The organism is Planococcus maritimus, assembly GCF_001687625.2.
In the GTDB taxonomy this organism is placed as follows: domain Bacteria; phylum Bacillota; class Bacilli; order Bacillales_A; family Planococcaceae; genus Planococcus; species Planococcus maritimus.
Genome location: NZ_CP016538.2, coordinates 841407 through 898299 on the forward strand (window position 1 = coordinate 841407; position 56893 = coordinate 898299).

A 56893-nucleotide genomic window follows, 5' to 3' on the forward strand; every position below is an offset into this window, starting at 1 on the left:
AGGAAAAATTTTGAAATATCAGTTGCGTGAACGGCATACTAGCGAATACACTTGGTTCCGTCATACATTCATTGAACGTTGAAAAATAGCGCCCTGATGGTTCGGGGCGCCATTTCTCTGTGGTATGATGGAACAGGATTTGAATCGAACACGGCAGGAGGATTTTTTTAGATGGACAATAACGATGTATTGATCCGGTTGCGCTATGCGCTGGACTTGAAAAATAGCGACGTAAAAGAAATTTTCGCACTCGGCGGGGAAAAAGTGGATGCGGTGGATGTCCCGTTGATCTTAACGAAAACGCCGGAACCAGAAGATGAAGGGGCAGAAGCCAATATTCCGTTGGCAAACGATCAGTTGGAGCGTTTTTTGAACGGCCTGATTACCTTTAACCGCGGCCCGAAACCTGGTGACGCCGGACCACCTGACGTAAGTGGCGAACACGTTAACAATTTGGTCTTGAAAAAGCTGCGCATTGCGTTGGAACTGACGAGCGAAGATTTACTTGACTTGTGGAAGCTGGCTGGGATCAATGTTTCTAAAGGCGAACTTGGCGCTTTTCTCCGGAAAGAAGGCCACAAGAACTACAAAGAGCTGGGCGATCAACTTATGCGGAATCTTCTTAAAGGCATCACGCTGAATTATCGTCCGTAATGAAAAAGCGCGGCATCCGAATTGGATGCCGCGCTTTTCTTATTCGCCGCCGCTCGTGTAGCGGTTGTCGCCCATGGTGTAATTTGAGCTGTCGCCAGGTTTTGCGTCCGGGTGGGTCGGCTTGTCGTAATAAGCAGACGTCTTGCGCCGGCGATCGACGATAAAGCCAAGGCCGAAGACGATAGCGATCGGAACCAGGAAATAGAACATGCAATCTCTCCTTTGTGCTGAATAGAGGTTGAAGAAGTTAGTGACATGGATTGTTCTTTGGTGAAGTCATCGCCAAATAGTCGCCTCCCGCTTTGGGCTGGCCTCTTGCCAGGAGCCAAGAAGAACACTTGGCTCCTGGCATCGGCTCGCCCGTGAGCGCGGTTCGGCTTATACATTTCATTGTAGTTTTTGAGCGATGAAGCATGTCGTTTTTTTTTTGATCGACCGCTTGTGGATGATGCTTGTTGAGGCTGGTGGGGTGACATGGATTGTTTGTTGGTGATGTCATCGCCAAATAGTCGCCTCCCGCTTTGGGCAGGCCTCCCGCCATGAGCCAAGAAGAACACTTGTCTCATGGCATCGGCTCGCCCTTGTGCGCGGTTCGGCTTATACATTTCATTGTAGTTTTTGAGCGATGAAGTATTTCTTTTTCACATTTTCATCCGCTGGTGGTGATGCTTATTTAGGCTTGATAGTGACATGGGTTGTTCGTTGATGATGTCATCGCGAAGCAGCCGCCTCCCGCTTGGGGCAGGCCTCCCGCCATGAGCTGAGAAGAACGCTCATCTCATGACTTCGGCTCGCCCTTGTGCGCGGTCCGGCTTATACATTTCATTGTAGTTTTTGAGTGATGAAGCATGTCATTTTTTTTTGGTCATCCGCTGGTGGATGATGCTTATTTAGGCTTGTGAGTGACATGGGTTGTTCTTTTATGATGTCATCAGGAAGCAGTCGCCTCCCGCTTGGGGCAGGCCTTTCGCCATGAGCCAAGAAGAACACTTGTCTCCTGGCATCGGCTCGCCCTTGTGCGCGGTTCGGCTTATACATTTCATTGTAGTTTTTGAGTGATGAAGTATTTCTTTTTCACATTTTCATCCGCTGGTGGTGATGCTTATTTAGGCTTGATAGTGACATGGGTTGTTTATTGGTGATGTCATCGCGAAGCAGTCGCCTCCCGCTTGGGCATGACTTTAGCTATATGACCAGGATTTGATTTTATTTATACATTCCAATCCATAAGAAAAAAAGCGCACCACAAAGGGAGCGCTTTTTTTATATCAGGTGATGGATGCTTCGTAGATTCCTTTAATCGACTGGTCGAGTGTCGCATTAAAGTCTTCATCCGCTTGGTCGGCGCTTAAGCCTTCGGACAAGGCGCGTGAGAAGCTGGCGATCAAGCCGTTGTTTTCAGCAAGCTTTTCGTTCGCTTCTTCTCGCGGATAGCCGCCGGACAACGCCACAACGCGCACGACGCGCGGGTGATCGATAAGTTCTTTGTAGAAATTCGCGAGTGTCGGAATCGTCAATTTCAGCATGACGTACTCGTCGTCGCTGAGTTTATCAAGATGGCTCAAGATTTCGTCGTTTAACATCGCCTCGATTTGTTCTTTGTTGGCGCTGTTGATGTCGACTTCCGGCTCAATGATCGGCACGAGTCCTGCGGCGATAACTTCTTTCGCCACTTCAAATTGCTGGTCGACTACTTGCTTGATGCCGTCTTCGTTTGGCTCTTTGATGACTGAGCGCATTTTCGTGCCGAAGACATTGCGTTCAACCGCACGCGTCAACAACTCGTTTAAATTCGGATTCGGCTTCATCAATTGCACGCCGTTTTGTTCATCAGCGAGTCCTTTATCGATCTTCAGGAATGGCACGACGCCTTTTGCTTCCCAGAGATAATCGCTCGTGTATTTGCCATAGACATCGCGGTCCATCGTTTGTTCGAACAGGATGGCCCCGAGTATGTGATCTGACGTAAAGCCGGGTGCTGTCATAACACGTGTTCTCATTTCGTGAATCAAGTCGTACATTTCGTCTTCATTGGAGTAAGCATCTTCGTTCACACCATACAGTTTTAACGCTTTTGGCGTACTGCCACCGCTTTGGTCGAGCGCTGCAATAAAGCCTTTGCCGTTCTTCATTACTTCAAATTGTTTTGTGTTCATCGTCTCAGCTCCTCAATTAAGAAATTTTGTCTGCATTACTGCTGTTCCCTGCTTAGTGTATCAATAATCGGATTTTTCATCAAAAATGAAAAAAGGTGTAGTGAATGTCAGTTTTCCGGTGATGAATGTTCACGCTCAGCCGATACAAAATCGAATGTGACACCCGTCAATTGCTCGGCGACGTCCCATAATTTTTGAGCGAGTGCTTCATCGACGGCTGTCGGATGGGGCGTATCGAGAGCCGGATAGCCTTTTCTGCGCCCTTTTCCTGCCGGGCCGATGTATTCGCCACCTTTGAGATCCGGTTCGGTGGCGGCATGGAGGGTGGCGAGCGCTCCCATATCGGGTGGCTGCAAAAAGCGGTTGGCGAAATCGCGCACTAGCACGGGTGCGTCGTATTTGCCGATCTTGAAAATATTGGTGGCTGAAACTCCGGGATGGCAAGCGACGCTGATGGTCTGTAGGTTGTGCTTTTTCAGCCTGCGGTCGAGTTCTATGGCAAATAGCATATTGGCGAGTTTGCTTTGATTGTAGAATTTTTTTGCCCTGTAGCCTTTTGATCCGTCGAGATTATCGAAGTCGATTGTGCCACGGTTATGCGCCAGACTGCCGAGTGTGATGACGCGCGAAGCTGGCGTTTTGGCGAGCAAGGGCAGAAGATGTGCAGTCAACGCGAAATGGCCAAGGTAGTTGCTGCCAAACTGCAGTTCAAAGCCGTCTTTCGTTTTGCCGTATGGCGGCATCATGATTCCTGCATTATTGACCAATAGATCGAGTGAATGAAAGTGTTTTTTGTAGCTGTCCGCAAAGTGGCGGACGCTTGAAAGGTCAGCCAAGTCGAGCTTTAATACCGCAACCGTCGCTTCCGGATGGAAATCGAGAATTTCCCGTTTGGCGTTTTCGCCTTTAACCAGGTCACGGACAGCCAGTAGAATCGAGAAGCCTCGTCCGGCAAGCATATTGGCAGCTTCCCATCCGATGCCGCTATTGCCGCCAGTGATGATGGCGATTTTGTGATGGACATCTTTCAAGACATCATCTCCTCTTTTTTTTGAGACATTGCACGAAGCCTCGTTTCTTCCTAGTTTACCTCATTTTAAATATGAAACCGCATACATTTACGAAAAAATGAAAATCTGATGAAAAGCTCACATAATTGTCTAAATTTTTACACAACAAAGAGCGCCGATGTGTTAGAGTAGTTCAATAATCAAAATGAAGAGGGTGAATCAGATGGCAAAAAACATCACAGAGCTGGAAAGGGAAGCTGTCGCGGACGAGGTGACCGTGGCCGATATTATGGTCGCTAATCAGGCGCTGAAGGATGTCATCATCCGAACGCCCTTACAGCGCAATGAGATTCTCTCGGCACGTTACGGCTGCAATGTCTTTTTAAAACGGGAAGACCAGCAAGTGGTCCGTTCCTTTAAACTGCGTGGCGCTTATAATTTCATTCGCAGTATGACCGAAGCTGAACGGGCAAAAGGCGTCGTTTGCGCAAGTGCCGGAAATCATGCGCAAGGCGTGGCTTATTCTTGCCAGGCACTTGGCATTGAAGGCAAGATTTTCATGCCGCTTACGACACCGAGTCAAAAAGTGTCACAAGTAAAGCGCTTTGGCGGTGCCTATGTAGAGGTCATCTTGATCGGCGACAGCTTTGATGATGCTTTCGCAGCAGCGATGGAAGTTTGTTCGGCAGAAGGCAAGACTTTCGTACACCCGTTCAATACCGAAGCGGTCATCGCAGGACAAGGAACGGTTGCGGTCGAAGTGCTCAATGATATGCAAGAACCAGTCGATTATATGTTTTGCGCAATCGGCGGAGGCGGATTGGCGTCTGGTGTCGGCACGTATTTAAAAGGCATCTCTCCATCAACGAAACTGATCGGTGTCGAACCACAAGGCGCAGCGAGCATGAAAGCTTCCCTCAAAGAAGGCCAAGTGACGCGACTTGAGACAATCGATACCTTTGTCGACGGAGCGGCAGTGAAGCAGGTAGGTGATTTGTCGATGGCGATCTGCCAAAAAGTACTGGATGATATCGTTCCGGTTCCAGAAGGCAAGGTATGCACGACAATTCTCGAGCTGTATAACGAAAATGCGATTGTCGCAGAACCGGCCGGCGCTTTGTCTGTGGCAGCACTCGATTTTTACCGAGAAGAAATTCGTGGTAAGAATGTCGTTTGCGTCGTCAGCGGCGGCAATAACGATATTGAGCGCATGCAGGAGATCAAGGAAAAGTCCTTGATTTACGAAGGCCTGAAACATTATTTCATCGTCACATTCCCGCAACGTGCGGGAGCTCTTCGGAAGTTTATGGGCGATGTGCTCGGTGAACAAGACGATATCACCCATTTTGAATACACCAAACGAAATAACCGGGAACAGGGACCTGTCCTTGTGGGGATTGAATTGAAAGACCCGGCGGATTATGGTCCACTCGTTGAACGCATGGCACAAAACGGCTTTCCGTATAAAGACATCAATAACGATTCGTTGCTGTTCAATTTATTGATTTGATTGAAGGACTGACTGTACTGTCTGCTGTGTTATTGAGTGGACAGTGCAGTTTTTTTATTTTCCGATAAACTCGAACTTTTTTGATCGGCCAATGCTAAAAAGGAGTATTTTTTATCAAATATAAACAATAAAATGATGATAAAATATTATTTTAAATATTCAGTAATTTAGGGTTTACAAGAAATGTGAAATATTGTAGTCTAATACTATCAAATCACCTTATACAAAAGAGTGGTTTTAGTTGGCAATTATGGATAACAGCTTCAAGTAAATTGAACGGCTGTTTCCGGATAGGGCAGAGAGCAGGCATTGCCGTTTCTGTTCAACGGCAAACTTTAAACTTTGGTTGAATGTGTCAGACAATAGTGCTGTACACAGCGCCGGAAATATTCTCCTCTCGATAGAGGAGTCTGTTCCGGTGCTTTTTTATTACGGAAAAGAGGAGAGCACGTGATGCAAGAAAGGAGAGAGTTTGTCCAATCGGTTGAAGGTATTTGGCGAGCACCAGTATCCACAGGGAAAAACAGCAGCGGAGCGACATGGGGAACCATTCGATTTTTAGGCTATGACAGTGGCGGCCGAGCAATCAATCAAGTGGATATATGGCTTAGGGAAGATGAACTGCCTGTGTTTGTTCGGGCGCTTGTCGCCTACCCATTACCCTTGCCGACGGATTACTTGCAGACAGCTGAACTTTGTGAAGACGGTTTTTCTGTGCGGATCCGTTCCCATGAGTCACCGAAGACATTTGTTTCAAGACTGAGTTCGGCGTTGGGATGCCTGGGACAGTCAGCATGAAGAGCCAAACTAAAGGAAGGCGGTAGTTTCAATGGATAATCGGAGTGACTTGATTAAATTAGGCGATGAAGATATCTATCTGATCTTATATTTGTGGAAAGTAAAAGGCTGGCAAACGAAAGAGTTGGCCCAGCATTTTCATATCAGCGCCGAGTCTTTAGAGGATTTGCTGTCTGGCCATGCGAGAAGGGATTGCTACAAAGGGTTCAACCAGATTGAAAAATACTTGGTGGAAACTTACTGAGAGCTAAACTTTTATTGGGGAGTGTTCACTACGGAAGGCCAAAGCGAGATAGAAAATGAGTGCTGCGTTTGCAGTTGGTTATAGACGGTTCATTAAAGGGTATTAGCCATTTAAAGACAATCGAAGCCGCCAGCGGCCTAATGGGGAGGTCAAACAAAATGACAACAGCACACGAATTGAATAGACTCAACGATGAAATGATTTATAGCATCCTGTACTTCTACCATATTGAAGAAATTTCTGCCGAACATCTGGGGATGAAATACGATGTCAGTAGTTTGACGATTGAAGGAATCGCCAAAGGTCACTATCGCCCGAAATGCCATGAAAACTTTATGATTGTTGAAGGCATTTTGGAACGCCGTTTAGTCAAGCGGGTGCAAAGCCAATAAGGTCGAAATCCAGCATTAAAAAGCCGGAATCCGCATCATACGGGTTCCGGCTTTTTGTAGTCAATTTACCTTGTCTGTTAAATTTCCATAACCTTGCGCTTCCATTTCTTCAAGCGGCACAAAACGTAAAGCTGCGCTGTTCATGCAATAGCGCAAACCGCCTGCATCTTCCGGACCGTCTTCGAACACGTGTCCCAAGTGACTATCGCCTGTTCGGCTTCTGATTTCCGTCCGTATGCCGAATAGGGACAAGTCATCGTGTTCAGTCACGACTGCCGGATCGATCGGTTTCGTGAAACTTGGCCAACCAGTTCCGGAATCGTATTTGTCTGTGGATGAAAAGAGCGGTTCACCAGTGACGATATCGACATAAATACCTGGCTCGTAAAAGCCGTCGTATTCATTATCGAACGCCGTTTCGGTGCCGTCATCTTGAGTGACGCGGTATTGTTCATCTGTCAGCATCGCCCGAATTTCTTCTTCATCTGGTTTTGGATAATCGGCTGGATCGATTAATTGCGGTACTTGTTGGTCTTCTAGGCTAGTGAAATCCACATGGCAATAGCCGTCAGGATTTTTTTCCAAATAATCTTGATGGTAGTTTTCCGCGAGGTAGTAATTCGTCAGCGGTTCGACTTCGGTGACGATTGGTTTATCGTATTTCTTTTGCTCTTCTGTGATCACCTCGTCAATTGTACTCACGGCAGACGGGTCATCATAAAAAATGGCGGTCCGGTATTGATTGCCGCGGTCATTGCCTTGCTGATCGACAAGCGTCGGATCGATGATCAGGAAATAGCGGTCGAGCAGTTCCTCGAGCGACACGCGTTCTGGGTCGTATCGTAAATGGACAGTTTCGGCATAGCCGGTATCGCCTGTCAGTACTTCTTCATAAGTCGGGTCTTCGATCGTTCCGCCTGCATAGCCAGAAGTCACATCGTAAACGCCGTAGATGCGTGCCATATAGGCTTCAACACCCCAGAAGCAGCCACCTGCAAACCAAATGTCTTCGAGGTTTTCCGTATCGAATTCGAGTTCTTCATTTGGATTGTCTGGGAAACGAGATTCTGATGCTGAAGATGAAACTGAAGTGGAGTCAGTAGCTGCTTCGCTTGAACAGCCTGCGAGCAGCAATAGCAGTAAGAGTATGGGCATGAAATATCGTGTCATTGGTGGTTCCGCCTTTCTAGCGAATCGAATTCATCAATTCGAGTATTTCGTCGTTGCTTATGTGGCCGGTGCGTTGCTTGGTGATTCTTCCAGCAGAACTGATCCAGGCAGAACTCGGATAGGCCTCCATTTCGAACTGTCCGAATACATCCCCTCCGTCATCCAGCAGGACAATAAAATCCCCGTGATGGTCAATGGCTGAGAACCAAGCATTGAATTCATTGGCATTTCGTTCAGCGTAGGTTCCGGGGGAAATGATGGTGAGGATCGTAAAGTCGTTTTCACTTTCGGCCAATTCTTCCAGCTCGTTCAATCCGGAAAGGCAAATCGAGCACCAGGATGCCCAAAAGAACAGATACACTTTTTCGCCTCGGTAGTCGGAGAGATGATGGACGGTGCCATTGAGATCAGGTAACGCAAAATCAGGTGCCTCGGGGCCGCGGTTTTCTGATAAGGCTTCCGAGCAGGAAGAGAGAGTGAGCAGAAGGGCAGCCAGTACAAGCAGCAGTTGTGGTAATTTCATGATGATCATCCTTCCAGGTGAGGGCAAGCAATTCGCTGAAAACTTGGCGTTTTCTTGCGCGAATTGCTATCTATTTGAGTTATTCCCCAAATAGAGTCCTTTGAACCACGAAACTGAAAGGATGCGGCATACTTATCGATAAAGTAGGGTAAACTGACGATAAGTAATAGTATGGGAGCGGTTGGATGGATAGAGAAACAAAATTATCAGGGTTTGCCTTTATCGTACTTCTTGTAGGACTAGGGCTGGCGACATTATTCATTGTATTATTTGCAGAATTGGCGGATGAAATGCTCGATCAGGAGTTGGCAGTATTTGACGCTGTCACTATACATTTGATAGAAGCGATTGGAAGCAATTGGATGGATACTATCATGTTCATCATCACAGAGCTGGGGTCCGTTTGGTTTCTCGTCATGCTGTCAATCGGCGTTTTGTGGATCCTAGGTGTCAAAATGCACGATAAATGGGGAGTTTTGTTTTACTTGGTAGCAGTCGGCGGCGGCTCGCTATTGACTGTTTTGTTGAAGCACTTCTTCAGTCGGGAACGGCCAAACATCGATGCAACAATCGATGCGGTCGGCTATAGTTTCCCGAGTGGCCATTCGATGGGCTCATTGATTTTCTACGGCTTCCTTATTTATTTGGTCATTCGGACGGGGCAGAAACCCTGGGTGCGATGGACCACAATTGTTGGGTTAAGTGTGTTGATCGTACTGATCGGCATTAGCCGCATTTATCTCGGCGCCCATTTTCCAAGTGACGTCATCGCAGGCTATATTGCCGGTACCATCTGGCTTGTGTTAAGTCTTGTGGCACTCGAATGGATTCAGTGGCAACAAAGAAGCCCAGTGCCGCCTGTAGCCGCTTTACGAAAAGTATTGGCGCCTGTTTACAGAGGCCTCATGGACAAATTATAAGGACAAAGCTGCCGGTGGTTCCGGCGGCTTTTTTCTAGCCTTTTGGCAAAGTGTAGCCGCATACATTTATCGGTTGGCGGTGTGCAAACGATCCTAAGAGGGCAAAGTGATTAAACTGAAAATGTACATTCGACTTTCAAGAAGCTTGAATGGCCGAGGGTGTTAATGCCTCTTAGGTTTATTATAATAGCAAAACAATAAAAAATGACTGAAAAATCGAACAATTTTGTGGCAATTTCTGCAATATCGGCGTATGATCGAAGAAAAGGAGGTGCCCTTGAGATGGCCGACATTGTTGGGCTGCTGCCCATGCTCATTTTTGGCGGAATAGCTGTAGTCATCATCGGGATGGTATTCTCATTTAAAAATTGGACACATTAATGGAAAATGTGGAGCGCTTTACAGAACATCCTGCACAGGGAAGACGGGTGCGGGATGTTTTCGTGTTTGAAAAGGATTTTTTGGAGCGTTTATGGAATGAACTAGCAAGGCGGTGATGGAATGGGAGAAATGAACTTAGCAGCAATGATCATTGGCGGGGTGGCGTTGCTGCTAGTGCTTTTGGGGCTTTATATGTTGCAGGGGAAGTGGATGTTTTTAATCGCTGGCTACAACACGATGCCGAGAGAAGAACAAAAAAAATACGACAGCCTAGCGATGGCCCGCTTTATTGGAAAGCTATTGTTGGCCTTGGCATTCTGTATGATATTGTGGATCGCTGGCATATGGAGCGGAGAAAGTTGGATGCTCTATATTGGCGTGGCTCTGTTTCTGGTGTGTATCGGAGCCGCTTTGATGTATATGAACACGGGCGGGCGTTTTCTGAAACAGCCGTCCATAAAAGAGCATAAAAAAAACAAGTAAAGACGAGGCTGCCTCGTCTTTATTTGTTTTTGGTGCTGATAGAACGGCCGCTGCGCCCAAGTGCGTAATAGATGCCGTGCTGCAAGCTTTGTAAGGTTTCGAATTTTGACAGGTCCTGCATCGTTCGCGTAATGATCATGGCGAGTTCTGGCGACACACCGACCAGAATGGTCTCTGTGCCAAGCAGTCGTGCTGCAGCTGCTAGTTTGTCGATTAGTTGGACAGTGTGTTCTGAAATGTTGCGGTTTAATCCTGTCAGGTCCAGCAATAGAAACTCGGCTTTATGCTTTGGCAATTCATTCAATGTGTTGTTGATCAGGTCTTCGGTACGATTTTCATCGTAGCTTCCAATCATCGGGACAACGATGATGCCTTCGAGCACAGGGATGACGGGAGAAGAAAGTTCACGCACCAATCTTTGAAGCATTTTGGTTTTTTCATCGACCATATTTTCGAGCTGCCGGATTTGTTGGTCTTCCTGGCGTCTTGCGAGTTCTCGGATGTTTTGCTGCACATTGACGTCTGAGGGATAATATTCAACAATGCTGTAGGGCTGATCAAGGTCTTGATAGCGCAGAGTTCGGTACCAGAAATTCTGGCCGAATAATCCCGTTAGGACCCCCGCGTAATGCGAAGGAACAAAAATGCCTTTTGTACCTTTGTGGTTTAATTGATTCATTTTGTATTCCCAGTCATCTTGGATGTGCATCGTAAACGTATAGTGTTCGGTGTCCATCTTGACAATTTCCACTTTTCCCCAGCCGGCCGGGGCATAAGTATTGGAAATCCATTCGACGACATTGCTGGCGTCGATTTTTTTCAGTTCCCGGAACCCTTCTCCCACAACGATCCCTTGTCTGAATCCTGTAGTTTCCAGTACCAGGTCGGTTGCTTCTGCGCCAGAGATTTCCCGGATGGTGTCGAAAAAGGTTTCCATGGCAGAAGTCCAGAAAAAGACGACATCGCCTCCGTCAAAAAGTACTTCCCCCGTTTCCAAATCCCATTTCAACTCGGCTGCGCCGACCGTAATTTCTTTTTTCATGACAGTATCCTCCGCTTCATTCTATCTCAGCCTTGCGTTTTGCTAGTAGTTGTTTCAGTATTCCCTGAGATTGTAAAAAATATGCATCGAACAGCAAGAGCTTTTGTTGAAAACTAAAAAAACCCAGAATTTTTAATTCCGGGCTTTCTTATCGTAAAAAGATAATGCAGAAATGCTATGGTCTTTCATCAAATAGCCGTGGCAATGCATCAGCCGTTCACCTAAGCTAGCCGAGACGCGGACCGCATCATATGCGCAAACGGAAATTACTTTGCGCTGTGGAACGGAGCGGTCGACTTCGATTTCGTACTCGATGATTTTTTGGTCAATATCTTCCTGGCTGCCCCATTCGATATGGCCCCACGTCCGGCACTCACGTCCATCTGCGGTAAAAGATCCCACTACGCTCTCGAAGTATTCCAAAATGGCTTCAGGATGAAAATTTCCTTTGCGCCAATAAAAATCGAAGTTATTGACGTAATGGACCAACTTCAACTCTTCTGATGTCAGCAAGTTTTGGAGTTTTTGGTGAATTTGAGGATAAAGTCTTTGGTTTTCGACGAATAAAACACGATCGCCGTTACGAACACCGTCGAGGATATAGGAGACAGCATTTTCTATATATACATCTGTTTGTTCAGTCAAGTATAGAATATGCGCATAATCGGTCTGACGCAAGGTCTCGGTGAAATCGCTCATTTTTTGGTTCATTTTTTCCCCTCCATATAACGCATGATCCAAATAGTGATGAAATTCACCTGCAGCCTTAGAAATAGCTGGAAGTAGAAAAAATGACAGCACTTGTGTACCTTCCCTCAGTATATACTATCTGATGTCATTGTGCTTCTTCTAACCGAACAGCCGTTTCACATGTTTACAGAGACTGCACTTAAGGGAATGACTGCACACAAAGGAGGCGTAAATTGATGGGTATTTTTGACAAACAAGCCTTAGCCAAAAAGCATGTATTGGTTACCGGTGCGACTGGCGGCATCGGGTGGGATACAGCGAAAACGATAGCGGAAATGGGCGCGAAATTAACGATCACAGGACGGGACTTAGAGAAGTTAAAAAAACTAGAAAGTGAATTGGTGACCTTGATGGATCCAGACTGGCTGTATCTCCATGTAGCAGATTTAACCAATGCTCAAGAGCGACAGCAGCTTGTCGAAAGCGCTGAAGCGCACTTCGGAGTGATTGACGGCTTGGTTAATTCCGCAGGAGCAGCTGGAGGTAAGCATATGGAAGAGCTGGATCAGGAATTATTGGAACGATTGATGAGTATCAATTACACTTCGACAGTCTTGCTGACGCAGTTGGTGTACCGGCGCATGATAGAGCTCGGCAGGGGCGATATCGTCAACCTGGCTTCGCTATCCGGCCTTCGCGGCACGGCCGGCAACACTGCTTATGCAGCGAGTAAATTTGCGGTAGTCGGCTGGACCCAGTCCATGGCATTGGAAGCAATCGAATACGGCGTTCGTGTCAATGCGGTATGCCCGGGCTATGTCGATACGGAAATGGCGAGAGGCAGCATCCGAAGGAAAGCGGAACGACAAGGAATCTCCATCGAGCAGGCGATGGACGAAGCGCAGTCGGGGATTCCATCGAACCGGCTATCGACTCCTCAAGAAGTCGCCCAGACGATTGCGTTTCTGCTAACCGATGCGGCTCCGAATATCGTCGGTGAATCGGTGAAAATCTCAGGCGGCAGCGTCATGAGATGAAAAAAGCGTTGAACTCTCTCAGAGAGTTCAACGCTTTTTCTTATTTGATATATTCCAGTGCATTGTCTTCAATCACAGTGTCAGATACACGCAATTGATCGAGCGCTTCGTCGATATATGGCTCACAAGCGGAACCATCAATTTGTTCGCCGCTTTCAATCGAGTAGCATTCACCGGTACCTGGGGTGGTCGTTAAATCAGGCTGGAAGTACACATCGCCTTTTCGGAAAGAGCCATCTCGGAAGACGACCATTCTTTCTGTGTCTGATAACAGCGAAGTGCCGAGCATGAAGCCTGGGTCGATGCCTGCAAGTTCAAAAATCGTCGGTGCCACGTCGATCTGTCCGCCGACCGTTTCGACCGTTTCACCTTGCGTGAGTTCAGGCGGCTTGATCCATAGCGGAACTTGGCGTGCCAATTCAAATTGCTCTGTCACTCCATTGGCATCGAGCTTATTCGCCATCTCACGGCCTGCCTCGGTCAAGCCGCTATCATGGTCTCCGTAGAAAATGACGATCGAATCGTCCCACATATCCCGTTGTTTTAGTTCCTCGACGAGTACTTCAACGGCGCCATCGACATAATGGACGGTGTGGTAATAGTTCCGGACCAATTCGTTTTCATAGCCAGGCAAAGCCAGTTGTTTTTTATCTTCGGGAATCTCAAATGGAATATGGCTGCTCAAAGCGACCATGAACGAAAAATACGGTTCTTTGAGTTTTTCCATATGCTCGATCGAGGTGGTGAAAAAATCTTCATCATTGATTGCCATGCCAATTTTTTCTGTATCAGGATAATCTTTTTTGCTGAAGAAATGAGAAAATCCAATATGTTCATAGACGGTATTGCGGTTCCAGAAGCTGGCTTCATATGCATGCATTGCAGCGGTATCATAACCGCCATTTTTTAGGGCTTCTGGCAGCGGGGCGAAGGTATTGTCAGGGAATCGGGTATAGACAGAACCTGTGCGCAGCGGGTGGAGTGAGGAGTTGATGACAAACTCAGCATCCGATGTACGCCCTTCATGGGTCTGGTGATGGAAAGAAGGGAAGTAAAGCATTTCTTCTTTCAAGGTGTTTAAGTAGGGCGTGACCTCCTCGCCGCCGATTTTTTGCCCGATGACAGAAGTTTGCAGCGATTCCAATTGCACGAGGATAATGTTTGGCTGCTCGCCTTTATTGACCGTGCTGATGTCGGCCGCAGCTTTCTGGAGCAGGACTTTATCTTGTTCAGAAGGTATGGGATCACGGAATATCGAAACGACGCCTTTGCCAAAATCATATCCGTGGTAGCCCCAAAAGCCGAGCTCATAGTATTCACGCATATTGCTGGTCGCATCTCCAGTGAGCCAGCGTTCGCCTTTTGCAATGCTCATAAAAAGCGGTGCTGAAAATAACAATAATCCAACTGTGGCAATAACGGCGGCAAGCTTGCCGTTCGTTTTCTGTGCCGGTGTCCGGCTCTTTTTCAGTGCAAAAATGAATAGCAGGAATAATAGGAAATCAGCGAAGAACAGAAAGTCCGTCCAGCGGATCAAACTCAAAAAGCCGCCCCCCACATCATTCATTTGCGTCATTGAAGGAATCAATTGCACCGACAGCAGGTCGCCGAAATAACGGTAATACCAAACGTCAGAGATCAATAAGGTGCTATGCAGCGCCAACAGCGACAATAAAATCCATCGCCGCTTGCGGGCACGGATGAGCAAGGTCCAGCTTGATAGAAGCAGCGCGCTGGATAAGCTGATCAGGAAAAAGCCGAAGCTGAACGGTGTATCGGTGTATAAGCTAAAAAGAAATAGTTTAATTGCGGAAAAGGCCAAATAGACCCAGTAATCGATTGTTTTCATGCTTGTTCTCCTTTTCTGGCGGTAAGGGCCTGTCCTATTCACTACCTGTAAAAAGCCGTTCGGAAACATCTGCAGGCAAAAAAGAAAAAAAGCTATCCTGAATGCCCTGCTTGAGAGCTTTCAGGATAGCTTATGTTGTTAAATCCAGCCGCGCGCTTCCATCGCTTGTGCAATCCGTTCGACTGCGACCAAATACGCCGCTTCGCGCATCGTGCTGCCTTTTTGTTCTTTCATTTCATAGACATCATCGAAAGCTTCCGTCATTTCGGTGTGGAGCCGTTCATTCACTTCCTGTTCAGTCCAGCGCAAGTGAGTAGTGTTTTGCACCCATTCAAAATAGGACACCGTGACGCCGCCGGCATTACATAAAATATCCGGGATGACTGTGACACCGTTCTTTTCCATCGCAGCGTTGCCGTCTGGTGTCGTCGGCCCATTCGCTGCTTCTGCTACAATCTTGGCGCGAATAGTAGGGCCAGTAACTGAAGTGATTTGGTTCTCAAGCGCAGCAGGGACCACGATATCCACATCAGCTGCAAACAATTCTTCGTTGCTGAGAGACTCATAGCCATTGAATCCGGAAACTGTTCCGGTCTTTTGGGCATAGTCGATCAATTCATCAATTGGCAAGCCGTCTTGATGGTAAATACCGCCTCCTGCATCCACGATTCCGAGCACTTTTACGCCTCGTTTGTGCAATAGTTTAGCGGTGATAGACCCGACATTGCCAAAACCTTGCACGACAGCGGTCATGCCATTCAGCTCGAGTCCCAACTTTTGGGCGGCATCTTCAATGGTGAAAACAACGCCACGGCCTGTCGCTTCGATTCGGCCTTCTGAGCCTCCAAGGATTAACGGCTTACCGGTGATCGTACCGGGAACGTTTTTCCCTTTCAAGCGGGAGAATTCATCGATCATCCATCCCATGATTTGCGGCGTCGTGTTAACGTCTGGAGCTGGGATATCTTTTTCGGGCCCCATGATTGGTTCCAGTTCCCGGATAAAGCCACGGGATAATTCTTCGAGTTCCCGTTCGGACAATTCTTTCGGATTGACGACAATGCCACCTTTACCGCCACCATATGGAATTCCGAGAATGGCTGCTTTCATCGACATCCAAATCGACAATGCCGCGACCTCATCTTCGGTTACGCCTGGGTGAAAGCGGACGCCGCCTTTTGTCGGTCCGAGCACGTCTAGATGCTGGGAGCGATAACCTTCGAATTCACGGTACGTGCCGTCGTCCATACGCACCGGAATCGAGACTTCTAAAATGCGCTTCGGCTTTTTGAGGATCTCGTATACTCCTTGCGGCAGTTCAAGATCTTGTGTCGCTACTTCAAGCATGCGCTGGACGATTTCAAGCGGATTTGACAGCTCGACGCCGTTTTTTACTTCTTTAACCGGCATTTCCTGCTTCAAGTCTTCCGTTACTTCTTCTTGGCGATTTTTTTGCTGTGTCATGCAATTCTCCTCCTTGGCTGATTTCCTTCTATACTCTATGTCTTCCTATTAACTGGGATCATTAAACATCAGCAGAGGAGGAGAAGGGGGGAATTAAATATCCGTGCCGTATAAAAACCAAGGCGATGGCAAGTCGAATGGATGTCCTTCTGGCAATAGATCTACTTGTGTGCGAGTCAAGTCCATCCAGACAAACGCACCTTCCTCGGAATGTAGACGGATGTTCTCAAGTGGAGTGCGGAGAGTTTCCCACAAACCTGGCTGGTCGAAAAAATCTTCATAAGGGTAGAGGGTATGAAGGTAATCGTATTTTTTCACATCGTGCTTGGTAATGACGACCCGGTCGCGTGAGGGGTTTTCATAGAATTCCCACTCTGTTAAAGGCTGTCCGGAAAATAGTTCTGGCCTTGCGGGAAATGGATAATAACATTCGAAAGGAAAGACTCTTTCAGAATGGATGTACACCGATTCGAGCCAACGCATTTTCTCATCGTCGTTGTCAATTTTTCGCCAAGGCGCTGCGCCGCTTTCAAGCATTTCGACATTCGGAGCAATGGCGGAAAACAGTTCAGCTTGACGGGACAGGCCAATTTTTTCCAGGACACGTTGAGCAGGGAGGTTAGATTCTTGTGTATTCGCACCGACAAATCGGATGCCCGGGTGCGTAAGAGCTGCGTCGCGAACATGAGCCATCAATCGGGAAGATAAATTGAGGCCTCGAAAGCGCATATCGCTTCGCATCCGCCCGAGCATGGCGTAGCTACCGGCAAAAACAGTATAACCGCCGATACTCGCAAGCTGGCCGTCGTAGAACAAGCCAAACAAGCGGTTGGCCCCTGTGGAAATCCGGTCGAATACCCGAATCACGTAATCATCGTCGATGCCGGTGTCCATATCCTGTAAAGCTTGCAGGTCATCGCTTGTCAATTGACGAATCGTTTCGTTCATATATTGTCACTCCTTAAAGATCGTAGTCGCACCCTAATTTTAGTGTATTCGGCGCGTGTCTACAAAGTGGGAACTATCGTGGAACGATATATTTTAACGACGGCAGTCGATTGTAGAACCCGCCGAGGGATTTAAAAGGGCTGGCAGGGGAAAAGCGGTAGCGCGGCGAACTAATCGAAATAGTGAATGTTTTCTTATAGGCGAAATAGCCGATAGGATTTTTAGCATGTTGAGGAGGGAAGACGTTGGAAAATTGGAAAGCGGTGGAGCTAGTCAAAGATATGTTGTTCGGATTGGGTCTTTATGCATTGATCACGATCGTCGGACTGTTGGTGACAATGGCGATTTCCGCTGGGTCGGATACATTATTGCTCAATGATGAAGTAAGGGGCAACATGGCAACAAACACCTTGCTGTGGATGATTGTTCCGGCCTTTTTGCTATCGCTGGGCTTAGCGGCGTTGAGGCGGATTCGCATGAAAAATGCAGCACTGCGCGTGAGCATCGTATGGGCGACGCTTTTACTGTTCTTGTACATGGTGGCAGGGTTGTGGAGCGGTATTTTCACGGTACTCGTTGCTTCTGTTTCATTTTATCTATTCCTAGCAGCGGTTTTCCTTGGGCCCATTGTGTATGCCTTCTTGAAGAAGTTACCCACTTGGAAATAGGACAGGGAGTTTAGTGCCAAAAGCGGCAGGGAAAAGGGGAGGATATAGAAAGTTCAAGGAGGCGACGACGTGGCGATTCATCCACAGATTATTTTTAACGGAAACTGTAAACAAGTGCTGTCTTATTACGAAGGCGTGTTTGGCGTTTCCGATGTTTCCGTTATTCATTACGGCGACAACCCGGGGTCGAAACTAGACGAAGACCTGAAGGAATTGATTTTAGAAGCAGCGATTCCGCTCTATGGAAACTATTTGCTGCTATCGGATGCCATGCCTGGAAAGCCAGCGACATTCGGCAGCAATTTTCATGTATCGATCCAGTCGGAAGATCTCGGGGAAATGAAGGCCGATTTCAATAAGTTAGCGGAAAGCGGCAAAGTGATTTTTGAGTTTGAAGAAAGCTATTGGAGCGAAGCTTATGGTGTGGTTCAAGATAAGTTTGGCGTGCAATGGCAATTCGATTATCGAAAATGAGAAACCTGGCCAGTCAAAGGTCGCAATCGAGAATAACAACCCCCATCGCTAAGGCGATGGGGGTTGTTAGCGTGTTGAAGAAGCCCATTATCCACTATTAATGAAAGGAGTGGGAGACTATTCCACAATGAAAAATCAATGAACTCTCTAAGTATTTGGAGAAGCGTGCGCTCGTAAACCCTTCTGCTCAATAATGCTGCGCATTACTTTCGCAAAGATAGTGTCTCCCGTAGGTCGACCTTATCTTTCCTGTGGATCAGCGAGACGACCGAGCCCCCGCAAGGCGCATAGCGACTGAGGAGGCTTGGGCGCGAGCCCACGGAGTCGTGCGATAAGCTTCGGAAAATACGACTTTTCACCTTTCTCGACAACCTGACAACCCCCATCGCTAAGGCGGTGGGGGTTGTTAGCTTACTGAAACTTGAAAGCAAGCTGGTCATATAAAGCGAACGTTGTAGAAAAAGCCGGTTCCATTAACATAAAGCCTCCGACAAAACGGTTGTACAAGGTAATGGCAACATAGAATCCGATGAATAGCAGCGCCGATACGATCAGTAAAATGACAAATGTTCTCGTCATCGGGCATTCCTCCATTTCTTCAAGTACAAAGCGTTCGCAATGATCAACAAACCGGGAAGAGAGCAACTAGAAAAATAGTAGGTTTAGCAAGATGGTTAATACGATTGACAAGATGATGGAAATCAATAAACTTCCCATACAGGAAATGCGCATGAATTGCCCGCCTTTCTTTCCTTTCAGGATGACTGTAAAAGGGCCACGAGGTAGATTCAATTTATCAGGTTTTCCAATTGTTTACCCGAAAAAAAGAACGAATACTCTTTTCGAGTCAAGACAATTCGGTCATTCTGCGTAAATCCTCCCTTTTGAAAACGCAGTAGTTTTGTCGAATTTTGTCTTAATTTCTTGGGTTTTATAAAAAAACGGATGCTATTTTTCGTGTTATTTGTTACAATCATGTTACGAATAGATGTCCGGAGGGTAACATGGCTAATTACAATCAGTTTTCAGACGGTAATCCGCATAATGAATCCAATCGAATCGCAGCGGAAAAAGGTACCGAAACCGGTGCTGAACCGCCAAATTTTCGATCTAATAATAAAAATTCGCAACGCCGCAAATTTTGGCTAAAAGCCGGTGGCGGTATTTTGCTGTTGTTTGTGCTATGCAATGTGTATGCTTTCGCAAGCTATGTGGCTCCGTGGAGTGATGAGCGTTCAACAGGCGATGCTGAACAGGATGAAATCGAGCAATACATTCACCGAAGCGAAAAAAGTGAGGAAACGCTCAAAGAAGTCAGCAATTCGCTCATTCGCTTGTATGATCACAATTCGCTGACAGACCTCCACATCAATGAGATGGAAGAGAAATTGAAGCAACTTGCCAAAGAACTCGACACGGATGATCCGCGACTTGCGCGATTGGAATCTTACCATTTTGCTCAAATTGAGTTGACGCGCGAAATGACAAAGACTTTGCAAGAAAACCAGGCAGAGGAAGTTCATGAACAATTGGATGACATACTGGATCGCCAAAAAGTGCAAGCGGACGATAAAGCCGAAATCTTGATTTCTTTAATGGAACAGGAAAACATTCGATATGAACAACAGGCAGACGGAACGATTGCCTACGAATAACGACTTGAAGCTCTTTTGTAATCCATACCGGGTTGCGAAGGAGCTTTTTAATGTTTTAAAATTGCTAACAGCAGCTCACGATATGACAATATGTATAAAGTGTTTGAGGAAAAAGCCCTGTCATTGCAACTTGAGAAAACGGGTATGGAGAAAGAGGCAATTAGATTTCAAGGAGGAATTTCATGGATACACGGCGCTATAAAGTGGAGCTGGGAAAGAAAGTGGATTTGGCTGACTGGCCAACGCATGAAAAGAGCGGGGTGGAACTCGGTCAAGTCAACGAACAATTGAAAGAAACAATCGAAGAACTGAAAAAATGGCACACACGGCTTCATGCTGAAGAAGAAAAAGGCATCGTGGTGGTTCTTCAGGCAATGGACGCGGCTGGAAAAGACGAAGCCATCACATATTTGTTCTCACACTTGACGGCCCAGGGCTTGAGAGTGACGACACTCGGAAAACCGACGGAAGAAGAATTGAAGCATGATTATTTGTGGCGCTTGAACAAAGCTTTGCCGGAGCGGGGACAAATCGGCATTTTGAATCGTTCTCATTACGAGGAAGTGATTGCGGCGCGCGTTCATAACCTGCTTGAAGAAGAGCCGCTGCCAGACCAGTTGATAGACGGAGAAGTATGGAATCGGCGCTACAGACAGATCAACGATTTTGAACGTTATATGTGCGAAAATGGTTTCCCGTTCGTGAAATTTTTCTTTAATATATCGAAAGAAGAACAAACGACGCGTCTGCTTGAACGCATGAAAAATCCCGAAATGAACTGGGAGTTTTCTTTCAGCGATGTAGAAGAGCGAGAGCATTGGGAGGAATACCAGGATATTTTTGGGGACATGCTGACGCATACATCGACAGACCACGCCCCGTGGTACATATTGCCGGCGGATGACGAAATGTATTCCCGTTTGATCATTGCCCGTGTGATGGTGGAAATGCTGAAAGACATTAACCCGGAGTTGCCTGAGATCAGCGGCGGGCAAAAAGAAAAGCTTCAGTATTATATCGATAAATTGGAACAGGAAGCAAAATAACAAAACCCGAGTCAGCAAACGCTGATTCGGGTTTTGTCTGGATGGTTATTGAAACAGTAAATAGTCGTTTTCGGAGAGGAAGTCGTAACTTAGATCAATAAATAGGAAGCATTCGTCCGATAGCGGATAGCTGAAGGTGCGAATCATCTCCCCAGTCTCGATATCGGCGTAGATGTCCGATAATCGGCCCTTGTGACTCGCTTTCATAAGCATCATGTTTTCTAAAAAATACGGGCGGAAAGCCCAATGTGAACCGCTGTGTTGAGGTTCGCCATGCCAAAAGCCAGCGGTCTTCCGAAAGTTGGAAGAGATTTGTTCTCCGTTGCTGTTGCAGATATAGATGCGGAAACTTTCCGCTTCAAAAAAGGGTTGCACTTCCTGAATGAACTGGTCGGCCAAATCAGGGGTTTGCCATTTGCCCATCAAGCGTTTGAGTTTTTCTTCGGAACGAGCGGTATAGGCCAATCGTTCGCTGACCATCGTTTTTTCGCGGTGGACAAATTCTTTTACTTTTTCGCCTACGTGGATGGATAAAGAATCCGTCGTCAGCAAGGCAGGGTTTGGATGCGCCAAATAATAACCTTGGTAATAATGGCCGCCGTGTTTCCAGGCAAAATACAATTGATGGTTGTCTTCTATGTATTCGTACAGCAAACGTGCACCAATGCGGTGGGCAAGCATCGATAATGAATGGATGATGTCCTGAAAAGCGTCAGGTTGATGGTGGCGGCTAATGCTCATATCGATCTTCAGGATATGCGGCCGCAACTGGCGGATGCGGTCGATGTTCGAACTTTTTGCTCCGACGTGATCGACAGCTATTTGGATGCCGTATGTCTTGAAATACAATAGCAGATGATTGAGTGTATCGAAATCGTCATTGAAATCGTGTTCGGTAATTTCAAGGACAATGCGTTGGAGCGGGAATCCGCGTTTCTGGTACTTGAGCAAGGTCTTGAGGAAATCTTCGCCATCGCCTGCCATCAGCTGGCGGGCGTTGCGGTTGATAAACAATAAGCAGTCGTTGTTTTCCAACAGCATTTGATCCAGCGCCATTTCCAGCAGCTTTTGGTCAACGTCTGTTTTGAACTCGTCCGGAACATCCGGGTCGTTGAAGAAATTGCCGAGTGACTTGGTTCCGTTCTGTTCTACGAAGCGGCCGAGCAGTTCATAACCGATGACGTCATGCTTGACGGCGCTGACGATCGGCTGAAACACTGGCATGATGTTGTCCATATTGTCGATGATGTCTAACGGATCCATAATATCTCTCCTTGCCGTCCACAGTCTTCTTCTATTTTAATCTTAATTATCCCAGCATTCAATTGAAGCTTTCGAAACACCGCTTAAATGAGGAATATTGCGTGAATAATAAGAAAGTGAAAATCCAACCAGAAGTGCTTGCTTTTCTATAAGCCCACCCCCTATAATGTGAATCGCTGCCTTGCCTCATCGCCTTCAACGGAATGTGGGCATCGCTTCATTATGTATAGACGAACGGAGAATAAAAAATGGACAAATTCTTACGCCTCGGGGCAATTTTCATTGCCTCCATTGTTATGGCGATCGCTTTTAATATGTTTCTCTTGCCACATGAAATTCTATCAGGGGCGTTACTGGGGTCGCCATGATCTTCGGTTTGATGACGCCAATCAACTCGGGGATTTGGTTGATTTTGCTGAACTTGCCGATTCTCGTTGTCGGTTGGATGAAGCTTGGGAAAACCTTCATCGCCAACAGCATCTTCTCGGTAGCTGTTACATCGATCGCCATGCTGTACATCCCGATTGTTCAAGTAACGGAAGATGCTTTATTATCATCCGTATTTGGCGGCGTCATTTCAGGCGCAGCGGTCGGGATCATCATCCGCTTTTACGGTTCGACGGGCGGCTTTGATGTGGTCGGTCTATTATTGACGATGAAACGCGATATTCCGCTCGGCTTCATGGTGTTTACCTTGAACAGCGGCGTGGTCTTCATTTCAGGCTTTATTTTCAATTGGGAGCTCGCGATGTATACAATGGCTTCCATCTACATTACCGGAATCGTCGTTGACCGCATCCATACGCGCCATATCAAGCTTAGCTTGATGGTCGTAACGGCCAAAGGCGATGAAGTGAAGAAGAAACTTCTGACGAACCTGTACCGTGGCATCACAGTGACGGACGGGGAAGGCGCATATACGGGTGCCAAAGTCAAAGTGCTGCATAGCGTCATCACGCGGTACGAGCTGGCATTTGTTCGACCGCTGATCCGGGAAATTGATCCGAATGCCTTTGTCAGCATCACAGAGACGATGGAAGTCGTCGGGAACTTCCGGCGAGATGAAAACTATAAGAAACATCAAATGTAATGAAATAAGCCGCCCCATAAAAGTGTGGAACCACTTTTATGGGGCGGCTTTTCCTATGGCTGGGGCTTGTCTTTAAACAGACGGAAACTATTCCGCTTCTTCTACAAAGACACGATACACCACTTCTTCGAACATTGCATTGTCCGCATGAGGATAGAGTTCACGATACTGGAGACTGCGGCGTTTCAGGGCATTCGTCAAAAGAAAATGATCGATCTTGCCAAAAGCTTCCCCGATCGTTTCGCGTGTCGTGGAACTGCGCAATTGAACCGATAAGCCATCGGTGAACTCCTCGAATGCCACTTCTGGAAGCAAGGGGAACTGCCGCTCTTGGTGAATCTGTCTAAAGGCGCGATTGATCGTCTCGTTATCAATAAATTCGGGTTGCCTGATCATCAGTGAGAAAGTTGAGGACGGTCCTTCGAAGTGATGCAAGGCTTCCACTGGATATAGAGCGTATTCGGCAAATCCCGGCGGGCGATAACCCGTATCTGGACTGTTTCTCACGGCTTCTGATAAAGCCTTCAACAAACGAAGGCGTTCGTGGAAATCATCGGACCCAATGCTGCCACGCCCGTCGATGACAAAATAGAATTGTTTGGGAATGTGGACGGTGTGGGCTTTAGTGGCGGGAAGGTATAATTTTTGTTCGTCCGTTTTCCAGTCCTGCATCATCGATTCTCTCCTTTACTCGCGGAATTCGAGTTCTGGTATCCAAGTGGCCAGATGAGCTTTTGTATTGTCATTCCATTCACCGCTGATGTCTTTCAATAATAAAACTTCATAGTCTTCATAACCTTGATGCTGTACGAAGGTTGGGGTGAAGGCTGGGTTTGTAAGGGAGATGCTTGAGCCATCCACCGATACACGTTTCTCGATTTCCAGGTGAGCGATGCCGCCAATCCGCCGTTCGACGCCTTTTTGTCCAGACAGAAAATTGCCGAGTGAGTAAAAGACAAAACTGCGTCGCCCATCGGCAGTATCAATCCAAGCTGGGGGCTGCAAGACATGTGGATGATGCCCTAAAATAATGTCTGCGCCATTGTCAGCTGCAAAGCGGGCAAGATCCAGCTGTTCTTGCGTAGGCATCGGTTCATATTCATTTCCAAAATGGAGGCTCAGCACCGTGACGTCGGATTTCTTCCGGGCAGCTGCCAAATCTTCTCGGATCAACTCTCTGTCGATGCGATTGACCAAATAAGGCTGGCTGGCGGGCGTCGGGATGCCGTTTGTTCCATACGTATAAGACAAGAAAGATAAGGTAATGCCGTTGCGTTCGAGCACTGGAATGTCCGCACGTTGTTGTGCAGACAGATAAGCGCCGGAAGATACCACCCCAATGTTCCCCCAATAAGTAACGGCGTTTTCGATGGCCTTCACGCCGCGGTCCAAAGTATGGTTATTTGCCATGGAGACAGCGTCGATTCCAGTCGCTTTCATGGCATCGCCGAGCTCGAATGGGCTATTAAACGACGGATAAGTCGAAACCCCGATGTCACTGCCGCCAACGATGCTTTCGGAATTGGCGATGGTAACATCCGCCGTTTCAAGAAAGGGTTGGATGGGTTCGAACATCGAGTCAAAATTGTATGCAGCACCGGTTTTGGCGTCTTCATAAACAAGCTCGTGAATGAGTACATCGCCAATGGCGGATAAACTCACACGGTTCTTTCTCGCCAATCGCTCCGGCGTTACGGCAAGCGGTATAGAGCGTTCTGTAAATTCAGTGGGGGCCGGTTCAGCTGCAACGGGCAATTCGCTAGTGGATAAGATCCCAATTGCTGCCAAGCATGTCATGCACCATTTTTTAGAAATCGCCATTCGTGTATTCCTTTCGGCTGCTTAGTCAGAATCATGGCCAAGACAGCTTGTATTCATTCGCATTGTTGACTTCAGAATACTATAACAATGAGGAAATCACTAGGCTTTTTCGTGTTATGGTGTGAGCAATAGCCTACTTTAACGAGAGTTAAGCAAGTTACCGCCGCAAATGAATTACATAATAATAAAGAAATAGATGATAACCATAATGATCATAATAGACAGCATCGTGGAAATCATGCTGATACGCAAGTTTGAGGAGTAAAATGTCTCCTGAATGATCTGTTGGCGCTTTTCGCGATAGGTTCGGGTAGCTGTGAAAATGATGACCAGGCCAAACACACAAGCAAAAATACCCAGGATAATCGTAAACAAATCGACGAACGGATTGCGGACGACGCCCATTGTAAAATGCAGGCTGGTGGCGAGAAACCCGACGCCGACGATAGAAATCGCGGTACGGATCCAGGCTAGATAAGTTCGTTCATTGGCGAGGTGCTGCTGGGTATAAGTCAGTTGGTTTTTTTCTTTTTTATAAGATTGCCTTGACAAGTAATAGACCCCCTTCGGCCGGATGGCATCTGCTTTCTCATAGTTTACCCGAAAAGTGTGTGCTTTAATTAGAAAGTCGCCACGAAATGGATAACTAAAATCACAATCGGGGTATACATATATCATCACAAGTAAATGGGGAATAACGATGGAATTATTGCTGACTATATTGATCCTGTTGATCGCGCTTCTCGTTTCCAATGTAGTGAGCCACTATGTGCCACAAGTGCCGACAGCGCTTATCCAAGTAGCGCTCGGAACGATCATCGTGCTGGTCTTCGAGGATTTCACCTTTGAATTGGAAGCCGAATGGTTTCTACTATTGTTTATCGCACCGCTCCTCTTTAACGATGGGCGGCATTTTCCGCGTGAGGAATTATGGCGGATGCGCGGGCCGATCTTCGGCAATGCAGTTATCCTGGTGCTGCTGACGACAATGATCGGTGGGTATTTTATCCACTGGCTCATTGAAGACATTCCACTGGCCGCTGCCTTCGCGCTTGCTGCCATCCTGTCGCCGACAGACCCGGTCGCAGTAAACGGCATCTCACAGCGCGTCCGTATTCCAAGCAACGTATTAAGTTTGGTGCGGGGAGAATCACTGATCAATGATGCTTCGGGGCTCGTCGCATTTAATTATGCGGTCGCCGCAGTCGTAACGGGTACCTTTTCGCTGTACTCCGCGATTTTTAATTTTTCCTATAAATTTCTTGCGGGCGCGCTGCTCGGGGCCTTATTGGCTTTATTATTTGTTGGAATTCGCTTGTTATTCCGCAAGCAAGGCATCAATGACGTGACCTTCCATTCGCTTTTGCAAATCATGACGCCGTTCATCATCTTTGTCATCGCAGATGAACTATTGGGTGCGTCTGGCGTTATCGCAGTAGTCGTCGGTGGCATTGTCCATTCGCTCGTGCAAGAAGACACGGAAGCTCTAGTCGCAGAAGAGCAAATGCTGACGGAAAATATTTGGACGATCATCACGTTTGTCTTGAACGGCATCATCTTCCTCTTGCTCGGGCTCAATATTCCAGGCGCGATGAGCGGCGCATTGGAAAACCCGAGCGTGGATGAAAGTGTCTTGCTGTCTTATGTGCTGGCGATCACGGCCATGTTGCTTGGCATTCGCTTTATTTGGGCGTATTTGTTTTCCCATTACGAATACCGCTTTGGCAAGATGGAAGATGCCGCTAAGCCAACTCTCAAATTGACTTTATTCGTCAGCTTGACGGGTGTACGCGGAACCGTGACTATGGTCGGTATTTTGTCTTTGCCAATGATCATAGAAGGCGGCTATATCTTTCCAGAACGTTCCTTGTTGCTGTTTTTGGCAGTCGGGACGATCCTTTCGACCTTGCTGTTGGCGACCGTATGTTTGCCGCTGCTCAGTAAAGGCAAACTGGCGGGAAGCGAGGACGGCGAAACCATCGATTTAGAAGAAGCGCGGCGCCGGCTATTGCTGGCATCGATCGCCCGCATCAAATCGGAATTGACCGAGGCGAATGAAACCGCGGCGTACGAATTGATGGATGAATACCGCTTGCGTTTCCAGCAAGTGCAGCCGGAAGGCGAGGAAGCGAAAGAAGCCAATAAAAAATACCAACGCCGTATGAAAGAAGTTCGGCTGAAGGCGTTAAAAGCAGAGCGCCGCTATATCGAAAAAGTAAAGAAGACAGATGGCATGGAGCGCGAGGTCTACGAAGCATTCGAACATTCCTTAAATCGCCGCGAGGAAGCGATTGCCCACAACGCCCGCTCGACGCTTTTGTATCTGCAAGGCAAACTGATCCGGGCGTGGCGGAGATTCCGCGGGGAAAACTGGCAGGACGAGGAAATCCGGCTGGTCGAATATCAAGTCGGCCGTGAAGTGCAATTGAAGGCACTCGAAGCCGCCCTTGAAAACTTGGAAGCCCATCACGAAAAAGCTAGCCGCAAAGACATCGTTGAGTCAGTTCTAACCGAATACCGAAAAATGATCAGTCGTTTGAGAAAGCCGGAAACCTTGTATGACGAACGTTATGAGATGCAAAAAGAAGAGCTGCGCATCAATGTTATGGACATGGGCCGCGCCAAAATTTATGATATGTACGATGCCGCCGAAATCACCAGGCAGCAAGCGAAGGAACTAAGAAAATACATCAATTATATTGAAAGCGTCACTTTATACGATCCGACGGAATGAAACAGCACAAGCCTCCGCTTGTGCTGTTTTCAGGCTGTCGAGAAAGTGATAAAGTCGTATTTTCCGAAGCTTATCGCTCGCTTTCCGTGGGGCGGGAATCGAGCCTCCTCGTTCGCTTCGCTCGCTGCGGGGTCTCTCAAACCCGCTAGTCCCACTGGAGTCGAGCGAACACTTCTCCAAATACTTGGAGAGATCATTGAATGTTAGATATAGAAAAAGGTTCTCTCTTTCATAGTTGAGAGCGAAATGTAGACTTCTTCAACACTCTGGAAACAGCACAAGCCTCCGCTTGTGCTGTTTTTCTTTTAAATGAAAAATCTGTCACTTCTGTAAATGACATGCTTTCACTTAGATAAAAAGCGAACGAATTTCAAATAATGTATTGAATCGTACGTTAAATAGCGTAGACTGGGTTTATGGAATGCGATTTATTTTCATAATTGCTGTTATTTACGAAGAAAGCGGGGAGAAGAGATGGAGAAAGTAGAATTGAAAACGGTCATCAAGGATTGGCGTTTGCATGCCATTGCCTTCATTTTAGTCGCCATTACCGAAGCAATCGGCCTGTTCAGCATTTCTGTAGGGCCAGGAGTTATTCTATTATTACCGATGCTGTACGCATTTTTTCTAGGACTCGGTTTGTATTTCACGCCGCTCATTTCTGAGAAAAACGCAAAAAATGCAGAACCGCTCATTATTTTAGGGGTGACGCTGCTGATTGCCAAAATCGGGGTTACGATCGGGCCGCAGATTGAAGCGATTATCGCAGCAGGACCGGCCTTGCTCTTGCAGGAACTCGGCAACTTAGGGACAATTTTCCTGGCGCTGCCGCTTGCAGTGCTGCTTGGATTCCGCCGTGAAAGCATCGGCATGACCCACTCGATTGCGCGTGAGCCGAATGTTGGGCTGATCGTCAATAAGTTCGGATTTTCATCACCGGAAGGCCGCGGCGTTATGGCGGTTTATATTTTTGGGACGGTGTTCGGTGCTGTTTTCCTGGGCTTGATCTCTGGTTTGCTTGCGACGGCGACACCGCTGCACCCGCTATCGTTCGCTATGGCATCTGGTGTTGGGAGCGGATCGATGATGGCGGCGGCGAGCGGTTCACTAATTGGAGCGTATCCGGAGCTTGAAGAACAGATTGTCGCATTTGCAGGAGCGAGTAATTTGTTATCACTTTCGACCGGTTTATATTTCAGTATTTTTATCGGTTTGCCGCTGACGGAGAAATTATACAGCATCATGATGAGAAGGTCTGAACGCAAAATAGCTAAAGGAGGCGGGCCAAATGCTTAAGAGCGTAATTGAATGGACGTGGGTGTTGGCCATTTTTGGCATCGCCGCCTTGATTGGCAATTGGTTTGGGATGGATGTGTTGCCGTGGCAGGCGATTCCGGGAATGCTGGTCTTGATGGCAGTCAGTCTCGTTGGCTTGATGTTGGAGAAGGCTTTGCCCTTTAGCATGCCAGCTGTCGGTTATATCGGGATACTCGCTATCCTTATTTCCTTGCCCGGGGTCCCAGGTTCTGAATATGTGGTCGCGTGGACGAGCCAAATCGGCATTTTGTCGCTTGCTACACCTATTCTTGCCTATGCCGGCATCTCAGTCGGTTCAAACTGGGCAGATTTCCGCCAGTTAGGCTTCCGAAGCTTCTTGGTGGCGATATTGGTCTTTCTTGGGACTTTTCTCGGATCGGCTCTTATCGCTGAGGTGATCTTGCGTTGGCAAGGCATTATATAAACAGTAGAATCCCCGCAGCGAAAAAGCTGCGGGGATTTGTTTTGCAATGAGCAAAAGAAATGGCCCGGTGCAGTCGCCTGCATCGGGCCTTCAAAAAATTTTTGGGGGGTGAAGGGGAAGCTCACTATACGCTTCTGTTAAGTAGTTACCACATGTGGCGGCTCCTTAAACATCTTACCCAAATTTTTTAGTTCCCGGCCTTTGTACAGAGAGAACAGGATGCAAGCGTCATCCTGCAAGGAAAAACCGCCCCCATCTATTTTGCCTACAGCAGCACTCCAGACTTCTAGCTGAAACTCCATCCTCCCAAGCGAGCGGAAACACGTTATAATGAAACCGTTGTTTTACTTTCGAATGGGGGCCAGAGGATGGCTGATGAAAATGTGAAGACAGGCAGTCGTTCGCTTGAACATTATAGCGACTCGCCAGAAAAATTACAGGGCTTGTACAAACGCACTTTATGGATCGTCATGCTGTCGCAAATCTTTGGGGGAGCAGGTTTAGCGGCTGGCATCACGGTCGGGGCGTTGCTTGCGCGCGATATGCTTGGCACTGAAAGTTATGCAGGATTGCCGGTCTTTCTCTTTACACTCGGATCGGCAGGGGCCGCGCTCGTTGTTGGGCGCTTGTCGCAGCGTTTCGGCCGCAGGACAGGGCTGGCCGCCGGCTTTTTAGCAGGTGGTGCCGGTTCGATTGGCGTGGTATTCGCCGCGATATGGGGCAATGTTTTCTTATTGTTCGCAGCCCTTCTAGTTTACGGCGCAGGCTCGGCGACGAACCTTCAAGCACGTTATGCCGGAACCGACTTGGCAAGCGCGAAGCAGCGCGGCACGGCTATCAGTGTGGCAATGGTGGCGACCACGTTCGGCGCATTTGCCGGTCCGAACCTGGTTGGTGTCATGGGAAGTTTTGCCGAATCAATCGGAGTGCCCGCGCTTGCTGGACCGTTTATTTTAGCTGGTGCTGCCTATTTACTGGCGGGCATTGTGTTGTTCGCGCTATTGCGTCCGGACCCGCTAGTAGTATCGCGTGTCATCAGCGATCAAAAAAAACGGGACCAGGCGGCATCTGGTGAAGCAGAAGCGACAGGACCTGCAATCAATAGCCGGGGCGTCTTCCTCGGGGCAACTGTGATGGTCATCACGCAAATCGTCATGGTCGCCATTATGACGATGACACCGGTGCATATGGGCCATCACGGCCATTCACTCAGTGCGATCGGTATGGTCATTGGCATTCACGTCGCCGCGATGTATTTGCCTTCGCTCGTGACAGGTGTGCTAGTCGATAAAGTGGGCCGTGTCGCAATGGTCGTCGCGGCCGGCGTGACGCTGCTGGCAGCAGGGCTGGTCGCTGCATTCGCTCCAGGAGATTCGTTGTTTGTGTTGATTCTCGCACTCGCGTTGCTTGGTCTCGGCTGGAATTTCGGTTTGATCAGTGGGACAGCGCTAATTGTCGATTCGACGAAGCCGGCAGCACGCGCCAAAACGCAAGGCACGGTCGATGTTTTGATCGCACTCGCCGGCGCGACAGGCGGTGGCATGTCCGGCCTTGTTGTAGCGGGCACCAGTTTTGCGGTGTTGTCTCTTTCGGGCGGCATCCTATCGTTATTACTCGTACCTGTCGTCATTTGGTTTTGGCGCAACGAAGAAACCGTTCTTTCATAAAAAAGTGGAGGCATTCAAGCCTCCGCTTTTTTTATCGAGAAGCATTGTTTCGATAAAAATTAGCCACAAGCTAAAAGACCTTAAAAAGCGCTGTGCCCTCAACTTAAGTGCGCCAGGCCAGTGTGTTGAGAACCACCATATGCTCGAGGTGAGGGCGGACGAAAAAATACTTGAAACAGTCAAAACCCCCATCCGGTTAAAGATGGGGGTTAGAAATTATTTTAGTTTTTTCAACTCGGCCAATACTTCGGACGGTTCTACACGATCTTTATAATCTGCTTTTGTGTATTCGTAAGCGATTGTGCCATCGCTTGAAATGATATACGTAGCGGATACCGGCAAAGTCCATTCGGCATCGCCGTTGTACTGGTCGACATCCAATTTATTGCCTTTGTAAATATCGATCAGGTAATCCGGCAAGCGATAGACCAAATTGAATTCGTCTGCTACTTTGTTGCCGACATCGCTCAATACTTTGTATTCCAAGTCATGTTTTTCCTGGGCCGACATGGAATGATCTGGAGTCTGCGGGCTGATAGCCAATAGTTCAGCTCCGGCGCCGTGGATGTCTCCGATAATCTCTTGGTAAGCCCGTAGTTCCATATTGCAGTAAGGACACCAATTGCCGCGGTAGAAAGTCAGGATGACTGGGCCTTGCTTTAATTGCTCATCAAGTGATATCGAGTTTCCAGCAGCGTCCGGCAACGTGAAGTTCGGGGCTTTGTCGCCTTTTTTCAAGCCTTTGCCTTCATCGGAAGCTTCGAGTTCAGTGATGGCATCCTCCATTTGCTGCTGGATTTCTTCTGGTTTGGAAGCTTTAAAATTTTTGATGTATTCATCGAATTCTTGTCTCATTTGCGTTGTCATTCACATCATCTCCCTTTCGGTAATTGAGTTGCTTATCGAATACTAGTTTTCAATTACACGAGTTTTTCAGCGATAGAAAGGATTTCTTCTTTCGGTTTGAAACCTACAGTCGTTTCTTGCAATTCGCCGTCTTTAAAGAACAGGAGTGTCGGGATGCTCATAACGCCGAAGTGTTGGGCCGTTTTTGGGTTTTCGTCGACATCCAATTGGACGACGCTGATTTTATTTTCGGAATCCTGGTCAATTTCTTCGAGTGCAGGAGCGATCATTTTACAAGGGCCGCACCAAGCTGCTCCTAGTTCTGCAATGACAGTTCCTTGGCCAGTCAATTCAGTGAATGTGGCATCTGTTACTTCTTTGATAGACATGTAATCTCTCCTCATCTGTTTTTCTAACCATTCATGATTATTCATGCGGTTAGAAAATAACTTTAAAGTATGTTATGATATACGTCAACGATTAAGTTTCGAGGAAGTGTATAAAATGGATGGAAAGTTTGAAACACAATATCCTTACCTAAGCGATTATTTATTTTTGAACCTGCTAAATACGACCAAACGCCAACGAAGCAAGAGAATGGATTTTCTGGTGGATGGCGGTGGAGTCGAGGAATGGCTGAAACTTATGCAGCAATTGAACCTGCTTGATTCACAGCAACTCAGTAAATTAATGGAGCAGCCGATCGATGCGAGTCAATTGCAGGCGTTTCGCATTCAATGGAGAGAGCATTTGTCGCAATTAGAAATTCCGGAGTACCCGCTAGACTCGCTGGCGCAGTATATCAAGCAAGCACCGCTTTATTTCGATTCGGAGTTAACGCCGATTCCAAGCAAAGGCGGGACTGCTGGCCTTCTATCGCTTGTGTCTTTTGAGATGTTGCGGGGAATCAAAGAAGGGCTGTTTGAAAAAGTGAAGAAATGCGACAGCGCGCCTTGCTATAGTTTTTTTGTGGACGTTAGCGGCAAACGGAAATGGTGTTCCATGGAAGTGTGCGGCAACCGGGAAAAAGCGAAAAAGCAATATCTTAAGACAAAAGACAGCCAGGCGCAGCAACAACAGTAATAGGTAAACAAAAAAGCTCCTGCTAGAGAAGCAGGAGCTTTTTTCAGGTTGTCGAGAAAGTGATAAAGTCGTATTTTCCGAAGCTTATCGCTCGCTTTCCGTGGGCTCGCGCCCAAGCCTCCTCAGTCGCTACGCGCCTTGCGGGGTCTCGGTCGTCTCGCTGATCCACAGGAGTCGAGCGAACACTTCTCCAAATACTTAGAGAGGTCATTGACTGTTGAAGAAAGCAAAAGACGCTATTTTTTCATAGTTGAGAGCAAACCATAGACTTCTTCAACACTCTGGAAAAAGCTCCCGCTATAGAAGCAGGAGCTTTTTTTCGTGTGGCATTTATTCAAATAAGTTCATGCTCAAATAGCGTTCTCCGGTATCTGGCGCAATGCACAAAACTTTTTTACCGGATCCAAGCCGTTTGGCGATTTCGATGGCGGCATAGATGGTCGCGCCGGCAGAAGGGCCGACAAAGACGCCTTCTTCTCGGGCAGCGCGGCGAAACATATCGATAGCATTTTCGTCTTCGATCGCCATGATTTCATCGTAGATAGCAGTATTCAAAGTATCCGGCACAAATCCAGGGCTGGTGCCGACTAGTTTGTGTTTTCCTGGCTTGCCGCCAGACAAAACAGGAGAGCCTTTTGGTTCGACGACGGTAATGTGAAGGTTTGGCAAATGTGCTTTTAAGGTTTCACCGGTTCCGGTAATCGTGCCGCCTGTTCCGGCAGAAGCGACGAATGCATCAAGTTCTCCATCCATTTGCTCGAGAATCTCGACGGCTGTCGTGCCGCGGTGAGCATCAGGATTCGATGGATTCTCGAACTGTTGCGGGATGTAGCTGCCAGGGATCGTTTCACGCAACTCCAAGGCTTTTTGGATCGCACCCGGCATTTTATCATCGCTCGCTGTTAGAACAACTTCCGAACCAAACGCCTTAAGTAAATTAATGCGTTCTTGAGTGGCGTTGTCCGGTAGTACCAGAATGGATCGGTAGCCTTTCGCTGCAGCGACCATCGCCAGGCCGATGCCAGTATTGCCGCTAGTCGGTTCGATGATTGTCGACCCGGGCTGCAAGGCTCCAGATTTTTCGGCTTGCTCGATCATGTTGTAAGCCGCCCGGTCTTTAACACTTTTTGTAGGATTGAACATTTCCAGTTTTACGTAAACGTCCGCTGCGCCTTCAGGAACAATGCGGTTTAATTTAACAACAGGCGTATCGCCAATTAAGTCAGTAATGGAGTCATATGGTTTCATCGGGTAAACAACCTTTCTTTATCGGATATTGAGGATATTATCCATTGTAGTATAAAGAGGAGGGCTGTGCCATTTGCTTGTTTGGCGAGCAGCAGTATGTCTTTATGCATTATAGAAGAAAGCTTGTCGACGCTTTCTGTTAGATGGGGTAAAATCTTCGACAAAACGCTCATGAGTAGCGTACTATTTTGGTAACGGGGAATCGTTCGAATTATGCAATGGAAAGTAGGGACAGGCATGAAAAAACAAATAGTGGTAATCGGGCTCGGTCGCTTTGGAAGCAGTGTCTGCAAAGAACTTTACGGGATGGGACACGATATTATGGCGATTGATTCGAATCCGGAAACGGTCAGCTCGATGTCCGATTATGCGAGTCATACGGCAACAGCCGATGCCACAGACGAAGGCAGCTTAAAATCACTTGGCGTTCGTAACTTCGAGTATGCCATCGTCGCAATCGGCGATGATTTGCAAGCAAGCGTTTTGTGTACGCTCATGCTGAAAGAACTCGGCGTCCCGAAAGTTTGGGTCAAAGCACGTGATCAGCAGCATCAAAAGATTTTAGAACGCATCGGGGCAGACCGCGTTATCCAGCCGGAATACGAGATGGGTGTTCGGACAGCGCATCACATCGATTCTGAAAAAGTGGTCGATTATATCAATCTGTCCGATAACTACAGCATCATCGAACTGGCTGCATCTAAAAAAGTGATTGGCAAAACCTTGGGCGAATTGAATATCCGCAAAGATTATGGCTGCATGATTTTGGCGATCAAACACGGCGAGGATGTCAATATCGCTCCTTTACTTGAAGACCAAGTGGCTGCAGGTGACATTTTAATTGCGATGGGACATAAAGACGATCTCAAACGCTTTGAAGACAAAGGGCTATAAGTTTAGCTTTACTGAAGGATAAAGGCGGTGACTGAATGAAAGTACGGATTGATTGGACGTATAAATCACCGAAGAACAAAGTGGTTGAATTTCTTTCTGAAGAGCTTGAAGCAAACGAAGCATTGGTGGTGGCGCAAGATCTCGAGCGCACAGGCCGCACGAAGCGCCTTCAGTTTGCAGACCGTCACAACAGCAATTGGAGTTTGAAAGAGCTGAAGAACTACGTCAAAGAAGTGGAAACAGAACCGCATGACATTGTCGCGTATTTCGATGGCGGCTTTGATCTTCAGTCGAAACGGGCGGGTCTTGGCTGCGCTATTTACTTTAAGCAAAATGGCAAGGAGTATCGCTTGAGGAAAAATGCCATTATCGACGAGATCGAGTCGAATAACGAAGCGGAATATGCGGCGCTGTCGATGGCGGCCCAGGAGATTGAATTGCTGGGCGCCCATCATCTGCCTGTCCGTTTTATTGGGGATTCGAGAACGCTGGTCAACCAGATGAGCGGCGAATGGGCAGTGCCGGAACAGAGCTTGGCAAGATGGGCTGACCGCATCGACCAGCGATTGGAGAAAACCGGCATTCGTCCTGAATATGAATTCGTTCCGAGAAAAGAAAACTCAGAGGCTGATCGCTTAGCGACACAAGCGCTCAATGGGACGCCAGTAAAAAGTTTAATCGATTTAAATGCAGGCAATTGAACTAATGTACAGAAGTTGTCAGGAAGAAGCATTCCTGGCAACTTTTTCTATTCCATGTAAGTTTGCATCGTTTCTTATGCCTAATTGCTTAAATTTATCAGAATAATTCAAAAATTATTGATTTTCTTTCGGATATGTTGTATAACTGAGGTGTACAAAAGTTATACAAATACTATATGGAAAGAGGTTGGACAAATGAAGAAAATTTCTGTCTCTCTTGTCGCGATGCTCGTATTGCTCTCGCTTTTCGGTTCATTAGTTATGGCTGACAACCATGGCGATATGGCAAAAGTGCGGGTCCTGCATGCTTCGCCTGATGCTCCTGCAGTGGATGTATACGTCAACGGTGATTTAACGCTCGAAGAAGTACCATTCAAAACCGACTCTGGATACTTAGAAGTCCCGGCTGGAACACATGATGTAGAAGTATTTGCTGCCGGCACTGAATACGCAGCAGGAGAAGGCGTCTTGCAGGCTGACTTGGAAGTGGAAGCTGGAAAAGCTTATACAGTAGCTGCCGCTAACCTCCTGGAGTCTATCGAATTTGTCGTAGCTGAAGATTCCATGGAAGTAACAGAAGGCCAAGCGAAGATCCGCGTCGGCCATTTGTCCCCAGATGCCCCAGCAGTTGATGTTGGCATCATCGGAGGCGATGCGTTGTTCAGTGGAGCTGAGTTCCCGGGAATCACAGATTACGCTGAAGTAGCCCCAGACACGTATGACTTGGAAATCCGCTTGCCGGATGGCACACAAGTCTTGCCGCTAGAAGGCACGGAACTGGCTGCAGATACAGTCTACTCGGTCTTTGCGGTCAATACAGTCGATTCGCTTGAAGTGATTGCGCTTGTCGATTACGAAGCTGCTGCAACACCGGATGAAATGCCGACAACCGGACTTGGTACACCGCAACAGTCCCAGTCTATGTGGTTGTTGATTGGTGGCGCACTGGTCTTGATCGCAGCTAGCGGGTTTGTGTGGAGAAAACGATTTCAATAAACTTGCTTTGCTCCTTGCAGCACTATTTCTTGCAGGTTGTACGTCACCGCAAGATGAAGTGAGCATCCGCAGTGCGGAAGTTGGCTTTGCCGTCAAAGCAGAGCCAGCTTGGACCGAGCAAACGATAGCTCAAGAGAAAGTCAAAGAGATCAAGCAACCTGAAGCGCCGTCAAAGCAAACGGCCAATCCAATCAATGAACTGAATCAGCCAGGCATCTCACCCGAAACTTTGGCGATTCCATCTATTGGATTGGAAGCCGATGTCACGCATCTCGGCGTAACGGATACGGGGGAAATGGCAGTGCCGGATAATGGCGATGAACTGAGCTGGTTCTCGCCTGGCTATCGTCCTGGCCAAAGAGGGCGAGCCGTCATTGCAGGTCATGTTGATGATTTGGATGGCCCGGCTGTCTTTTGGGACTTGACGGAGCTTGAGCCGGGAGATGAAATTGTCGTTTCCGGTGAAGAGCGCGAGCTGCGCTTTAAGGTCCATAAAATGGAATCGGTGCCACTCGATTTGGCAGATGTCGATTCGCTCTTCGGTTATCATTCATCTCCGGAACTGGTATTAATCACGTGTTCTGGAACTTATGATTATGACCGGGGGACACGAGAAGAACGCTTGATCGTTTATGCTTCGCTATCGGAAGAATAGAAAAAACGTCTCCTTGGAGGCGTTTTTTTTATGTCTTTATTTTAGCTATCGTCTGGGGACTTTGGCGAATGTGGGCGTCACATTTTGGCAACAAACCTTATTAGGCGGCGGGATTGAATCGTCACTTCCGGATACGCACATGATATAATTGGGCGGAACTGTTTGGCGCAATGTGCGCCGGTTACATCAGATGTTATAAGGAGTCGTCTATCGCCCTATGAAAGAGTCATTGAAGCGAATCGTGGAAAGTGCGCGGTTCAATACGTTTATTACTATTTTAATCTTAATCAATGCGTTGCTGGTCGGCTTGGAGACTTATCCTGCTATTGCGGACAATTACGGTTCCTGGCTATTGGTGCTGGACATCATCATCCTGGCTTTTTTCACCTTGGAAATACTCGCCAAATTATTTGTGTACCGGACAAAATTCTTTGGCAATGCCTGGAACAATTTCGATTTCCTCATTGTGGTTGGAAGCCTGATCCTGTACAACTCCTCGTTTATCAGCGTATTGCGGATTTTCCGTGTGCTGCGCGTGTTGCGGACCGTGTCGACGATTCCTTCGCTGCGCCGTGTCGTGACCGCTTTGTTTATGGCAATACCGACAATTACGAGTGTCATTTTATTGATGTCGATCATTTTTTATGTCTATGCCGTGATTGGGACATTCTTTTATGCAGACATCGAACCAGAGTATTTCGGTGACCTCGGGCTGTCGCTCATTTCCTTATTCCAGATTTTCACTTTGGAGTCTTGGGCTAGTGGGATTTTCCGTCCGGTCTTTGCGGCAGAACCGTGGTCCTGGCTGTATTTCATTTCCTTTATCATCGTCTCGACGTTCCTGATGATCAACTTGATCGTCGGGGAAATCGTCAACAATGCCCAAAAGATTTCGGATGAAATTGATAAGGAGACAGCCGAACTTGAAGGCATCAAAGAGGACACATCGGAAATTGAAGGTTTGAGAAAAGAAGTCAGCGAACTGAAAAGCATGATCCAAACACTCGTCGACCGAAAATAAGTGAAATCAAAAAGAAGCTGCCTTTTCAGGCGGCTTCTTTTTTGAGTGACTTAAACTTTTGGGAGCTGGTTGACGAGTGTGATGAACTCGCGGGAAACGTAGGGCACATAGCGGTTTTTGGCCATGATGATGCCAAGCCGCCATGGGAAGGTCTGGGTGAGGGAAATGGTCTTGAACGGCCCGTGCTGGACACGGTCGCAAATCAATTTTGGCATCAAAGTGACTCCTAGGTTTTTTTCCACCATGCCGACAATAAAGTCCCATTGAGAGCTTTCATAGGCAACTTTTGGTTCGAATCCTTCCCCGCGGCAAAATTCGACGGTCCGTCCATTGAGTGTAAATTCCTTGCTGAGCAGGAGAAATGGATCGTCTTTAAAATCGATTAAATCACGCGTTTCCCGATCAGCAAGCGGATGGTCTTCGTGAACGAGCAGCTTGATTTCTTGGGAAACAAAAGGAATGATGTCAAAGCGTTCGGCATCGACTGGCAACATAACAAACCCGAGGTCCACTTCACCATCGGCCACTTTTTCTTCCACTTTCTTGGCGCCGTCTTCTACGAGAATGACGGTTACATCGGGATAGCAGGATTGGAACTCGGCAATGATAGTTGGGAAAAACAAGGTGCTGATGACAGGGGGCAAGCCAATGGTGATTTTGCCTTTGTTCAAGTTCATGATGTCATAAAGCGAAGAGGACAAATCATCGAGACTGTTGACGATTTTTTGCGCTTGGACGAAAACTACTTCTCCGGCATCGGTCAACCGCACTTTGCGTGAAGAGCGGTCAAATAGCGATACATCCATTTCTTGTTCCAAATTTTTGACCATTTTGCTGAGTGTTGGCTGTGTTACATGAAGAGAATGAGCTGCTTTGGTAAAGCTTTGGTGCTTGGCGACTTCGATAAAATAACTTAGCTGGCGTATGTCCATATGAGAACTCCTTATCTATAACTAATATCTATGAAAGCTATTATAATTATTCATTTTACCTATCCTGCTCCCCGTTGTATAGTGATTAAAGGTTTCAGGACTAAATATTTAGACAATTTATCCATCGTCTATTCGAACAAAAGAAAGCGTTTTCAAAATGTTCGAAAAAACGAAATGTATTTTAAGGGGGATTTATCATGTTAAGTATGATTGGAATGATCGGAGGACTTATTCTCCTGATTGTGTTGACGATGAGAGGTGTCAACTTGTTAATTGCCGGACCATTGTCGGCATTGTTTGTCGCGGTACTCAGCGGCTTGCCGCTATTTCCGCAATTAGTGGAAGAAGGGGAAGTCAATTTACTCTCAAATTATATGGGTGGTTTCTCCGGATTCATCACGTCGTGGTTCCCGATGTTCTTACTCGGAGCCATTTTCGGTAAAGTTATGGAAGATACAGGGGCAGCAGATAGCGTCTCTAAATGGCTAGTCGGCAAGTTCGGGTTGTCAAAAGCAGTCCTCGCGATTGTTATTGCTTGTGCGGTTCTTACATATGGCGGCGTGAGCTTGTTCGTCGTTGCATTTTCGGTTTATCCGATGGCGCTCAGCTTATTCAAACAAGCCGATTTGCCACGCCGCTTCATCCCGGCCGCTTTGGCACTTGGGTCTGTCACATTCACGATGACTTCTGCAGGGTCGCCAGAGATCCAAAACTGGATCCCGATTGACTATTTGAACACTAGCCCGTATGCCGGCTGGGAAGTCAGCATCATTGTCGCCATCTTCATGGCATTCTTCGGCTACTGGTGGCTGAAACGCATGATCAATAAAGCGGTGAAAAAAGGCGAGCGTTTCGAAGCGCGTGAATCCGATCCGCAAATGGCCGATCGTGCATTGCCACATCCTGTGACGGGTTTGATTCCCTTGCTTGTGGTGCTAGCGGTATCATTCATTTTCCATGATTCGCTAGGTACTTCTGCCTTGATTTTGGCCTTACTTGGCGGTGTTCTTACGACTTATCTATTGAACATGAAATATTTCACGAATCTTGGCAAAGCATTAACTGATGGAACGATTGGCGCATTGATCGCCATCGGCAACACTGCAGCGGTCGTCGGATTCGGCGGCGTGGCAAAAGCCGTGCCAGCATTTCAAGTGGCAGTCGATGCCATGACGAGTATTCCGGGAAGCCCGCTGATCGGCGGCGCAGTAGCTGTCAGTGTCATCGCAGGACTAACGGGATCTGCTTCTGGTGGACAAGTCATTGCACTTCCGCTCATTGCGCCTCATTACATCGATATGGGTGTGAACACAGAAGCGCTTCACCGGACCATCGCGATTTCTTCCGGCGCGCTTGATTCATTGCCGCATAATGGTTATGTCGTGACGACAATTCAAGGGATTTGCGGCGAGACCCACAAGGCAGCTTACGGGGCGATGGGCGCTGTAACCGTCATCGTGCCGCTGATTGGCTTAACAATTGCGATTATCTTGTTCAGCCTAGGATTGGGTATTTAATCTTTCATTCGGAGGGATTCTATTATGGTAGAGGGTAAAGTGGTATTGATCACTGGTGCCGCAAGTGGCATCGGTTATGAAATTAGCAAGGACTTCGCTGAAGAAGGCGCCAAAATCGTGTTGACCGATATCAATGAAGACGCAGTGAAACAAGCTGCAGACGAGTTGAAGGGGCAAGGTTTTGAATGTATCGGCATCAAATGCGATGTCACCAGTGAAGATGAAATTAAAGCAGCCATCGATCAAACAGTGGAAACGTTCGGTTCTTTGGACATCTTGATCAATAATGCGGGGATGCAGCACGTCTCGCCGATTGAAGAATTTCCGACCGAGAAATACGAATTGCTGGTCAAAATTATGCTGGTCGCGCCGTTTATCGCTACCAAGCATGCCTTCCCGATCATGAAACAACAAGGTTTTGGGCGTATCATTAATATGGCTTCAATCAACGGACTGGTCGGGTTTGCCGGGAAAGCAGCGTATAACAGCGCCAAGCATGGCGTCATCGGTTTGACGAAAGTTGCGGCTTTAGAAGGCGCAGAACATGGCATCACGGTCAATGCGATGTGCCCTGGATACGTTGACACACCGCTTGTGCGCAATCAACTGGGCGATTTGGCGAAGACGCGCAATGTGTCGCTGGAAAAAGTTCTAGAAGAAGTCATTTATCCATTGGTTCCGCAAAAACGCTTGTTGTCGGTGCAGGAAATTTCCGATTACACGATGTTTCTCGCGAGCGATAAAGCGCGCGGCATCACCGGCCAGGCAGTGGTCCTGGACGGCGGCTATACAGCACAATAAAAGCACGGCGCATTTTTGCGCCGTGCTTTTTTATGGTTATAGCATTCATTAACAGTAACTCAATCGTCGAGAAAGTTTTCGGCGATGCCGAGAAATAGCCGCGGCTGTTCCACGTTCGGGGCATGGCCGGAACGCTTGAACTCCATAAAACTTGCATGCTGGATGAGCTTAGCGGTCTCATGTCCTTTCTCAGGCGGGTTCAACTCGTCGTAGCGTCCGCTGATAACCAAGGTTTCTGCTGAGATTGCTGGAAGTTCTGGGCGCAAATCAAAACGCTCTAGGGCATTAGACGCGATGCCTTGTTGCTCTAAGCTCAATTGAGGGCTGTTTTCAGCGGTCTTTGCCTGCCATTTCTGGACAGCCGTCAAACGATGGTACATATAAGTTTGTGCTTTTTCCAATTTGTCATGGATGGACAAGCCATCAAATTCTTCTGGGTGGCGCTCGAATAATTCGGCCATGGAAGATTTTTCGCCGAAGGACTTAGTGGCAACTAATAATAATTTGCGTACGCGTTCAGGTCGTCTTGCGGCTAGCCCTTGGGCAATATAACTTCCCATGGATACACCGAGAACATCAACTGATTCGAGCTGGAGGTGATCCAATAAGGCAACAGCGTCTTCGATATGGTCGTCGAGTGTATAGTCGCTAAGTTTTGCCGAATGACCATGGCCTCTGGAATCCAACGCAATGATGCGGTGCTTGTTGCGGAAAAAATTCATTTCGCGGTAGAACATGGCAGAGCTGCTAGTCAAACCGTGAAACAAGAGAAGCGGCTGCCCGCTCCCGATATCTTCGTAATATAAACTGATGTTGTTCTTGGTGAATATAGGCATTGTTTTCTTCCTCTCATCTCAATCTACTGTTACTATACCTCAATGACGCAAGCGCAAACGGCATCCCGTCTGCGCTTGTCAGAGTTTGTCTACTTTATGCTTACGGCTTTGCCATTTGTCGATAAAACTGAAAACCGCAGCGAGCAGCAGGAACATGCTCACTGTCGTATACCATGGAAACTGCGAAATGGCCCTGCCAAATGCTGTATACAAGAGGGCTGGCGCAATCAAGCCGAGCGCAGAGTAATACATGTATTCCCGACGCGTATTAGTCATTTCCATCAAATAAAAAGACAATAGATGAAAATGAACAAAGGGCATGACACGCAAAATCATCACTTGGGAAACCGTCAGATTGCGGTCAGGAAATAATTTGTCTTTCAAGGCGGCGAGTTTAGCGCGAAAACGCGGAAATTTATTGATCAGCACATAGGAGACAAAGCTCATCAGCGTTAATCCAATGAAAGACAGCAAAGCTCCTTGGAAAAAGCCGAAAAGAAATCCGCCGGCAATGCATACGGCAATGACCGGCAAAAATAGCAGCGGACGGATCAAATGCAGCAATATGAATAGCAGCGGAGCCCAAAGCCCTGCCTGCCCGATAAAGTTTTCAATCGCTTGCTCAAAATCCGCCAAATCCACTGGTTTTCCCGCCTTTCAGCTTGCGTTACTAATAAGGAAGAATAAGCGAAAAACAATCGAAAAGCAAGGATTGTTTGCCCGCTCTAGATGAAGGGTATGAAAAATTATCTACATAAAAATCATTTTGATGAACATCCAGTTCAACTATCATCCAGAATAAGGAGAGGGTTTTATGAGAAAAAGCTTGAAGATAGCCAGCGCCTTTATCGGCATTGTTGTCGGCGCTGGCTTCGCCTCAGGTCAAGAGATTTTGCAATATTTTACCAGTTTTGGTTATTGGGGTATCGCTGGCGTTTTGGTCGCTACTGCGTTATTCGGTTACATCGGAATGATTTTGACACGTCTCGGAAGCCGTATGCAAACGACTTCGCATGAAGATGTTGTCTATCGCATAAGCGGGAAATGGCTTGGGAAAGTCATCGATTATACTTTGATTTTGACCTTATTTGGTGTTTTAGTCGTAATGATTGCTGGGGCTGGGTCAATATTTTCACAACAATTCGATTTGGCACCGGCATTCGGACGCAGCATTATGATTATTTTAGTGATTGTCACCATCATGATGAACGTCAAGAAAGTCATTGCCGTCATTTCCAGCATCACACCATTTTTGATTTTGATGGTAGTGGGCATCGCTATCTACAGCGTAGTTACGATGGACAGCAGCTTTAGCGCACTCGATCCAGTGGCTAAGGAGCAGCTGTCCGCGACACCGAACTGGCTATTATCAGCAGTCAATTATGTATCACTCGCCATTGCGCTCGGGGCTTCTATGTCGCTCGTTATGGGCGGCGCTGAAAAAGATGAGAAAGTGGCAGCGCGCGGCGGATTAATCGGTGGGCTAGGCTTCGGCTTTTTGATCCTGCTTAGCTATGTAGCGATATTCGCGAAAGTGGATGTTGTCGGGGGAGCGGATTTGCCGATGCTTGCTATCGGGGATGACATCTCGCCAATCCTCGGTATCATCATGGCGGTCGTCATTTTTGCCATGATTTACAATACTGCTGTCAGCATGTTGTTGTCATTCTCAGCACGTTTTGCAGAAATTGGCACAAAGAAATTCCGGATTTTCGTCATTATTGCCGGATTGGTCGCTTTTGCACTAAGTTTCGTCGGCTTTACGTCCTTGGTCAATTACTTGTACCCGGCAGTCGGCTATCTTGGTTTGCTATTGATCGGTGCGTTGATCTTGTCGGATATCCGCAAGATTGGTAAAAACGACAAAGCTAACCGCAACAAGAAAGCAACAAACTAAAAAAAGGCCTCCTGCATATCAGGAGGCCTTTTCTTAGTGTTGAAGAAGTCTATGGTTCGCTCTCAACTATGGAAAAGAGCGTGTTTTGCTATTTTTAACTGTCAATGACCTCTCTAGGTATTTGGAGAAGCGTTCGCTCGACTGACCGAGACCCCGCAAGGCGCAAAGCGACTGAGGAGGCTTGGGCGCGAGCCCACGAAGTCGTGCGATAAGCTTCGGAAAATACGGATTACCTAAGTTTCTCGACAACCTGAAAAGGCTTCCTGCATATCAGGAGGCCTTTTTGGTATAGTGAAATGAGAAAGCAGTGGATTCCAAAGGAGGAATAGGATGAAGATTTTAATTGCTGGGGCAGGGGCGATGGCGTGTCTTGTGGGAGGTAAACTAAAAGCAATCGGTGAAGAGGTACGCTTATACAACCGCATGAATAGCCACGTGGAAGCGATCCATCAGCAAGGCTTGCGCATCGTCGAAAAAGATAATTCGACGACACATATCGAGCTGGAAATCGTCCAGGAATTACAAGCTGGCGAGCAAGTGGACGTTTTGCTTGTCTTGTTGAAAGCGCAGGCCAATGAATCGGTGCTCGGAAAATTACGCGGCAAGCTGGCTAAAGAAACGCTGATCGTCACGATGCAAAACGGCATCGGCAATGCTGAAACCATCCAGCAATTGTTCCCGGAAAACACGGTAGTGTCGGGCACACTCGGCCACGGCGCAAGCGTTGAACATGACGGCACGATTTTGCATAGGGGATGGGGCAAGAATTATCTTGGCGATGTCGAAGCTAGTGCTGATAGCAAGACGCTCGACCATTTTGCTGGAAAACTCAGCGAGGCAGGCTTGGAAACAGCCGTCTCGCCAAATGTTAAGGCGGTTATTTGGAACAAATTATTCGTCAATGCTGCGTTCAATTCCGTTACTGCTTTGACGCGCCTGAAAAACGGAGACATCCTCAATACACCAGAAGGAGAAAGCCTATTACGTGCTGTGATAGAAGAAGCGGTGCTTGTTGCCCAGGCGGAAGGGGTCGAGGCGGACGCGCAAGCAGTCACGGAAGAATGCTTGAGGATGGGACATCAGGACATTGGCGCCAATAAATCATCGATGCTCATGGACGTGTTAAAAAAACGCCAGACCGAGATCGAAGTCATCAATGGTGGCATTGTCACCTTAGGGAAAAAGCATGGAATCGCAACGCCAGTCAACGAGAGCCTCACCGGCTTGGTGCGCATCATCGAACAGAATTACAAGCTGCGCGTGGATGAATCGAGTGTACAAAAATAAGCCATTGGCCGGAGTTCCGGCCAATGGCTTATTCGCTTAAGGTAAGTATTTTTTGATGATTGGCTGCATTCGGAAACCGAACAAACCGGCAAAGACAGCGAGCAGCACGTCTTTTGGAAGAGGCACTGCCATCCAGGCCCAAGCCATGCCGTAAGAAAAGCCTTCTGGTGCGGCAAACCATAATTTATAAGCGGCATACATCCAGTTGGTGCCAAACACATAATTAATCGCAGTGGCTGCAAGGGCTGCTAAAATGAATCCTTTTTTGGAAGGTATTTTTTCAGCAATCCAGCCGGCTGCAAAAGCGGTGAAGATATAGGATAGGATAAAGCCGAATGTCGGCGAGATCAAGGTATCCATGCCGCCTGAAAACTTAGCGAAAACCGGTACGCCGGCAAGACCGATTGCGGCATAGACGATCATTGAAGCAGCGCCAAGACGTTTGCCGAGCAGGATGCCGGCGAGTATCGCGAAGAAAGTCTGCAAGGTGATCGGCACGCCGCCGACGATCAGGAATGAGGAAATATTCGCCCCGATCGCCATCAATGCGGCAAACATGGAGACGTGGACAAGCGTTAAAGTGCGTGAATGATTGCTGGATCTGGTTACTGAAGTTGTCATGAAAAACCCTCCACTTACTATGTACTAAAACTGAGTATAGAGACTGGTTTGTTTTAAGTCAACTTATTTTCATAAAAGGTTTACTTAAAAAGAGCTGTGTTTCTTTTTCAATTTTCCGTATGATGATAAGAAATGAATACATCTTCAGGGAAGTGGGCGAAGAAATGACGGAATGGTGGAAAAAATCAACAGTGTATCAGATTTACCCGAGAAGTTTCATGGATTCAGACGGTGATGGAATTGGGGATATCCAAGGCATCATCAGCAAACTGGATTATTTGGCGGAACTTGGCGTTGACGTATTGTGGCTATCGCCTGTCTATGATTCGCCGAATGATGACAATGGCTATGATATCCGCGATTACCAAAAAATTATGAGTGAGTTTGGAACGATGGACGATTTTGACCAAATGCTCCAAGGCATTCACGCGCGCGGAATGCGGCTGGTCATGGATTTAGTTGTCAATCACACTTCCGACGAACACGTATGGTTTACAGAACGACCTGATTACTACATATGGAAAAACGAGCCGAACAATTGGCGTTCGTTTTTCAGCGGTTCTACTTGGCAATTTGACGAAGCGAGACAGCAATATTATTTGCATTTGTTTTCCAAAAAGCAACCAGACTTAAACTGGGAAAATGAAGAACTGCGGGATGAAGTATATCAAATGATGCGCTGGTGGCTGGATAAAGGGGTCGATGGCTTCCGCATGGACGTCATCAATATGATTTCCAAAGACCAGGATTTCCCGGACGGCATCGAAGGCGATGGCACGCCACATTTTTTCAATGGGCCTCGCGTCCACGAATTTTTGCAGGAGATGAACACAAAAGCGCTCGCTGATTACGATATCGTCACTGTCGGGGAAATGCCAGGCGCGACGACAGAAGACGCGAAATTGTACACAGGTCCCGGGCGCAAGGAGCTCAATATGATTTTCACCTTTGAGCATATGAACTTAGATGAGGGACCGAGCGGCAAATGGGAGCTTCAGCCGCTTCATTTGCCGGATTTAAAGGAAAACCTGGAGAAATGGCAAGTGGAGCTTTTCGGAAAAGGCTGGAATAGCTTGTATTGGAACAATCACGATCAGCCGCGCATCGTCTCGCGCTTTGGAAACGATGGGCCATACAGAAAAGAGTCGGCGAAAATGCTCGCCACTTGTCTTCATTTCCTGCAAGGGACGCCGTATATTTATCAAGGGGAAGAACTTGGCATGACCAATGTGGCGTTTTCAGCTATTGACGAGTACCGGGACATCGAAACTCTGAATATGTATCAGGAAAAGCGGGCTCAAGGTATTCCACATGAAGAGCTGCTGGAATCGATTCACGCAAAAGGCCGAGATAATGCGAGAACGCCGATGCAATGGGATGCTTCTGAAAATGCCGGGTTCACAAAAGGCGAGCCGTGGATTTCCGTTAACCCGAATTATCCGGACATCAATGCTGCCGATCGCGAGGAAGAAGATTCAGTTTTCAACTATTACCGGAAATTGATCGCGCTTCGCAAAGATTTGGACGTGATTGCAGAAGGCGAGTTCAATTTATTGCATCGGGATGATGAAGAAATTTTTGCTTATACACGGAAAACGGCAGATGAGCAATTGACGGTGTACTGCAACTTCTCCGAAACGTCGCGTGAATTGCCCTTGCCTAAGGGCCGTCTGTTGATTGGCAATTATCCGGATTCAGCACTGCAGGAACCGATAGAGCTTAGACCGTATGAAGCACTATGCTTTTATGATAAGGACAGGAAAGTAAAAGAATGAACGGAAGGAAGGATGGAGAAAATGAATAACGTCATCGGGGTAGATATCGGCGGAACGAAAATCCGCATGGGGGTCATTGATGCAGAAGGGCGGATACTCGCAGAGCGTCAAGTGAAAACGCAGTTTCCGTTGTATCCATATTTAGAGCGCCAAGTCTTGCAGTTTTTAGAAGAACATCCCACTGTGTCTGCAATTGGCATCGGCACGCACGGGTTTGTCGATCCGAAAGCAGGAAGTATTGTATTCGCGGGCGATATGCTGCCTGGCTGGACAGGGACAGAAGTCAAATCGCCCTTGGAAAAAGCAACTGGACGGCCCGTAGAAGTAGAGAACGATGCCAATTGCGCGGCGCTTGCTGAAGCGAAATTCGGTGCTGCACGGGGATTGGGGCGTGTTGTCTGTATCACGCTCGGCACGGGGCTCGGGGGCGGTATCATTTGGGACGGCAAACTGTTGAGCGGTGGGACGCATGGCGGGGCTGCAGAACTGGGGCATATGACTTTATATCCGAACGGCTCACGCTGCGCTTGCGGTCGCCTTGGCTGTGCGGAGCAGTATCTATCTGGCACCGCACTGGTGCGACGCATTCGGGAAGCGGGATTGTCAGTCACGCCGCCCGAATTGTTTGAAATGGCAAGAAGCGATTCCCAAGCACAAAAGCTGGTCGCCGAATTTACCGAAGACTTGGCTATTTATATCAGTAGCTTACAGGCTATATTCGATATGGATATGCTCATCATTGGCGGAGGGGTATCGGAATCAGCCTCAGCTTGGATCGATGCGTTGAACAGTCGTTTGGCAACCATGCTGCTAAATCCGCTGCCTGTCGAAATAGCGCGATTCGAGAACGACGCTGGCATGCTCGGGGCAGCGCTGCTCGTGCTGGATCGATAAATATCTTGAACAGTCTATGCTGCCCTGTCCGCTGTCTTTAAGTCTCACAGCTTAGCAGGGGCAATAGATCGAACCCTCACGTACTGATAAATATTTTTTGAAAAAACAATTGAAAAATTTAAAAAATAGATTGTGCAAACGTTTTCATTGTGATAATCTGTATTTAATTAATTATTGGAAACGCTTACCGAAAGAGTTTCCAATTTTTTTCGCTATATTGTGCAATCGTTTGCACAACAACTCAAAGGGGGAGTTCAAGTGAAGGATTTAAAGTTCAGCAAAGGGTTAATGGCATCTGTTTTATTGTCAGCGGGGGCACTTGCAGCGTGTAGTTCAGGGGATGACGGATCAACGGCAGAAGGCGGCGGTGAGCAAGTAACAGTCGATATCTTCCAATTTAAAGTGGAGTTTAAAGATCAGTTCGAAGATGTCGTCGCTCAATACGAGGAAGAAAATCCTGATGTTAATATCGAGATCACGACAGTCGGCGGCGGCGAAGATTACGGCGCTGCGCTTCGTTCCCGTTTTGCTTCAGGCAATGAACCAGCCATCTTCAACATTGGCGGTCCTCAAGATGTAGCAGATTGGAAAGACAATTTGACAGACCTGTCTGATACAGGAGCAGCAGATGCAGCTCTCGAAGGAACGCTTGATGGGGTAACAGTTGAGTCGGAAGTGCTCGGATTGCCATATAACCAGGAGGGCTACGGATTCATCTATAACACCCGCCTGTTCGAGGAAGCGGGAATCGATGCCGCTTCCATCACAGATTACGCAAGTTTAGAAGAAGCGGTGAAAACGCTCGATTCGAAAAAAGACGAACTCGGGCTTGAATCGGTCTTCGCATTGCCAGGTAAAGAAACGTGGGTCACAGGGCTTCACTTGTCAAACACCTTCATTGCGCCTGAATTTGATAGCAATGTATTGACGGCTTATGATGCGGAAGCAATCGATTTTGAATATGGCGAAGGGTTCAAGAAAATCCTTGATCTGCAAAATGAGTATTCCAAACAGCCAACAGTCAGCCTCGACTATTCACAACAAGTGGAAGAGTTGTTCTCACTTGAGCGCGTGGCGATCATCCAGCAAGGAAACTGGGCTTATGGCTCGATTGCCGGCATCGATCAGGAATTGGCAGACTCCGGCGTTGGCATGATGCCGATTCCAGTAGAAGGTTTGGAAGAAAGCGGATTGCCAGTCGGCGTACCGATGTATTGGGGCGTCAACTCGAACCAAGATGAAGAAGTGGTGACAGCATCAAAAGATTTCCTTGATTGGCTCTATACTTCCGATGCTGGGAAAACAGCCGTTTTGGAAGATTTCAAATTCATTCCTGCATACGAAGGATATGACACATCTAAAATTACCGATCCGATGTCCAAAACAATTTACGATGCTTCAGAAGCAGGCGACACAATCGGTTGGGTCTTCATGGGCTATCCGACTGGATGGGGCCAAGATGAACTGGGTGCCAACATCCAGAAATACTTGAGCGATGAAGCGAGCTGGGACGAAGTGGTCGATTCAGCAAAAGCCGCATGGGAAGCAGACCGCGGCGAGTAACTTGTCTATCAAACCAGAGCAGCCAATGTGCTGCTTTGTTTTGTTTCAAGGCTAAAATAGAAAGAGAGGCGAAAATATGCGTACACGGGATCTTTCCTATTGGTTGTTTTTAGCGCCGGTGCTGTTGGCACTTGGCTTGGTCGTAGTGGTGCCCATGGTGCTTGGGCTTTTCTATTCATTCACGGCATGGAATGGCATTCAAACCGGCGAATTTGTCGGATTTCAGAACTACATAAACTTGTTTACAGATGAGCGTTTCCTTGATTCGCTTTGGTTCACGACGAAATTTTCGGTCGTCTCCGTGATTTTGATCAACTTCATCGGGCTGTCGCTCGCGTTGATCGTCACGTCCAAGATCAAGACCAGCAGTTTGCTGCGGACGACGTTCTTCATGCCGAACTTGATCGGCGGCTTGATCCTCGGTTTTATCTGGCAGTTCATTTTCCTAAAAGTGTTTGCGAGCGTCGGCGAAGCAGTCGGCATGGAAAGCTTGCAGGCGTGGCTGTCAACGACGGAAACCGGGTTTTGGGGCTTGGTCATTTTGATGAGCTGGCAAATGGCCGGATACATTATGGTTATCTACATTGCTTATTTGGAAGGCTTGCCGAATGAATTGATCGAAGCGGCGGAAATTGACGGCGCCTCGACGATCCAGCGCTTCCGCTACATCATCTTCCCACTCGTCGCACCGGCTTTTACCGTCAGCATGTTCCTGACCTTGTCGAATACTTTTAAACTATACGACCAGAACTTGTCACTGACAGCAGGTGGGCCATACAACTCGACGGAAATGGTCGCAATGGAAATTTTCAAGACTGCGTTCGTGCAAAATGCCTTCGCCTATGCGCAGGCAAAAGCGATCATTTTCTTCTTGATCGTTGCGGTCATCGCACTTGTTCAAGTGTATATCAATAAACGCCGGGAGGTCGAAATGTAATGCGCAACCGCTGGAATATAAAAGTCGAAGTGCTTGGCATTTTGCTGGCGATCCTTTGGTTATTGCCGTTTTACTTAATGTTCGTCAATTCCTTTAAATCGAAAAAAGAAATCTTTCTCGATACGACGAGCCCTCCAGAAGCTTGGAGTTTCGATAATTACATCACGGCCTTCCAGGAGCTCGATTTTCTTAGAACTTTGTTCAATTCTTTATTGATCACCGTCATTAGTGTCGTGTTGATCGTCTTGTTCTCGGCGATGGCTGCTTACGCGTTATCACGGGCCAAAAGCAAGATGTCCACTTTCTTGTTCTTCCTGTTCGTCTCAGCAATGCTCATCCCGTTTCAATCGGTCATGATTCCACTTGTCACGGTGTTCGGCCAATTCGACATGCTGAACCGTGGCGGGCTCATTTTCATGTACATTGGCTTTGGTGCGAGCTTGTCGATTTTCCTGTATCATGGGGCTTTAAACAATGTTCCAAAGTCGCTCGATGAGGCGGCAAAAATAGACGGGGCGAACCGTTGGCAAGTGTTTTGGCATATCATTTTCCCGGTTCTCAAGCCGATCACGGTCACGGTCGCGATACTCAATATCATCTGGATTTGGAATGATTACCTGTTGCCATCGCTAGTTATCAATACGACGGGCAGCGAAACAATTCCGTTGAAAATGTTCTTTTTCTTCGGCGAATACACGAAGCAATGGCATTTGGCGCTGGCCGGCCTGACGCTTGCCATCATTCCAGTTATTGTTTTTTATTTCTTTGCACAACGCTCGATCATCAAAGGTGTTTCGGACGGCGCTGTAAAATAAGGGGGCACACGCTATGGCGATCACAATTAAAGATGTTGCGAAACTAGCGGAAGTTTCGCCGGCGACGGTTTCCCGGGTTATTGCGGATCATCCGAAGATCACTCCGAAAACAAAACGCAAAGTAAGGCTGGCGATGGACGAGCTCGGCTATTATCCAAACTTCCAGGCACGCAATTTGGTGGCGCAAAAAAGCAAGGCGATTGGCGTCGTCATGGAGAATTCCACAACGCTCGCTTTTCAAAATCCATTTTTCCCGGAAGTCTTGCGCGGTATTTCGGTCAGTGCCCATCAGAGCCAGTACGGTTTGTATTTATCAACCAGCGCGACAGAACAGGAAATCTACGAAGAAGTCGTGGCGATGACACAAGGCAAGCGCGTCGATGGCGTTATCTTGCTGTATTCTAAAATTGATGATAAAATCTTGGACTACCTACTAGCGAATGGCGTGCCGTTTTCCGTCGTTGGACGGCCTTATACACGTCCGGATGCCATTTCTTATGTAGATAATGACAATGTCGCCATTGCGAAGGAAGTGGTAGATCATTTGATATCACTGGGCCACCGGGATATTTCGTTCGTCGGGGGGGCTTCTGATTTCATCGTGTCTTCGGACCGCTTGTGTGGTTATCGGCAAGCCTTGGCTGAAGCCGAAATTCCGTTCACACCGGAATATGTGGTCACGCAAGAAGCGATGGAAGGCCAAGAACAACAAGCCATCTGCAAGCTGATGAAACAGAAAAAGCCGCCGACTGCTATCGTCACACATGACGATTTGGTCGCCTATGAAGTGATTAGTTATTTGGAGGATTTGAACATCGCTGTACCGGCAGATGTATCGATTGTTGGGTTCAATAATCATACCTTGTCGAGCCACTTAAAGCCGCCACTCAGCACGGTGGATATTTCGATTTTTGACCTTGGTTTGGAAGCTGCGAATTTAGTACTGGAAAAAATAAACGATGGCAATGCAGCCCCGCGGAACATCGTCGTTCCAGCGACTTTGATCGAAAGGGCTTCTTGTCAAAGTCTTTGAAAGGACACGATTATGAAGAAAACATGGTGGAAAGAGGCCGTGGCGTACCAAGTCTATCCGCGCAGCTTCAACGACTCGAATGGAGACGGCATCGGAGATATCAATGGCGTCACGGAAAAACTGGATTATTTAAAAGAACTTGGCATCGATGTCATCTGGATTTGCCCGATGTACAAATCACCAAATGACGATAATGGTTATGACATCAGCGATTATCAGGAGATCATGGACGAACTTGGAACGATGGAAGACTTCGATCGCTTGCTGGAGGAAGTGCATGCACGCGGGATGAAATTGATCATCGATCTTGTCATCAATCATACGAGTGATGAGCATCCGTGGTTTTTGGAATCACGTTCATCGCTCGATAATCCAAAACGCGACTGGTATATCTGGCGCGATCGCCCAACCAATTGGGAAAGTATTTTCGGCGGCCCTGCATGGGAATTGGATGAGAAGACCGGGCAATATTATTTGCACATCTTCTCGAAAAAACAGCCGGACTTGAACTGGGAAAACAAAGAAGTACGTGAAGAGCTCTACAAAATGGTTAATTGGTGGCTCGATAAAGGCATCGATGGATTCCGCGTCGACGCCATTAGCCACATTAAGAAAGATTTCAGCGATTTGCCGATCGAAGAAGGCAAACCGTGGGTGCCGGCATGGGAGAAAATGATGAATGTCGATGGCATCCAGCCGCTGCTTGCGGAATTGCGCGATGAGACCTTCGCAAAATACGACATTATGACAGTCGGTGAAGCGAACGGTGTCTATGCAGAAGATATTGACGAATGGATTAGCGAAGAAGAAGGCAAATTCGACATGGTCTTCCAATTTGAAGATTTGACGCTTTGGGACAACGATGTCAAACAAGGCATCAACGTCAACGACTTGAAAACCGTCTTGACGCGCTGGCAAAAAGCAGTCGATGGCGTCGGCTGGAATGCGTTGTTTATCGAAAACCACGACAAGCCGCGCGTTGTCTCTACGTGGGGCAACGACGGCGAGTATTGGCGCGAAAGTGCAACAGCGCTCGCTTGTATGTATTTCTTCATGCAAGGGACGCCGTTCATTTACCAAGGCCAGGAAATCGGCATGACCAATGCGCCGTTCGAGGAAATCCATCATTATGACGATGTCCATACGCATAATTTGTATTTCTATAATTTGGCGGAAGGCATGGAACACGATGCCATCATGACTTTATTGAAATCGACCAGCCGCGACCATTCCCGCACGCCGATGCAATGGAACGCAGAGGAAAATGCCGGATTCACAACAGGTAAGCCGTGGCTGCAGATGAACCCGAATTTCGAATGGCTGAATGTCGAGAGCCAACAACAGGATCCAAGCTCCGTTTTCTCGTTTTATAAACAGATGATTTCTTTGCGCAAGAACATGGAGGTCTTGGTGTATGGCAGCTACGATTTGGCTGAAACCGACTGTGAGGACGTTTACGCTTATACCCGCACACATGGAAACGAACAAGTCCTTGTCCTTTCAAACCTGGGAAGCACTGCGTGTGCTTGGCAGGAACCGAAAGGCGCGGAACTCCTGCTCGCGAACTATCAAGACCGTGATGCCCATCAACTAAAACCGTATGAAGCAAGAGTGTACAAGCTCGCTTGATGTTGCAGTAATAGAAAAACGCTTTTCCCGATTGGCCAATAGGCTGTTCGGGAAAAGCGTTTTTTTTAGAAACCTGGTTTTTTCAACAGTTTGAAGATATTGTTCTTGTATTCTTCAACACCTGGCTGGTCGAATGGGTTGATGCCCAAAAGATATGCACTGTAAGCGCAGCTCAACATGTAGAAGTATAACAAATGGCCGATCTCAGATTCGTCGATGCGGTCTACCGTTAAGCTCATTTGCGGCACGCCGCCTGATAAATGGGCGTTTGATGTGCCTTTATGGGCGATATGGTTGAATTCCTGCAAGGACAAGCCAGCAATATAATTCAATTCGTCGCCGTCTTCAGGCGTCTCGAAAATCTCCAAGTCTTGCTGTGCTTCTTTCACGAGCAAGAAGGTTTCGAACAGATTGCGCTGTCCGTCCTGGATAAACTGGCCGAGCGAGTGCAAGTCAGTCGTAAAGACAACAGATGCCGGGAAGATGCCTTTTCCTTCTTTCCCTTCGCTTTCGCCGAATAATTGCTTCCACCATTCTTGGACGAATGACAGCTTCGGTTCGAAAATGGCATTGACTTCTGTCGTATAGCCTTGCACATACAGGTGATGGCGGATCGCCGCGTATTGCATTGCAGGGTTGCTATCAGGGCCCGCCTCCCGGTAAAGCGTTTCCGCTTCTTTGGCGCCGTCTAAAAGCTTACGGATCGAATGGCCAGCAGCGGCAATCGGCAATAGCCCGACTGCTGTGAAGACGGAATAGCGTCCGCCGACATCATTCGGCACGATAAAGCGTTCATAGCCTTTTGTTTCGGCCAATTGACGAAGTGCTCCTTGTTCTGCATCGGTTGTCACGATAATGCGTTCAGCGGCTCCGTCGCCATAGCGCTGTTCCATATAATCGCGCAGGAAACGGAACGCGATGGCTGGTTCTGTCGTTTTGCCCGATTTCGAGATGACATTGACGACGACCTCTTTGCCCTCTAAATGGGCAAGCAATTGCTTTAAGTATTCACCGCTCACTTGATGTCCCGCAAACAAGACTTCCAATTGTTCGTCTTTCGGGAAATAAGGTGACAGCGCAGAAAGGACAGCTTTTGCCCCCAGGTAAGAACCACCGATACCGATGACAACCATGACGTCCGCTTTTTCACGGATGGCTTTAGCGGTATCTTCGATTTTTACCAGAAAATCTTCCGGCAAGGAAGACGGCCAGTCCAGCCAACCGAGAAAATCAGAGCCGGCTCCTTTTTTCGCATACAGATCCTCCTGGATTTGCTGCAAACGTGTTTTCATTTTGAGATCCACTGCGGACTCGATGGCTTCAGAATATGTTAAATTAATCATAAGCATCCTCCTCTTCTATAATTACTGATTTTACCATAGTGAAGGAAATGATAGCAGATATAGAAAGAAAAACTGCAAAGCTTCGAAAACGAGGGAATCGGGTTTGCTTCGGTGCCACTTATTGGTAAAATAAAAAGAA

The 56893-nt window shown here is 47.5% G+C and carries 59 protein-coding genes and 1 pseudogene (1 of these 60 running past the window's edge); 36 read left to right on the top strand and 24 right to left on the bottom strand.

Annotated elements, in window-relative coordinates; all coding sequences use genetic code 11:
• Positions 1–82 carry the end of a class I adenylate-forming enzyme family protein gene (locus tag BBI11_RS04215; RefSeq protein WP_257785577.1) on the top strand. 1499 nt of this gene lie to the left of the window's left edge, so the window shows 82 of its 1581 coding nt (coding positions 1500–1581); its start codon lies off the left edge, out of view; its stop codon occupies positions 80–82.
• Positions 83–171: 89 nt separating this feature from the next.
• On the top strand, positions 172–654 hold the full coding sequence (locus BBI11_RS04220) for a YehS family protein (protein ID WP_068460943.1): 483 nt from the start codon (positions 172–174) through the stop codon (positions 652–654).
• Positions 655–693: 39 nt separating this feature from the next.
• Here the strand turns inward: BBI11_RS04220 and BBI11_RS16445 are convergent, their stop codons facing one another.
• The 4 genes from BBI11_RS16445 to BBI11_RS04230 form a co-directional block, all read right to left on the bottom strand.
• Entirely contained in the window at positions 694–864 is a 171-nt protein-coding gene (locus BBI11_RS16445) for a hypothetical protein (RefSeq protein WP_167358146.1), read from the bottom strand.
• A gap of 37 nt (positions 865–901) precedes the next feature.
• On the bottom strand, positions 902–1159 hold the full coding sequence (locus BBI11_RS16320) for a hypothetical protein (RefSeq protein ID WP_156889037.1): 258 nt from the start codon (positions 1157–1159) through the stop codon (positions 902–904).
• Positions 1160–1922: 763 nt separating this feature from the next.
• Positions 1923–2810 (bottom strand): fructose bisphosphate aldolase, encoded by an 888-nt coding sequence (locus BBI11_RS04225; protein ID WP_068460944.1) that lies wholly within the window; start codon positions 2808–2810, stop codon positions 1923–1925.
• Between the two features lie 107 nt (positions 2811–2917).
• A complete protein-coding gene (locus BBI11_RS04230; protein ID WP_068460945.1) occupies positions 2918–3841 on the bottom strand; it encodes an oxidoreductase in 924 nt (307 codons plus the stop codon).
• Positions 3842–4043: 202 nt separating this feature from the next.
• Here BBI11_RS04230 and ilvA point away from each other — a divergent pair, with 202 nt between their 5' ends.
• The 4 genes from ilvA (at position 4044) to BBI11_RS04250 (ending at position 6764) form a co-directional block, all read left to right on the top strand.
• On the top strand, positions 4044–5330 hold the full coding sequence (ilvA, locus tag BBI11_RS04235) for a threonine ammonia-lyase IlvA (RefSeq protein WP_068460951.1): 1287 nt from the start codon (positions 4044–4046) through the stop codon (positions 5328–5330).
• A gap of 453 nt (positions 5331–5783) precedes the next feature.
• The gene (locus BBI11_RS04240) at positions 5784–6128 is read left to right on the top strand and encodes a hypothetical protein (RefSeq protein ID WP_068460952.1); all 345 of its coding nucleotides are present in this window, start codon (positions 5784–5786) and stop codon (positions 6126–6128) included.
• Positions 6129–6159: 31 nt separating this feature from the next.
• The gene (locus BBI11_RS04245; protein WP_068460954.1) at positions 6160–6372 is read left to right on the top strand and encodes a hypothetical protein; all 213 of its coding nucleotides are present in this window, start codon (positions 6160–6162) and stop codon (positions 6370–6372) included.
• Positions 6373–6530: 158 nt separating this feature from the next.
• A complete protein-coding gene (locus BBI11_RS04250) occupies positions 6531–6764 on the top strand; it encodes a hypothetical protein (protein WP_068460956.1) in 234 nt (77 codons plus the stop codon).
• A gap of 60 nt (positions 6765–6824) precedes the next feature.
• Here BBI11_RS04250 and msrB read toward each other — a convergent pair whose 3' ends face one another.
• Together msrB and BBI11_RS04260 are read right to left on the bottom strand one after the other, a co-directional pair.
• Positions 6825–7934, bottom strand: coding sequence for a peptide-methionine (R)-S-oxide reductase MsrB (msrB, locus tag BBI11_RS04255; RefSeq protein ID WP_068460959.1), 1110 nt, complete (start codon positions 7932–7934; stop codon positions 6825–6827).
• A gap of 16 nt (positions 7935–7950) precedes the next feature.
• Positions 7951–8457: a TlpA family protein disulfide reductase gene (locus BBI11_RS04260; protein ID WP_068460961.1), complete on the bottom strand. Its 507-nt coding sequence runs from the start codon at positions 8455–8457 to the stop codon at positions 7951–7953.
• Between the two features lie 185 nt (positions 8458–8642).
• Here BBI11_RS04260 and BBI11_RS04265 point away from each other — a divergent pair, with 185 nt between their 5' ends.
• The 3 genes from BBI11_RS04265 (at position 8643) to BBI11_RS04270 (ending at position 10241) form a co-directional block, all read left to right on the top strand.
• Positions 8643–9377, top strand: a complete 735-nt coding sequence (locus BBI11_RS04265; protein ID WP_068460963.1) for a phosphatase PAP2 family protein — start codon at positions 8643–8645, stop codon at positions 9375–9377.
• Between the two features lie 204 nt (positions 9378–9581).
• On the top strand, positions 9582–9758 hold the full coding sequence (locus tag BBI11_RS16450) for a hypothetical protein (RefSeq protein WP_167358147.1): 177 nt from the start codon (positions 9582–9584) through the stop codon (positions 9756–9758).
• Between the two features lie 120 nt (positions 9759–9878).
• Entirely contained in the window at positions 9879–10241 is a 363-nt protein-coding gene (locus tag BBI11_RS04270; RefSeq protein ID WP_083389010.1) for a DUF3784 domain-containing protein, read from the top strand.
• A 19-nt stretch (positions 10242–10260) separates the two neighbouring features.
• Here BBI11_RS04270 and BBI11_RS04275 read toward each other — a convergent pair whose 3' ends face one another.
• Both BBI11_RS04275 and BBI11_RS04280 read right to left on the bottom strand, forming a co-directional pair.
• Entirely contained in the window at positions 10261–11283 is a 1023-nt protein-coding gene (locus BBI11_RS04275; protein WP_068460965.1) for an STAS domain-containing protein, read from the bottom strand.
• Between the two features lie 132 nt (positions 11284–11415).
• On the bottom strand, positions 11416–11994 hold the full coding sequence (locus BBI11_RS04280; RefSeq protein ID WP_068460966.1) for an MEDS domain-containing protein: 579 nt from the start codon (positions 11992–11994) through the stop codon (positions 11416–11418).
• Positions 11995–12209: 215 nt separating this feature from the next.
• Here BBI11_RS04280 and BBI11_RS04285 point away from each other — a divergent pair, with 215 nt between their 5' ends.
• Entirely contained in the window at positions 12210–13010 is an 801-nt protein-coding gene (locus tag BBI11_RS04285; RefSeq protein WP_068460967.1) for an SDR family NAD(P)-dependent oxidoreductase, read from the top strand.
• A 40-nt stretch (positions 13011–13050) separates the two neighbouring features.
• Here BBI11_RS04285 and BBI11_RS04290 read toward each other — a convergent pair whose 3' ends face one another.
• The 3 genes from BBI11_RS04290 to BBI11_RS04300 all read right to left on the bottom strand — a co-directional run bounded on the left by BBI11_RS04290 (position 13051) and on the right by BBI11_RS04300 (position 17271).
• Positions 13051–14859, bottom strand: coding sequence for an LTA synthase family protein (locus BBI11_RS04290; protein ID WP_068460968.1), 1809 nt, complete (start codon positions 14857–14859; stop codon positions 13051–13053).
• Positions 14860–14997: 138 nt separating this feature from the next.
• Positions 14998–16269: a Glu/Leu/Phe/Val family dehydrogenase gene (locus BBI11_RS04295; RefSeq protein ID WP_068465595.1), complete on the bottom strand. Its 1272-nt coding sequence runs from the start codon at positions 16267–16269 to the stop codon at positions 14998–15000.
• A 147-nt stretch (positions 16270–16416) separates the two neighbouring features.
• Positions 16417–17271 carry a GNAT family N-acetyltransferase gene (locus tag BBI11_RS04300; protein WP_068460971.1) on the bottom strand — a complete coding sequence of 285 codons (855 nt, stop codon included), beginning with the start codon at positions 17269–17271 and terminating at the stop codon, positions 16417–16419.
• Between the two features lie 245 nt (positions 17272–17516).
• Between BBI11_RS04300 and BBI11_RS04305 the strand changes: the two genes are divergently transcribed.
• Both BBI11_RS04305 and BBI11_RS04310 read left to right on the top strand, forming a co-directional pair.
• On the top strand, positions 17517–17939 hold the full coding sequence (locus BBI11_RS04305; protein ID WP_068460973.1) for a hypothetical protein: 423 nt from the start codon (positions 17517–17519) through the stop codon (positions 17937–17939).
• A gap of 69 nt (positions 17940–18008) precedes the next feature.
• Entirely contained in the window at positions 18009–18413 is a 405-nt protein-coding gene (locus BBI11_RS04310) for a VOC family protein (protein ID WP_068460975.1), read from the top strand.
• A 411-nt stretch (positions 18414–18824) separates the two neighbouring features.
• Here the strand turns inward: BBI11_RS04310 and BBI11_RS16325 are convergent, their stop codons facing one another.
• Positions 18825–18992: a hypothetical protein gene (locus BBI11_RS16325; RefSeq protein WP_156889038.1), complete on the bottom strand. Its 168-nt coding sequence runs from the start codon at positions 18990–18992 to the stop codon at positions 18825–18827.
• A gap of 425 nt (positions 18993–19417) precedes the next feature.
• Here BBI11_RS16325 and BBI11_RS04315 point away from each other — a divergent pair, with 425 nt between their 5' ends.
• Positions 19418–20068, top strand: coding sequence for a hypothetical protein (locus tag BBI11_RS04315; RefSeq protein WP_068460977.1), 651 nt, complete (start codon positions 19418–19420; stop codon positions 20066–20068).
• Positions 20069–20250: 182 nt separating this feature from the next.
• A complete protein-coding gene (locus BBI11_RS04320) occupies positions 20251–21114 on the top strand; it encodes a PPK2 family polyphosphate kinase (RefSeq protein ID WP_068460979.1) in 864 nt (287 codons plus the stop codon).
• A gap of 45 nt (positions 21115–21159) precedes the next feature.
• On the opposite strand, the gene BBI11_RS04325 is transcribed toward BBI11_RS04320, so the two are convergent.
• The gene (locus BBI11_RS04325; RefSeq protein ID WP_068460981.1) at positions 21160–22377 is read right to left on the bottom strand and encodes an EAL domain-containing protein; all 1218 of its coding nucleotides are present in this window, start codon (positions 22375–22377) and stop codon (positions 21160–21162) included.
• A 248-nt stretch (positions 22378–22625) separates the two neighbouring features.
• On the opposite strand from BBI11_RS04325, the pseudogene BBI11_RS04330 reads away from it, so the two are divergent.
• A pseudogene (locus BBI11_RS04330) lies at positions 22626–23467 on the top strand (YitT family protein).
• A gap of 87 nt (positions 23468–23554) precedes the next feature.
• Here the strand turns inward: BBI11_RS04330 and BBI11_RS04335 are convergent.
• The 3 genes from BBI11_RS04335 to BBI11_RS04345 form a co-directional block, all read right to left on the bottom strand.
• On the bottom strand, positions 23555–24142 hold the full coding sequence (locus BBI11_RS04335) for a hypothetical protein (protein ID WP_068460982.1): 588 nt from the start codon (positions 24140–24142) through the stop codon (positions 23555–23557).
• A gap of 12 nt (positions 24143–24154) precedes the next feature.
• On the bottom strand, positions 24155–25288 hold the full coding sequence (locus tag BBI11_RS04340; RefSeq protein ID WP_068460984.1) for a CapA family protein: 1134 nt from the start codon (positions 25286–25288) through the stop codon (positions 24155–24157).
• A 174-nt stretch (positions 25289–25462) separates the two neighbouring features.
• The gene (locus BBI11_RS04345; RefSeq protein ID WP_068460986.1) at positions 25463–25840 is read right to left on the bottom strand and encodes a YidH family protein; all 378 of its coding nucleotides are present in this window, start codon (positions 25838–25840) and stop codon (positions 25463–25465) included.
• A 148-nt stretch (positions 25841–25988) separates the two neighbouring features.
• Here BBI11_RS04345 and BBI11_RS04350 point away from each other — a divergent pair, with 148 nt between their 5' ends.
• From BBI11_RS04350 to BBI11_RS04365, 4 genes are all read left to right on the top strand, one after another.
• Positions 25989–28022 (top strand): Na+/H+ antiporter, encoded by a 2034-nt coding sequence (locus tag BBI11_RS04350; RefSeq protein ID WP_068460988.1) that lies wholly within the window; start codon positions 25989–25991, stop codon positions 28020–28022.
• A 474-nt stretch (positions 28023–28496) separates the two neighbouring features.
• Positions 28497–29318, top strand: a complete 822-nt coding sequence (locus BBI11_RS04355) for a DUF3100 domain-containing protein (RefSeq protein ID WP_068460990.1) — start codon at positions 28497–28499, stop codon at positions 29316–29318.
• A complete protein-coding gene (locus BBI11_RS04360; RefSeq protein WP_068460992.1) occupies positions 29311–29763 on the top strand; it encodes a hypothetical protein in 453 nt (150 codons plus the stop codon). The genes BBI11_RS04355 and BBI11_RS04360 overlap by 8 nt, the downstream gene beginning before the upstream one ends.
• A 368-nt stretch (positions 29764–30131) precedes the next feature.
• Positions 30132–31430: an MFS transporter gene (locus BBI11_RS04365; RefSeq protein ID WP_068460994.1), complete on the top strand. Its 1299-nt coding sequence runs from the start codon at positions 30132–30134 to the stop codon at positions 31428–31430.
• Between the two features lie 216 nt (positions 31431–31646).
• Here BBI11_RS04365 and BBI11_RS04370 read toward each other — a convergent pair whose 3' ends face one another.
• Together BBI11_RS04370 and trxA are read right to left on the bottom strand one after the other, a co-directional pair.
• A complete protein-coding gene (locus BBI11_RS04370) occupies positions 31647–32297 on the bottom strand; it encodes a peroxiredoxin-like family protein (RefSeq protein ID WP_068460996.1) in 651 nt (216 codons plus the stop codon).
• 53 nt (positions 32298–32350) lie between these two features.
• Positions 32351–32710, bottom strand: coding sequence for a thioredoxin (gene trxA, locus BBI11_RS04375; protein WP_083389012.1), 360 nt, complete (start codon positions 32708–32710; stop codon positions 32351–32353).
• A 70-nt stretch (positions 32711–32780) separates the two neighbouring features.
• Here trxA and BBI11_RS04380 point away from each other — a divergent pair, with 70 nt between their 5' ends.
• Entirely contained in the window at positions 32781–33359 is a 579-nt protein-coding gene (locus BBI11_RS04380; RefSeq protein WP_068461000.1) for a CGNR zinc finger domain-containing protein, read from the top strand.
• A gap of 330 nt (positions 33360–33689) precedes the next feature.
• Here the strand turns inward: BBI11_RS04380 and cysK are convergent, their stop codons facing one another.
• Positions 33690–34607: a cysteine synthase A gene (cysK, locus tag BBI11_RS04385; RefSeq protein WP_068461002.1), complete on the bottom strand. Its 918-nt coding sequence runs from the start codon at positions 34605–34607 to the stop codon at positions 33690–33692.
• A gap of 237 nt (positions 34608–34844) precedes the next feature.
• On the opposite strand from cysK, the gene BBI11_RS04390 reads away from it, so the two are divergent.
• The 5 genes from BBI11_RS04390 to BBI11_RS04410 all read left to right on the top strand — a co-directional run bounded on the left by BBI11_RS04390 (position 34845) and on the right by BBI11_RS04410 (position 38874).
• Positions 34845–35501 (top strand): potassium channel family protein, encoded by a 657-nt coding sequence (locus BBI11_RS04390; protein ID WP_068465597.1) that lies wholly within the window; start codon positions 34845–34847, stop codon positions 35499–35501.
• A gap of 35 nt (positions 35502–35536) precedes the next feature.
• Positions 35537–36202 carry a reverse transcriptase-like protein gene (locus BBI11_RS04395; RefSeq protein ID WP_068461003.1) on the top strand — a complete coding sequence of 222 codons (666 nt, stop codon included), beginning with the start codon at positions 35537–35539 and terminating at the stop codon, positions 36200–36202.
• Between the two features lie 195 nt (positions 36203–36397).
• A complete protein-coding gene (locus BBI11_RS04400) occupies positions 36398–37198 on the top strand; it encodes a DUF4397 domain-containing protein (protein ID WP_068461004.1) in 801 nt (266 codons plus the stop codon).
• 58 nt (positions 37199–37256) lie between these two features.
• A complete protein-coding gene (locus tag BBI11_RS04405) occupies positions 37257–37853 on the top strand; it encodes a class F sortase (protein WP_237150317.1) in 597 nt (198 codons plus the stop codon).
• A gap of 217 nt (positions 37854–38070) precedes the next feature.
• Positions 38071–38874 carry an ion transporter gene (locus BBI11_RS04410; RefSeq protein WP_068461008.1) on the top strand — a complete coding sequence of 268 codons (804 nt, stop codon included), beginning with the start codon at positions 38071–38073 and terminating at the stop codon, positions 38872–38874.
• Positions 38875–38924: 50 nt separating this feature from the next.
• On the opposite strand, the gene BBI11_RS04415 is transcribed toward BBI11_RS04410, so the two are convergent.
• Positions 38925–39806 carry a LysR family transcriptional regulator gene (locus BBI11_RS04415; protein ID WP_068461009.1) on the bottom strand — a complete coding sequence of 294 codons (882 nt, stop codon included), beginning with the start codon at positions 39804–39806 and terminating at the stop codon, positions 38925–38927.
• Between the two features lie 197 nt (positions 39807–40003).
• Here BBI11_RS04415 and BBI11_RS04420 point away from each other — a divergent pair, with 197 nt between their 5' ends.
• Both BBI11_RS04420 and BBI11_RS04425 read left to right on the top strand, forming a co-directional pair.
• A complete protein-coding gene (locus BBI11_RS04420) occupies positions 40004–41323 on the top strand; it encodes a GntP family permease (RefSeq protein WP_068461010.1) in 1320 nt (439 codons plus the stop codon).
• A 24-nt stretch (positions 41324–41347) separates the two neighbouring features.
• Positions 41348–42124 carry a 3-hydroxybutyrate dehydrogenase gene (locus tag BBI11_RS04425; RefSeq protein WP_068461011.1) on the top strand — a complete coding sequence of 259 codons (777 nt, stop codon included), beginning with the start codon at positions 41348–41350 and terminating at the stop codon, positions 42122–42124.
• A 59-nt stretch (positions 42125–42183) separates the two neighbouring features.
• Here BBI11_RS04425 and BBI11_RS04430 read toward each other — a convergent pair whose 3' ends face one another.
• Together BBI11_RS04430 and BBI11_RS04435 are read right to left on the bottom strand one after the other, a co-directional pair.
• Positions 42184–42960, bottom strand: coding sequence for an alpha/beta fold hydrolase (locus tag BBI11_RS04430; protein ID WP_068461013.1), 777 nt, complete (start codon positions 42958–42960; stop codon positions 42184–42186).
• A 78-nt stretch (positions 42961–43038) separates the two neighbouring features.
• The gene (locus BBI11_RS04435) at positions 43039–43602 is read right to left on the bottom strand and encodes a TVP38/TMEM64 family protein (RefSeq protein WP_334223358.1); all 564 of its coding nucleotides are present in this window, start codon (positions 43600–43602) and stop codon (positions 43039–43041) included.
• 172 nt (positions 43603–43774) lie between these two features.
• On the opposite strand from BBI11_RS04435, the gene BBI11_RS04440 reads away from it, so the two are divergent.
• Both BBI11_RS04440 and BBI11_RS04445 read left to right on the top strand, forming a co-directional pair.
• A complete protein-coding gene (locus BBI11_RS04440) occupies positions 43775–44857 on the top strand; it encodes a YkvI family membrane protein (protein ID WP_068461015.1) in 1083 nt (360 codons plus the stop codon).
• Positions 44858–45187: 330 nt separating this feature from the next.
• Positions 45188–46144: a ketopantoate reductase family protein gene (locus BBI11_RS04445; protein ID WP_068461017.1), complete on the top strand. Its 957-nt coding sequence runs from the start codon at positions 45188–45190 to the stop codon at positions 46142–46144.
• 36 nt (positions 46145–46180) lie between these two features.
• Here the strand turns inward: BBI11_RS04445 and BBI11_RS04450 are convergent, their stop codons facing one another.
• Positions 46181–46765 (bottom strand): biotin transporter BioY, encoded by a 585-nt coding sequence (locus tag BBI11_RS04450; RefSeq protein WP_068461021.1) that lies wholly within the window; start codon positions 46763–46765, stop codon positions 46181–46183.
• 164 nt (positions 46766–46929) lie between these two features.
• Between BBI11_RS04450 and BBI11_RS04455 the strand changes: the two genes are divergently transcribed.
• The 7 genes from BBI11_RS04455 to BBI11_RS04485 all read left to right on the top strand — a co-directional run bounded on the left by BBI11_RS04455 (position 46930) and on the right by BBI11_RS04485 (position 55411).
• Positions 46930–48540: a glycoside hydrolase family 13 protein gene (locus tag BBI11_RS04455; RefSeq protein ID WP_068461023.1), complete on the top strand. Its 1611-nt coding sequence runs from the start codon at positions 46930–46932 to the stop codon at positions 48538–48540.
• A gap of 21 nt (positions 48541–48561) precedes the next feature.
• Positions 48562–49434, top strand: a complete 873-nt coding sequence (locus BBI11_RS04460) for an ROK family protein (RefSeq protein WP_068461025.1) — start codon at positions 48562–48564, stop codon at positions 49432–49434.
• 258 nt (positions 49435–49692) lie between these two features.
• Positions 49693–50997 carry an ABC transporter substrate-binding protein gene (locus tag BBI11_RS04465; RefSeq protein ID WP_208597172.1) on the top strand — a complete coding sequence of 435 codons (1305 nt, stop codon included), beginning with the start codon at positions 49693–49695 and terminating at the stop codon, positions 50995–50997.
• A gap of 76 nt (positions 50998–51073) precedes the next feature.
• Positions 51074–51934, top strand: a complete 861-nt coding sequence (locus BBI11_RS04470; RefSeq protein ID WP_068461029.1) for a carbohydrate ABC transporter permease — start codon at positions 51074–51076, stop codon at positions 51932–51934.
• The gene (locus tag BBI11_RS04475) at positions 51934–52749 is read left to right on the top strand and encodes a carbohydrate ABC transporter permease (RefSeq protein ID WP_068461031.1); all 816 of its coding nucleotides are present in this window, start codon (positions 51934–51936) and stop codon (positions 52747–52749) included. The genes BBI11_RS04470 and BBI11_RS04475 overlap by 1 nt, the downstream gene beginning before the upstream one ends.
• A gap of 13 nt (positions 52750–52762) precedes the next feature.
• Positions 52763–53782 (top strand): LacI family DNA-binding transcriptional regulator, encoded by a 1020-nt coding sequence (locus tag BBI11_RS04480; RefSeq protein WP_068461033.1) that lies wholly within the window; start codon positions 52763–52765, stop codon positions 53780–53782.
• Positions 53783–53794: 12 nt separating this feature from the next.
• Positions 53795–55411, top strand: a complete 1617-nt coding sequence (locus BBI11_RS04485) for a glycoside hydrolase family 13 protein (RefSeq protein WP_068461035.1) — start codon at positions 53795–53797, stop codon at positions 55409–55411.
• Between the two features lie 65 nt (positions 55412–55476).
• On the opposite strand, the gene BBI11_RS04490 is transcribed toward BBI11_RS04485, so the two are convergent.
• Positions 55477–56760 carry a glucose-6-phosphate isomerase gene (locus BBI11_RS04490; protein WP_083389013.1) on the bottom strand — a complete coding sequence of 428 codons (1284 nt, stop codon included), beginning with the start codon at positions 56758–56760 and terminating at the stop codon, positions 55477–55479.
• Positions 56761–56893: the final 133 nt, after the last annotated feature.

Coding starts and splice junctions, on each gene's coding strand:
- BBI11_RS04315 (WP_068460977.1), top strand. CDS start 19,418: ATGGCTAATTACAATCAGTTTTCAGACGGTAATCCGCATAATGAATCC.
- BBI11_RS04225 (WP_068460944.1), bottom strand. CDS start 2,810: ATGAACACAAAACAATTTGAAGTAATGAAGAACGGCAAAGGCTTTATT.
- BBI11_RS04390 (WP_068465597.1), top strand. CDS start 34,845: ATGAAAAAACAAATAGTGGTAATCGGGCTCGGTCGCTTTGGAAGCAGT.
- BBI11_RS04440 (WP_068461015.1), top strand. CDS start 43,775: ATGAGAAAAAGCTTGAAGATAGCCAGCGCCTTTATCGGCATTGTTGTC.
- BBI11_RS04265 (WP_068460963.1), top strand. CDS start 8,643: ATGGATAGAGAAACAAAATTATCAGGGTTTGCCTTTATCGTACTTCTT.
- BBI11_RS04460 (WP_068461025.1), top strand. CDS start 48,562: ATGAATAACGTCATCGGGGTAGATATCGGCGGAACGAAAATCCGCATG.
- cysK (WP_068461002.1), bottom strand. CDS start 34,607: ATGAAACCATATGACTCCATTACTGACTTAATTGGCGATACGCCTGTT.
- BBI11_RS04220 (WP_068460943.1), top strand. CDS start 172: ATGGACAATAACGATGTATTGATCCGGTTGCGCTATGCGCTGGACTTG.
- BBI11_RS04475 (WP_068461031.1), top strand. CDS start 51,934: ATGCGCAACCGCTGGAATATAAAAGTCGAAGTGCTTGGCATTTTGCTG.
- BBI11_RS04365 (WP_068460994.1), top strand. CDS start 30,132: ATGGCTGATGAAAATGTGAAGACAGGCAGTCGTTCGCTTGAACATTAT.
- BBI11_RS16445 (WP_167358146.1), bottom strand. CDS start 864: ATGTTCTATTTCCTGGTTCCGATCGCTATCGTCTTCGGCCTTGGCTTT.
- BBI11_RS04450 (WP_068461021.1), bottom strand. CDS start 46,765: ATGACAACTTCAGTAACCAGATCCAGCAATCATTCACGCACTTTAACG.
- BBI11_RS04485 (WP_068461035.1), top strand. CDS start 53,795: ATGAAGAAAACATGGTGGAAAGAGGCCGTGGCGTACCAAGTCTATCCG.
- BBI11_RS04245 (WP_068460954.1), top strand. CDS start 6,160: ATGGATAATCGGAGTGACTTGATTAAATTAGGCGATGAAGATATCTAT.
- BBI11_RS04360 (WP_068460992.1), top strand. CDS start 29,311: ATGCTTAAGAGCGTAATTGAATGGACGTGGGTGTTGGCCATTTTTGGC.
- BBI11_RS04470 (WP_068461029.1), top strand. CDS start 51,074: ATGCGTACACGGGATCTTTCCTATTGGTTGTTTTTAGCGCCGGTGCTG.
- BBI11_RS04270 (WP_083389010.1), top strand. CDS start 9,879: ATGGGAGAAATGAACTTAGCAGCAATGATCATTGGCGGGGTGGCGTTG.
- BBI11_RS04425 (WP_068461011.1), top strand. CDS start 41,348: ATGGTAGAGGGTAAAGTGGTATTGATCACTGGTGCCGCAAGTGGCATC.
- BBI11_RS04395 (WP_068461003.1), top strand. CDS start 35,537: ATGAAAGTACGGATTGATTGGACGTATAAATCACCGAAGAACAAAGTG.
- msrB (WP_068460959.1), bottom strand. CDS start 7,934: ATGACACGATATTTCATGCCCATACTCTTACTGCTATTGCTGCTCGCA.
- BBI11_RS04455 (WP_068461023.1), top strand. CDS start 46,930: ATGACGGAATGGTGGAAAAAATCAACAGTGTATCAGATTTACCCGAGA.
- BBI11_RS04445 (WP_068461017.1), top strand. CDS start 45,188: ATGAAGATTTTAATTGCTGGGGCAGGGGCGATGGCGTGTCTTGTGGGA.
- BBI11_RS04400 (WP_068461004.1), top strand. CDS start 36,398: ATGAAGAAAATTTCTGTCTCTCTTGTCGCGATGCTCGTATTGCTCTCG.
- BBI11_RS04290 (WP_068460968.1), bottom strand. CDS start 14,859: ATGAAAACAATCGATTACTGGGTCTATTTGGCCTTTTCCGCAATTAAA.
- BBI11_RS04350 (WP_068460988.1), top strand. CDS start 25,989: ATGGAATTATTGCTGACTATATTGATCCTGTTGATCGCGCTTCTCGTT.
- trxA (WP_083389012.1), bottom strand. CDS start 32,710: ATGAATAATCATGAATGGTTAGAAAAACAGATGAGGAGAGATTACATG.
- BBI11_RS04370 (WP_068460996.1), bottom strand. CDS start 32,297: ATGACAACGCAAATGAGACAAGAATTCGATGAATACATCAAAAATTTT.
- BBI11_RS04430 (WP_068461013.1), bottom strand. CDS start 42,960: ATGCCTATATTCACCAAGAACAACATCAGTTTATATTACGAAGATATC.
- ilvA (WP_068460951.1), top strand. CDS start 4,044: ATGGCAAAAAACATCACAGAGCTGGAAAGGGAAGCTGTCGCGGACGAG.
- BBI11_RS04240 (WP_068460952.1), top strand. CDS start 5,784: ATGCAAGAAAGGAGAGAGTTTGTCCAATCGGTTGAAGGTATTTGGCGA.
- BBI11_RS04415 (WP_068461009.1), bottom strand. CDS start 39,806: ATGGACATACGCCAGCTAAGTTATTTTATCGAAGTCGCCAAGCACCAA.
- BBI11_RS04300 (WP_068460971.1), bottom strand. CDS start 17,271: ATGAACGAAACGATTCGTCAATTGACAAGCGATGACCTGCAAGCTTTA.
- BBI11_RS04260 (WP_068460961.1), bottom strand. CDS start 8,457: ATGAAATTACCACAACTGCTGCTTGTACTGGCTGCCCTTCTGCTCACT.
- BBI11_RS04285 (WP_068460967.1), top strand. CDS start 12,210: ATGGGTATTTTTGACAAACAAGCCTTAGCCAAAAAGCATGTATTGGTT.
- BBI11_RS04320 (WP_068460979.1), top strand. CDS start 20,251: ATGGATACACGGCGCTATAAAGTGGAGCTGGGAAAGAAAGTGGATTTG.
- BBI11_RS04490 (WP_083389013.1), bottom strand. CDS start 56,760: ATGCTTATGATTAATTTAACATATTCTGAAGCCATCGAGTCCGCAGTG.
- BBI11_RS16450 (WP_167358147.1), top strand. CDS start 9,582: ATGACTGAAAAATCGAACAATTTTGTGGCAATTTCTGCAATATCGGCG.
- BBI11_RS16325 (WP_156889038.1), bottom strand. CDS start 18,992: ATGACGAGAACATTTGTCATTTTACTGATCGTATCGGCGCTGCTATTC.
- BBI11_RS04295 (WP_068465595.1), bottom strand. CDS start 16,269: ATGCCGGTTAAAGAAGTAAAAAACGGCGTCGAGCTGTCAAATCCGCTT.
- BBI11_RS04335 (WP_068460982.1), bottom strand. CDS start 24,142: ATGATGCAGGACTGGAAAACGGACGAACAAAAATTATACCTTCCCGCC.
- BBI11_RS04380 (WP_068461000.1), top strand. CDS start 32,781: ATGGATGGAAAGTTTGAAACACAATATCCTTACCTAAGCGATTATTTA.
- BBI11_RS04325 (WP_068460981.1), bottom strand. CDS start 22,377: ATGGATCCGTTAGACATCATCGACAATATGGACAACATCATGCCAGTG.
- BBI11_RS04250 (WP_068460956.1), top strand. CDS start 6,531: ATGACAACAGCACACGAATTGAATAGACTCAACGATGAAATGATTTAT.
- BBI11_RS04420 (WP_068461010.1), top strand. CDS start 40,004: ATGTTAAGTATGATTGGAATGATCGGAGGACTTATTCTCCTGATTGTG.
- BBI11_RS04280 (WP_068460966.1), bottom strand. CDS start 11,994: ATGAACCAAAAAATGAGCGATTTCACCGAGACCTTGCGTCAGACCGAT.
- BBI11_RS04275 (WP_068460965.1), bottom strand. CDS start 11,283: ATGAAAAAAGAAATTACGGTCGGCGCAGCCGAGTTGAAATGGGATTTG.
- BBI11_RS04410 (WP_068461008.1), top strand. CDS start 38,071: ATGAAAGAGTCATTGAAGCGAATCGTGGAAAGTGCGCGGTTCAATACG.
- BBI11_RS04480 (WP_068461033.1), top strand. CDS start 52,763: ATGGCGATCACAATTAAAGATGTTGCGAAACTAGCGGAAGTTTCGCCG.
- BBI11_RS04340 (WP_068460984.1), bottom strand. CDS start 25,288: ATGGCGATTTCTAAAAAATGGTGCATGACATGCTTGGCAGCAATTGGG.
- BBI11_RS04355 (WP_068460990.1), top strand. CDS start 28,497: ATGGAGAAAGTAGAATTGAAAACGGTCATCAAGGATTGGCGTTTGCAT.